Below are 57,671 nucleotides of genomic sequence, written 5' to 3'. Positions count from 1 at the left end.
TTTTTTTCTGCTGAAGTTCAGCATGCTATCTATTTGATACAGAAAGCTTTCAAATTCACTAAATAATAATTAAGCGTCATCACACCCGTTTGACTTCAAACGAAAGTGAGCCAAAACACCCTCTCAGAAAGTATATAACGCGATTTCGAACTGAATGATACCTGCACTGCGGGGGTATTTTGCTACCCGTATTTTGGCCGGTGTCATGGTCATTTTTAATTTTACTGAGGTATCTAATGTCTGAAAAAAGACTTCTGAATTTTATCCACGGCAAACCTGTCAGTAACCAGTCCGGGGAAACCTTCTCTGTTACTAACCCGGCCACCGGAGAAGTCATTTACGATGTTGAAGTGGCTGATGACTCAGTCCGTCAGGCAGCAATAGAGAGTGCCAGAGAAGGTTTTAAGCAGTGGTCCTCTATGACTGCAATGGCACGTTCGCGAATACTGCTTAAAGCCGTCGCTATTCTGCGTGAGCGCAACGACGAACTGGCCCGTTATGAAGTACTGGATACCGGAAAACCCATTCAGGAAGCAGATTGCGTGGATGTGGTCACCGGTGCTGATGCCATCGAATATTTCGCCAATCTGGCCCCAGTTCAGGTTGGTCAGCAACAGGATTTGGGCGGGGATTTCTACTACACCCGAAAAGAACCTCTGGGTATTTGTGCCGGGATTGGTGCATGGAATTATCCTATCCAGATCGCCTGCTGGAAATCGGCTCCGGCACTGGCCGCCGGAAATGCCATGCTGTTCAAGCCATCAGAAGAAACGCCCCGGGGAGCGGTTGAGCTGGCTAAAGTCTATATTGAAGCCGGCGTACCAGCCGGTGTGTTTAATGTGGTTCATGGTGACGGCGACACTGGTAACTGGCTGACCACTCATCCGGACATTGAAAAGGTGTCGTTTACCGGCGAAGTAGGCACGGGCCGTAAAGTAATGGAAGCCGCTGCCGCCAATTTAAAAGACGTCACCATGGAGTTAGGTGGCAAATCCCCCCTTATCGTTTTTGACGATGCCGATATTTCTCAGGCTGTGAGTGCAGCCATGCTGGGGAATTTCTACACCCAGGGCGAAGTATGCACGAACTGCACACGGGTATTTGTTCATGAAAGTGTTTATGACGCTTTTGTCAGTGAACTGAAAACCCGCACGGAAAACAATATCAAAGCCGGCGATCCGATGAACCCGGACGTCAATTTCGGTGCCCTGATTTCGAAAAAACATCAGGATCTTGTGATGGGATACATCGAAAAAGGGAAAGCTGAAGGCGCAACATTACTCACCGGTGGCACGACGTTGCAACCGGACGATGCTCCCAACGGCTATTTCGTGGCACCAACCATTTTCACAGACTGTTCGGACGACATGACTATCTGCAGGGAAGAAATCTTCGGCCCTGTCATGAGTATTCTGACCTTTAAAGATGAAGACGAAGTGATAGGCCGTGCTAATAACACCCCTCTGGGCCTGGCAGCAGGCATCATGACCAAAGATGTTCAGCGGGCTCACCGTGTCATCCACCAGCTGAAAGCCGGAATTTGCTGGGTCAATAACTACGGCGCTTCTCCTGCTGAAATGCCTGTGGGCGGCTACAAGCTATCCGGCATCGGCCGTGAGAACGGTATCGAAACCCTTGATCAGTATACCCAGACAAAATCGGTATACATGGGCATGACACCACTTGAAGCACCGTTTTAAGGAGTCACGATGAAACAGTATGACTACATTATCGTCGGTGCGGGCTCTGCAGGCTGTGTGCTGGCAAACCGCCTGTCTGCCAATACGCAGCATAAGGTATTACTGGTAGAAACCGGCGGCAGTGATAAAAGCATTTTCATTCAGATGCCCACTGCCCTGTCAATTCCGATGAATACAGACAAATACGCCTGGCAGTTTCACACGGAACCGGAGCCTTATCTTGATGACCGTGAAATGCACTGCCCGAGAGGAAAGGTGCTGGGCGGCTCATCATCAATAAACGGTATGGTGTACGTACGGGGCCATGCCCGTGACTTTGATGAATGGGCAGAGCACGGTGCTGAGCAATGGGATTATCAACATTGTCTGCCCTATTTTAAACGTGCTGAAGACTGGTACGAAGGTGCCAACGCCTACCGCGGAGAAGACGGCCCGCTGGGAACAAATAATGGCAACCAGATGCAGAACCCCCTTTATACCGCTTTCATTGAAGCGGGCAAACAGGCGGGTTATGCAGAAACGCTCGATTACAACGGCGCACAGCAGGAAGGTTTTGGCCCGATGCACATGACCGTGCAAGGCGGAAAACGTTGCTCTGCCGCAAGGGCTTATCTGGATCCGGTTAAGCACCGTGACAACCTGACTATTGTGACCCTGGCGACTGTTGAAAAAGTCCTGCTTGAAGGCAAAGTCGCAAAAGGTATTCAGTTCACCGGCAAAGACGGCACTGAAAAAGCGTTTGCAAGCAAGGCTGTTATTCTCAGTGCCGGTTCCATCGGATCTCCTCATTTGTTGCAACTATCCGGTATCGGTAACCGCGACGTACTCGAAAAAGCCGGTATTGATTGTCAGCATCACTTACCCGGTGTGGGAGAAAACCTGCAGGACCATCTGGAGTTTTATTTTCAGTTCTACTGCAAAGAACCTGTCACACTGAACCGCAAACTGGACTGGTTTTCAAAAGGCCTGATCGGAGCCCGCTGGCTGCTGTTTAAAGATGGCCTCGGTGCCACCAATCACTTTGAGTCCTGCGGCTTTATCCGCTCGAAAGAAGGTGTGGAATGGCCTGATCTGCAATATCACTTTTTACCCGCCGCCATGCGTTACGATGGGAAAAGTGCAGTAAAAGGTGACGGCTTCCAGGTGCACATTGGCCACAACAAACCAAAGAGCCGTGGATTCGTGCATGTAAAGTCAGCAGATCCTTCACAGGCTCCGGCAATACAGTTCAACTACCTGCAACATCAGGATGACATAGAAGGCTTCCGTGCCTGCGTCAGGCTGACCCGTGAAATCATCAACCAGCCTGCCTTTGACAAGTACCGCGGCGAAGAAATCCAGCCCGGCAAGCAGGTACAGACTGATGAAGAAATCGATGCATTTGTCCGCCGGGCGGTGGAAAGTGCCTATCACCCCTCCTGCTCATGCAAAATGGGTGAGGATGATATGGCCGTTGTCGACTCACAAACCCGGGTACACGGTATCGCTAATCTGCACGTAGTTGACTCGTCCATCTTCCCCACCATTCCTAACGGCAACCTGAATGCACCGACCATCATGGTGGCTGAGCGGGCTGCCGATCTGATCCTGGGTAATGAACCACTGGCCTCAGAGAACCGGGATGTGCTCGGCGATCTTAAGTGGAAGCAACGTCAGCGCAGCAGAGATATGGGTGTAATGGGCGTTGAAACGCCGGTGAACAATCAGGAGTAACCTATGAATTTATGGTTAAGCGCGGGTATCGCGCTAACCCTTATCGCCATTGTTTTCATTTTGTGGAAATGGGGCAACTTAACCATGATCGGTGTGACGCCGGTGAAAACACTGACCTTCATTTCCATTCTGTTTACTTCAGGACTGGATGTAGGACTGATCATGTTTCCATTGACGGAGTTCAGTACCTATGCCGATACCCCGGCAAACCCGGAGTATGCCTTTACTAACCCTCTCGCCATTGAGTTCGGGTTCTGGGGCTTCTTTATCTGGGCCTTTTACTTTGTTACCTGTTTTTACTTTTGTGTCATCGAGCCGAAGGTAAAATTCTTTGAAATCAGCTGGGTAAAGTTCATCAATAACGTGGTGATCATCGGTACCTGTGCATTTACGGCGTTCCTGCTTCTTAAAAACCTGCCATGGTATTTACCGTCCCTCGGAGATGGCGAGTCCATAGTACCTGTGTTTTATCTTATCGTGTTCGCAGCCATCGCTTTTTCGGTATACAGCAGCACAGATATTAAATACGTCAGAATTTTAAGTGTTTCTACGACCTGGTTGTTTATTTCGCTCATCGCATTCATGTGGGGCGGTGCTTTCTTGTGGGGTAAAAGTGACATTTCGGAATACTTCGCTGCCACATCCCTGCTGGGCGGCTATTTTGCAAATATCGAGCACTTTCTGTTCCCGCTGAATAATTATCACGCGTTTTATCTGTTCTGGTGGTTTGCCTGGAGCATCATGATTGGTCAGTTTACTTCCCGCTTCGTCGGCGGCTTAAAAACCTGGCAGGTACTGTCAGCAATGTTGATCTTCCCCTCGATTCCCATCGCACTGTGGTTTGGTGTGCTGTATCACTATCACGAGGCAGGTTTGGATACCACCGGGATCCGCAACATCGCCATGGTGTTTGTAGGCATTGTGTTTGTGATCAACTCGCTGGATTCCCTCATTCGTCTGTATACCGACAACCTGAACCTGTCGTCAGGACGACTGGGTAAGTGGAAATACTTTTTCCTGAACTTCATCGCACTGGCAGCACTGACCATGCTGTTCAAAATCGACTTCCTGAAAATTCAGTGGGTCGGCGCACTGGTGATTGCCCTGTTCTATTGCTGTCTGGGCTATATTCTGTACAAGAAATTCACACCGGTCAGAAAAATAGACAGCTCACCGAAAGAAAATGAACTCGATTTTGAAAAAATCGAAACCATGCAGTAAGGAGAATATATGCAGTTTACATATTCAAAAATGGTAGCGATTTGCTCACTTGCCGTTGCACCCTCCGCGCTGGCGGACTGGTCAGCGACGGTAACCGGCGCCTCTGATTACATGTTTAACGGAGTAAGTCAGACGCAGAATAATCCTGCCCTTCAGGGCAGTATCGACTATGCAGCTGACAACGGCTGGTATGCTGGCAGCTGGACGTCCAATGTGGATTACGGCGATGCAGCAAACCGCGAACTGGATTTTTACACTGGTTATTATCAGTCACTGAATGAATCAACAGATGCTGATTTCGGTATTGCTTACTACAGCTATTATGGCAGCTCTGCAGCCAGCGAATATAACTACCCGGAGATGTACGGAAAACTGATTTTTACCCACCGTCTGGGTATAACAGAAACCACACTGTGGTATTCGTGGGATTATTTCGGTACCGGCGCAGATCATGTCATCGGGAAAGTCGCCCATACGTTCAGTATTGCAGACAACCATGCAATACAGCTGACGGTTGATAACTCTCATTCACTGGATGAAGAAAAATATCAGTGGGATACCGGTGACAGCAGTTATGTGCATTACAAAGTGGCGTATCAGACGCAGTTTCATGGTTTTGACATCGAGATTGCAGCGGAGGATACAACATTGAGTTACGACACGGCGGATGCAAGATTGTTTGCCAGTGTCAGCCGCACATTCAGCTTTTAACTAAAAAAAGCGCAACACGGTACCAGGGAGACGACCGGTTGCGCAGTTCAATCAGAGTAAAGCAAGCATGTTTGAGGACTTGCTTTACTCATATTGCACAAAGCTTAGAAGCGTGCAGTGATGCGGGCGTGTAAATAACGGCCCAGCACGTCGTAAACTTCCGGTACGGTGTTCATATCGTTGTACGAATACAGGTACGGAGGTGTTTTATCAAACAGGTTGTCAATACCGGCAGACACTGACCACTGATCATTGATGTAGTATTCACCTGAAACATCGTGGTACACCACAGTACCCACATCAGTCATCAGACCGTACGATTCCAGATAGTAATCGTCTGTCATGCCACCGATGTAACGCATCTTCCAGCGCAGCTTCCAGTCATCAGTACCGGCTTTAATCGCAAAGTTAGACTTCCACTCTGCAAATCCACCGTTGTTACCGTCGATTTTACCCGTGTATTCCACATTGTCTTCGGTGTACTCAAGCAGACGGGTGGTATCCCAGTTAACGTTCCAGTTGAGACCCAGTGCGTCGAAGTTATAGGTCACATTGGCATCAACACCACGGGTTTTCAGGGTACCCACGTTAGTTAGCGGTGATTCCATGTAATCAATGTTACCGGTGATATCGTCACGGACGATGCTCAGTACACTACAAGCTTCTTCATCCCCACCGTAACAGCTGTCCAGATAAGACTGTGTATCGATACGGGAAATAGCGTTGCTCAATTCAATGGTGAAATAATCCAGTGTCATTGATAAGCCTTCCACAAAAGACGGGCTGTACACCACACCTAATGTGTAAGTATCAGCCTCTTCCGGGCTCAGGTTATCAATGGTCACATAGGTATTTTCAATCTGAGAATCCGTGTACGCATAAGAGGTGTTACCAATCTGCGCATTACAGGCCTGATATACGTTTGACGCAGTATCCAGGCTGCCGTAGCCTGAGCACGGATCAACCAGGTAATCGAAAGAACCCACATTACCGCCGTACAGTTCATCGACGGTGGGTGCACGGAATGCAGTAGACGCCACACCACGGAACATCAGATCTTCGTTTACACGCCAGGTCAAACCCAGCTTCCAGGTGATATCAGAATCAAACGTGCTGTAATCAAACCAGCGGATAGCGGCATCAAGAGACAGCTCTTCTGCTCCGGGGACGTCAGCCAGTAAAGGCACAGCAAATTCTGCGTAAACCTGCGTGGTGTCGTAGCCGCCGGATGTAGGATCCTGCGCCGAGGCGCTGCCATCACCTGCAACAGTTACCGCATCAGGCTGATACCAGCCTTTCTCTTTACGGTATTCCGCACCACCGGCAAAGCCGACGAAACCGGCTGGCAGTTCAAAAAGCTCTCCCGACAGGTTTACATTCCAGGAAGTAAACTGGTTACCACCGGATGCCTGGTCGGTATAAGTGATGTAATCCAGAGTTTCCTGAGTAATATTGCCTTCAGTGGCGAACCAGTCCTGACAAGGAATGGTGACATCGTCACACACATCAGTGTCCATGGTCTGATAAATTTTAGTCAGGTTGATGTAATTGGAAGAACGGTCTGTCGCATCGTTACGGCCGTAGGTGTAAGACACATCCCAGTCAAAACCGTTACCGATATCCAGATAGCCCTGGAATCCGACGACTGAACGGATGGTATCTGTGGTCTGATCGAAAACCCGGTCACCCACTTCTGTCATACGACGACGCATGGAGGTTGCGACACCGAAAGGGTTACCTGTAGCATCAGCGGTCAGGGTTGCACTGATCGGAGAAGGTGCCATTTGCTGCGTGGATGTACGCTTGGTATACAAAAATTCCATGTATGCCTGTGCATCATCAGTCAGGTTGTAATTACCGTTCGCGAATAAGCCGATACGTTCCTGCGGCGTGTACAGATAAGAACGCTCAGAGTAGTTGTAAGGCGTGTATCCTTCAGAGAAGTTCTTATCACTGTCCAGTGTTCCCCAGCCGTCGCCGGCATTGTATGCACCACCCGGTACATAGGAACTGCCTGACTGGCAGTTACCTTCTGCATCATAATCGTTGTCAGGACAGGCAGAGAAACCACGATCACCCTGCATAGCAGAGCCACGGTCAACATAACTGATACCCAGAACGATATTGCCTTTATCACCGCCGGCACCGGTTACAATACTGATGTTACCTGTGTTGGCATCACCCTCATCACTGCCTGCATAACCGACATCAATCTGAAAACCTTCAAAGTCGTCTTTTGTAATGATGTTAACCACACCGGCAACAGCGTCTGAGCCGTATACCGCAGAAGCACCGTCTTTCAGTACTTCAATACGCTTGATTGCCGCCAGCGGGATAGTGTTAAGGTCAACTGAAGAGTCTGCGCCGGTACCGGAATTTACCATTCTGCGGCCGTTAACCAGTACCAGTGTACGGTTGGCGCCTAAACCACGCAGGTTAATGCGGGCAGCACCCACACCGCCGTTGTTTGATGCGGCACCTGTTGCCATACCACTGGCAGCAGGACTTTGTTGTAAAACCTGTTCAACCGACGTGTAGCTGCCTAAAGAAATGTCTTCAGCGCTGATGATTGCAACGGGACTGGCCGTTTCCATGTCGGTACGCTTAATGCGTGAGCCGGTAACCTGCACTTTTTCAACCTGCTGTTCAGCTGTGGCTGTATCCTGTGCGAAGGCGTGTGTTGTCGTTAGAAGGGTTGAAGCTGCTCCCATTGCAAATGCAATTTTAATCGATTGGGCGATTTTAGGATTGATGTTCACTTTTTAGTTCCCCTGAACTATTTGCATTATCTGAAATCAGACAATTACGAAGTTCTGATTATTGATGGTTATATTTGTGCGACTGAAATCGCGGCGGGGAATAAACCATAATCCAGCTGTGTAAATCAATTTACAAAAGGGGAAATAGCGACAAAAATTCCATTTTTTACTTTTAATTACATTTTAAAGACAGTGGATAAATAAGTTTTACACACATCAGTAAAACCTAAATAAAGCCCAACTAAACAGTCACTTTATTGATAGTAAACACTAACCTTGAATTAATTATAAAATGATCTTTTAATTCGACGAATTTAAGTTAAATATCATACAAAACAAAAAAGGCAGACAAACGTCCACCTTTCTCTATTAATTAAATATCAAATAAAGATAATTAATTTTTCCTCAACATCTCATCATCGTCGGCTTTTAATAAAAGCTGTTTACTGTCGACAAGACATTTTTTCGCGTAATCTCCGAACCAGCTGCCAATGCGGTCAAACTCATCGATAAATGCCTGTTTATCGCCTTTTTCTAATAACGATAATGCTTGTCCGAAACGCTCATGAAAACGCTTTAACAACGCAAAGTTATCAGGATTATTGAAGATGATGTCTGCGTAGAGTTGCGGCGACTGAGCGAACAGGCGGCCTACCATTGCCAGTTCAAGACGATAAATCGGTGAACTGAATACTGTCAGAGTTTCGAGATCCGGGTTTTCACCCTGCAAATGGGCGCCATAAACAAATGTATTGAAGTGGCGCATTACCTGAATAAAGGCCATTGCCCGATCGTGCTCTTCTGCCGTGCTGTGATGAACAGTGGCACCCCAGGTGCGCATTTGCTCAATCAACCACTGATAGCTGGCTTCTCCCCTGCCATCACATACCACCACAACTTGCTTTATCATACCGGGCGCATCGGGTCCGAACATGGGGTGTAAACCCACCACCGGACCTTTGTGGCACGACAGCATGGTGGTCAGAGGCTTCACTTTAATACTGGTGATGTCAGCCAGCACACAATGTTCAGGCAATGCATCCAGTTGTCTGATCACCGCTTCAGTCAGTGTAATAGGTACGGCAACGATCACCAGATCTGCCCGCGCAAAAAGCTGTTCCGTTTCCGGTTTTGACCAGTCGTCTTTTTCTACCACTGCCACCGGATAACCGGACTTTTCAAACAGACTGACGATGACTTTACCCAGCGCACCGGCACCACCGACAATAACAACCTGCTGAATATCAGGATTAATACAGCGGTAGCGGTTATTCTGGGTGTGATAAGACTCACGCATGATCCTGCGCAGTAAATCTTCGGTTAAATCAGGCGATACACCGGCAGCTTCTGCATCGGCACGTCTTGAGGCAATGAGTTCTTTTTCCCGCTCGGGCACATACACAGGCATGCCTGTTTCCGCTTTAATTTGACCTACCTGAGTGGTCAGTTTTGCCCGCCGGGATAATAAAGAAACGAGCTCAGCATCGAGCTCGTCAATACCTGACCGCAGCGCGGCCAGTTTACTGGAATGATCCGTCATGTTGCGACTCTGAAGAGAGGCGCTGCAGCTTCAGGCTACAGCAGACCGTTTATTTTGGCGCAATGGTAACACAGTTATCAGCTTATCTCTGGTTTGGGTGATAAGTGTATCTGTGGTTTCCCAGTCAATACAACCGTCAGTGATTGACACACCGTACTCCAGCTCGTCAACAGGCACACCATCACCTTTCTGGTTACCGGCGTTAATATGACTTTCAAGCATAATACCGATAATCGACTGGTTACCTTCCAGAATCTGATTAACCACGTTCTGTGCAACCAGCGGCTGACGACGGTAATCTTTGGAGGAGTTGGCGTGACTGCAATCCACCATCAGTCCGGCAGTCAGACCGGCTTTTTCCAAATCAACTTCGCAATCAGATACACAAACAGAGTCGTAGTTTGGCTGTTTACCGCCACGCAGAATGATATGGCCGTCAGGGTTACCACTGGTAGAAATCACCGCTACCTGCCCCTGCTTGTTAATACCCATAAAGCTGTGACCGGAAGCAGCGGATTTCAATGCATTCACTGCAATATCCAGACTGCCGTCTGTACCGTTTTTGAATCCGACAGGCATAGACAGACCTGATGCCATTTCACGGTGGGTCTGAGACTCTGAAGTACGGGCACCGATAGCGCTCCAGCTGAACAGCTCTGCCAGATATTGCGGACTGATTGGATCCAGCGCTTCTGTCGCAACAGGGATTTCCAGCTCTGCTAACCAGATCAGTAATTCACGGGCTTTACGCAGGCCGGTTTCAATATCAAACGTACCGTCCAGATGCGGGTCATTTATCAGCCCTTTCCAACCTGTGGTTGTACGTGGTTTTTCGAAATACACCCGCATAACGATGAACAGGGTATCTTTGCACGACTCATGAAGTTCTTTCAGGCGCAGCGCATAATCTTTCGCAGCGTCGATGTCGTGAATGGAACAGGGACCACAGATCACCAGTAAACGGTGGTCACGGCCATGAATAATATCGGAAATAATTTTTCTGGATTCAGAGATAGCCGAAAGGGCTTTATCAGAAACCGGCAATTCTTTAGCTAAATCATCCGGAGTGATCAGTACCTGTTCAGCACTGACGTGTACGTTGTTAACGGTGTCCTTAATCATGAGACTCTCTTCATAAAATAAAATTGGTTGGCCTGCCTGCAGTGACCTTTTGCAAAATTGCCGCCGGCGCTACACGGTATTTTAACTGCCCGCTCACGATGTAAATCTAAGTTTACAGAATATAAAAATCTTTATTGGCGTAGCTCGTTGACTTTTTATCAATTTTTGATAAAGGCCGCAACCACCACCGGAGACTTTTTTGACACTACGCCGGCAAAATCGTTCTAAAGACCAGGTTATCGCCGGCCTGCGACTGCGCCGTCGGGGATGACTGTATTGTCTTCTATTACGGTGCCCGGCAGAATTGTTACGCCATTTCCGATAGTTACATTACTCCCTATCACCACAGGACGTGCCCGTTGCCATCCGGCAAGTCGCTTTTGCGGATCTTTATGATGCTCAACGGTGGCAATAACCACATTATCTCCGGCCCTTACATTATCGCCGGTTTCCACAGAAGCGCCATCAAGAATGGTCAAATAACAACCAGCGGTAAACACCCCCCTGCAAGCAATTTGAAAACCGTAATCACAATTGAAGTGACGACCTGTCTGTAAGCCCGTGGCACCGGGAATAAGTTGACTGAGTACCTGTGACTTTTCCGTTCCTGAGAGAACGTCAGCCTGATGACACAGCTGTTTTGCCTGTGCCCTGGCTTGCCTGAGGCCGGCATCATTAGTGAGATACCACTCCCCTGCCAGCATGTTCAGAAATTCAGGGTTGTGCTGTAAAAGTGAAGTACCGTTTTCCATTCAGGAATGCCTGCAAAGATGGGGAAGAGAAAGCCTATCACAGACACAAAAATGCCCGCTACTCAGGCGGGCATTTTGTTACATCGTCAGCAGGGATTAATAATCCCAGCTAACCGTCAGACTGTAGTTTGTGGGTGATCCGTAGAATGCCTGCTCGGTTCTTACTGAGCTGAGGTATTTCTCGTCAGTAATGTTATCCAGATTCAGGCTGAAAGACAGATTATCACTGAAGCTGTAGGTCACATAACCGCCCAGCACAGCGTATGCATCCTGAGTAATACGGCCATAACCTGATGTGAAATAAGTTTCACTCTGATACCGGGCAGACAGACCCATATTCAGCTTTTCATTCCACACGGGCGCATAATCCGCGAGCATCTTAAAAGTACGACGGGGAATAAAGGTACGGGCTTCATCGCCGTTCTCTTCATCCATGCTCAGCACCGTTAAACCACCCTGAACGGATAACTCATCAGTGATTGCACCGGACAGTTCTACTTCAAAACCGTTTGAGTCTACGGTTACACCACGGTACAGCGCATAATTAAAGTCATCAGAGTAATCGTCATCATCAACACCGTCACCATCGCCGTATTCGATGAATTCATACAGGTTTTCCTGTTCCGTTCTGAACAGTGCAACAGTCAGCAGGAAGTTGTTTGCGAACTCTTTCTTAACGCCCATTTCATAGCTGCGGCCTTCTGCTGAACCCAGAGGCTGAAGATCTTCATTCAGGTAATACTGTGGCTGGTAAATATCGCTGTAGCTGCCGTAAACATTCAGGCCTTCCAGCACTTCCCAGGTAAAGCCGATATACGGGCTGCTGCCATCTTCAGTAGTAGAAGTAGACGCGCCCCAGGATTCTCCCTCGTTTTCATAATCTACAAAGCTGACACCAAGCACCAGGTCCAGTGCGTCAGTCACTGCCAGTTGCATTGAGCCGTAGAAACGGTTCAGTGAAATATCGGTATAACCGGCCTGATAAGGAGCCGCCCACTCAGGGAGTGCCACTTCAGTTCCCGTCCAGCCCGGCAGAGCAGGCATTACATCAAAGCCACTCAGTGCACCGGCATCCAGATCGCTGGTTTCTGCATCAGCCAGACTGATACCGACATTAAATGTATGTTCCCTGCCCCAGGCCTGAAACACGCCCTGCAGATTGTTATCCCAGATTAAGGTTTTATCTTCGGCATCAAATCTGCCGGGATAACCCAGCATTCCCAGCCCTGTGTCTGCCTCTAAACCCGTGTTGGAGTAGGTATAGAATAACGCAGAATGATCTTCATAACGGATGTGGTTCAGCTTCGACGTATATTGCAGGTTATCGTTAATAAACCAGTTCAGTTCGGCAAAGGCGGTTTTATTCAGGGTATCCCAGTATGTCCAGTCCATTGCTGTCGTGGTAGAGCGGTCAAAGTCGACTTGAGTACCGTCTGAATAAATCAGAGGCACAGCGCCCCAGGTTACACCGTCACTGTTGTTGTCCTGATGCGAATAGCCGAACATCACAGTCACGCTGTCACTCAGCTGTCCGTCAACGATACCGTAAAACACATTACGTTCATTTTCATACAGGTTCAGCCAGCTTTCTTTGTTCTGATGGGCCACCACCACACGGGCTGCCCAGCTGCCGGAATCAGTCAGTGGTGTGGATACATCAGCCACAGTTCGCATGGATGCCCAGCGTCCCAGTGTAAAGTCAACACTGGCTTCGGTTTCGTTACCGGGGCGTTTGCGCACGTAGTTTACCGTACCGGACGGATTACCCAGGCCGGTGATCAGACCGTTTGAACCACGGATAAACTCGACCTTTTCATAAATCGCCGTATCCAGATCGCCGACAAAAATATCGCCGAAAGGAATGCCGGAGCCGTCAATGTGCATACTGGTGATGTCAAAACCACGGGCGTTGAAGTATGTCCGGTCGGTTTCAGACTGGTCGACGTTAATACCTGTCACCTGTTTAAACAGGCTGTTGATATCACTTAAGCGGTAGTCTTCAATCAGATCAGATTCCAGAATCGACAGCGACTGTGGCGTATCAAAGCTGTCCAGACCCAGGCCAGTCGCGCCTGAACTGATACGCTGAACGCGACTTTCAACAATTCGGATTACTTCGATATTGTCTTCATCCGCTTGCGCACCGTTGTTGTCTGCATCAGCATTCTGCGCCTGTACAGCCATTGCCAGCATGATAGGTGAAAGCGCAAAAATGTGCTTTTTAGTCATTGTGAAACCTGCTCTTAACCAAAGTGAAAATTCGGACGACATTATAAAGAGGACATAGCGAATTTCAAATAATAATTATTATCATTAACATTAGATAATCATTATTTATCATGACATTTGTCATCTGACACTGATGATGTTTGTGACTTACAACAGGCAACCGCGCAAGCCATACTGAACATGCTTCAACATTGAGTACATTTTACCAGAACTTAACCCGCTGCAAGCCCGGCTTGCAGAATAAGGAGAACACCATGATTTATGTATTACTTGCTTGCGCCATTTTCACAGAAGTTGCTGCCACACTTTGTTTAAAAATGTCGGACGGCTGGGAAAAATGGCATTATGGCTCTGCGTCAATTGCTCTTTATGCAATCTCAGGAATGATATTTGCGGCCGTATTAAAAAATATGGGTATTGGTGTCGCCTATGCAATATGGTCGGGAATGGGCATTGCGCTTATTGTCACCGCGTCAGTTGTATTTTGGAACCAAAAATTCGACACTTACGCTGTTGCGGGAATAGTGCTCATACTTTCGGGTACACTATTAATTACCAGCAAATCTGCCGTCGTATTCCAATAAGGAAGGAATTCATCAGTTATGCATGCTGCTCAGCTACCGTTACTGTCGGAAGGATCCAAGAAAAAATGGTCTTACAGTTCATTAATTTTCTCGTTATCTTATTTTGTTCCTCTTTTTTATGCTGAATCAGTTGCTCCCCGGGAGTTAATGATCTTTGGCTGCGGATACATCCTGTTTGTGGCTCTGTATCTGCTTGCCATTCACTGCAAGCTCTCTACCCTGCCCCTGCCTTTGTCGGCTTTGACGGCCCTGTCATTTACCATCAGCTTTTACAATCCGGGAGCGTCTGTACTATTTGGCTTTATTGCATATATTGCCGGCTACTACTACCCGGTTTCCGCCGGTATCGCATTTGTACTGTTTACCGGTTTGTCCTTAACAGGCTTACAATTATTCTGGTTTGATGATCACCTGCTATTTTTTCTCGCTTCATTAATTAACCTGCTTGTACTTTTTTGCTTTGGCGTAATGGAACGTAAGGAAACCAGGAGCCAGCTCAAAGATGCCAGACACGCAGAGTCACTGAGTGCGCTCAGTGCTATTGCAGAAAGGGAACGCATTGGCCGTGACCTCCATGACATTGCCGGCCACGCACTAAGCAGCATGTCACTGAAAGCACAGCTAGCGGGGAAACTCATCGAAAAAGGCCGTACGCAGGAAGCGCACGGGGAAGTAAAAGCACTTGCACATCTTTCCCAGTCTCTTTTAAGCGAGATCCGTCATGCAGTCAGCGACCTGAAAAAACTCAGCGTTTCGGAAGAAATTACCAAAAACACCCGCGCACTCTCTGAACTGGGCTTTGCAGTTAACGCCTCTGTTAACGACGATGCATTTAGCGGACTCAGCGCCTTGCAAGAATCTCATCTCGCGCTGGTCGTAAAAGAAGTATTTACCAATATTTTGCGGCACAGCAAGGGGAATCTTGTGAGTCTTTCAGCTCAGCGGGAAAACGGAATGTTAGCGATAACGATTGAAGATAATGGTAAGCATGCGGTTATTGATGCGGGAAATGGACTGACTGGCATCAGAGAACGCGCCGGCTTAATAGGTGCAGAGATGTCGATAACGAGTGGCGACGCAACAAGGGTCAGACTGACCTTACACACCGGAGAATAACTATGCAGGCTATTTCGTTACTCATTGTCGAAGACCAGTCACTGGTGCGGGATGCTATCGCCAGTTTACTGGATCTGGAAGATGACATCACAGTCACCGGAAAGTGTGTGGACGGGGAAGCTGCCATCTCATGGCTTAGTAACAATCCTCATCCGGATATGATTTTGTCTGACATCGAAATGCCAAATCTGAGTGGCCTGGACATGGCCCGTAAGTTACAGGACTCAGGTTTTGCCGGCACTGTGGTATTTATGACGACATTTTCTAAACCCGGTTATATTAAACGGGCTATGCAGCTTGGTGCAAAAGGCTTTATTTTAAAAGAATCTGACAGTGATTATCTCATCTCAGCGTTAAGGAAAATCTATCGTGGAGAACGTGTCATTGATCCTGAGCTCGCTTTACTGGCATTAGATGACAATAACCCCCTGTCTGAAAAGGAGCGTAAGGCGCTGAAACTCGCCAGCGACGGATTAAAAACCAAAGAAATTGCATCTCAGTTATTTCTGTCAGAAGGCACGATTCGAAATTATCTCTCAGAGTCCATTGCCAAACTCGGGGCAACAAACCGTGTTGATGCAGCCAGAATCGCAGAACAGAAAGGCTGGCTGTAAAGGTTTTTTCAGAAGACACAAAAAAGCCCGCTTAAAGCGGGCTTTTTCATAGTTAACAGTAACGCAAGGATTAGTAATCTTAGTTAAGCTTCTCTTTGATACGTGCAGATTTACCTGAACGCTCACGTAGATAGTAAAGCTTAGCACGACGAACCGCACCGCGACGTTTCACTTCAATTGAAGAAACTGCCGGGCTGTGTGTTTGGAACACACGCTCAACGCCTTCGCCGCTAGAAATTTTACGCACGGTAAAAGACGAGTGCAGACCACGGTTACGTTTAGCGATAACAACACCTTCATAAGCCTGAAGACGCTCTTTGTCACCTTCGGTAACGCGAACTTTAACAACTACTGTGTCACCTGGACCAAACTCAGGTACATCAGTTTTTAGCTGTGCTTGCTCAATTTTCTTGATGATATCTTGACTGACTTTGCTCATCATATCCTCTCGTCCTAGTTAACTGTCATCTTGCTGCAACTGCGACTTGAATACTTCAAGAAGACGCTGCTGCTCCTCAGTCAGAGCTAGGTGGTTTAATAACTCGGGGCGACGCTGCCAGGTTCTTCCCAGCGATTGCATCTGTCGCCACTGTCTGATTTTTTCGTGATCACCGCTCAACAACACAGGAGGAACCGCTTTACCGTCGAGTACTTCAGGCCGCGTATAGTGCGGACAATCCAGTAACCCGTCGGTGAAAGAATCTTCAATGGCAGAAGCCTGATGACCGAGTACACCCGGAACCATTCTGGCTACAGCATCCATGAGCACAAGCGCTGGCAGTTCGCCGCCGCTTAGCACGTAGTCCCCTACTGACCATTCTTCGTCAACATGGGCCTCAATGACGCGCTCATCGATTCCTTCATAACGCCCGCAGATAAATATCATGCGGTCGTTAGTGGCAAGGCGTTTAACCCCTGCCTGATCCAGCTTTTTACCCTGTGGTGATAAGTAAATCACCTTTGCATGTTCACCGCCGGCTTGTTTCGCCGCGGCGATGGCGTCAGTTAAAGGCTTCACCATCATCAACATACCCGGACCACCGCCATAAGGGCGATCATCGACAGTACGATGACGATCGTGTGTGTAATCACGTGGGTTAAACATGTCGACATCCAGAATGCCTGATTTCACTGCCCGTCCCACAACGCCTTGTTGCATGAAGGGTGCGAACATATCAGGAAACAAACTGATAACGCCGAACCATTTCTCCGCAGTCACTAGAACCCCGGATCCCAGTCTACCGTAATCACACTTGCAGCCTTATCTACCGATTTAATGACGGAGTCCATCACATACGGCAATAATCTTTCTTTTTGACCAAATGCGTCATTCACTTTGGCGCGGACCTGCAAAACGTCATTTGCGCCAGTGTTAAACACATCTTTCACCACACCCAAATCGTAACCTTGCGTAGTTACTACCTGCATGCCGGTGAGCTCCCGCCAGTAAAATTCACCTTCACCAAGTTCAGGTAACTGGTTTTCGTTAATTGCGATGTCCAGATTCTTGATGCGCTCTGCGTCATCACGACTCTCTACACCGACAACTTTCGCCACCAGACTTTTACCGTGGGGTCGCCACTGATCAATCCGGTATTCTTTACCATCACTGAGTTGCCACGGTGAATAGTCAAAAATACCTTCTGGTACATCAGTAAAGCTGTTGATCTTGACCCAACCTTTCACACCATACGATGCCCCGATCTTGCCAATAATCACTTTGTCAGACGCTTGACTCATCTTTACCTACCAGATTAAGGACAGCTTACGCTGCCGCTTTTTTAGCTTCTTTTACCAAGCTGTTAACGCGCTCAGATAAGCTCGCGCCAACACCAACCCAGTATTCAACACGCTCAAGATCTAAACGCAGACGTTCTGCCTGACCTTGTGCAGTTGGGTTGAAGAAACCGACGTTTTCGATGAAACGACCGTTTCTTGCGCGGCTGCTGTCAGCCACAACTACTTGATAAAATGGACGCTTTTTCGCGCCACCACGCTGTAAACGAATAGTAACCATAGTTGCCTCAAACTCGTTGTAGCGTTACCGTTAACTTACCTCGTTGAAAGCACTGAAAAATCAGCGCCAACAAGAAGGCCGCGGCATTATACTGATCTACGCTTTAATTGCAAGTTTAGTGATGAAAAAAGCGCCTCAGGACACCTTTTCCGATACGGTGTGGATGATGGGGTAAGGTAAGTTCCACATATGCAGCATAAATAACAATGCCTGTCGGGGTGAAACTTTTGCCGGGATGGTCACACCGGCCAGCAAATCCTCTTTCAACGCCATGATCATCAGAACCAGTGCGTTAAGAGGGGTAACATGGTCTTTGCACCGGGAAAGTGCCTGTTCCAGCCTGGCGCCAACTGCAGGTTCGTCTAATAAACCCGGCAGCCGCATCATTAACTCAGCGGTGAACAACAACGCATAAAACTGGCTCTCCCCCAGCGTCAGTTTCAATGATGCATCTTTGAAATCACTGTAATCTCCCTGCCCGAAAAAACGTTCGCCACAAAGAGACACGGCCTTTTTCATATTATCATTGATGTCAGGCCGCGCAGATGCTGTGAGCTCGCACAAATTGGAATTGACGCACTGCATGAACTGTTTAAGCAAGGTAAAAGAATTAAACAAAGGCGAACTGGCTGCCATCGACTGACAAGCAGCACTATCCGGAAATGTCTGATTCACTTCCTCAACCGCACGCAAATGCTGAGTCAGCAAACCATGTGAACAGGGTTTTGTAAACCAGCAGTGAGACACCTGACTTCCCTGCAGTATTAAACTCTCATTCGCCTGGCCTGATAACACGAATCGACTGATCACCGGGTTGCCTTCGCTCACTTTCTCAAGAAATTCAACACCGTTCATCACCGGCATCATAATATCGGTAATGACCACATCAGGCGTATCGGACGCGATAGCCTCCAGCCCTTTTTGCGGCGAGTCAGCAATACTAATTTTCCAGCCGGTCTGATACAACGCCCGTTTAAGGCCGTTGAGCACCATTTTTTCATCATCAACAAAGAGTATTTTCATCACTGAGCTCACTTTCAACGGTCTGCGGGTGTTCCACCGGTAAAACAATTTTAAAGGTAGTTCCCAGTCCAATTTCACTGTTAACTAATATCTGGCCTTTGTGCTTTTCTATAATCACTGCATAGGCCAGTGAAAGCCCCTGCCCTGTTCCTTTACCGGGCGGCTTGGTCGTAAAGAACGGTTCAAAAATGCGTTTGCATACCTCTTTACTCATACCTGTTCCATTATCGGTAATCTCAATGACCACCGTGTCATCCGCAGGATACACACGCACCTGAATCAAACCTTTTTCTATCCGTTCACGGCCAAACTTTTCTTCTACAGCGTGGGCGGCATTGACAATAAAGTTGAGTACCACCTGATTCACTTCATCTCTGCTGCAGGTCACCAGCGGCACGTCTTCAGAAAACTCCGCTTCAAGGTCGGCCACATAACGCCACTCTCCCCGGGCCACCGTAATGGTTGAGGAAATCGCCTCTTTCAGGTCGACCTTATGCATTTTTTCGTCACCGGAATGGGAAAATGACTTCATCGCCCCGACGATTTTGGCAATGCGCTGCAAGCCTTCAACCGACTGATCGAACGCCACCGGCATCTCGTCAATAAGGAACTCTATATCTTCACCCTTCATCAGAGCTTCAAGTTCTGCTCTTATTAAAGCCTGTTCGGCTTCATCCTTACTGTTAAGAAGCGCATGAACGGTTTTCATCACAGAAATGCCGGTTTCAGATGCGCCTTTTAAGAAGAAGATATTGTCTGACACATACTGCGTAGGGGTATTTATTTCATGAGCAATACCGGCAGCAAGCTGGCCGATGGATTCCATTTTCTGCGCCTGCCGCAACTGGTCTTCCAGCATAAGTCGTTGGGTGATATCACGGATAACCACGTTGAACAGATGCATGTTCTGCACAACCACGGTCATAGGAGAAAAATTCATTTCGCAATGAAAGGTAGTGCCGTCCGACCGTTTACCGTCCAGTTGCATGACGTGTTGTTGCTTCCCCTCTTCACCGTCTCCTGTCAGCAGCCGGATATCGAATCCGGGCAGGATCTTTGTAATATCTTCGTTGCGTAACTGGTCTGCATCTTTATATCCAAACAAACTGAGTCCGACAGTATTCACGCCGGTAATCCGGCCATTTTCATTTACCACCAGCAAGCCGTCAGCCAGGTTTTCCACGATGTCTTTCTCTCTGGCTGCACTGACTTTGGCTGTAAGCTCAGCAGCCTGTAAACGCTTGTCAAAAATTGACCCCAGCAGCGTTGTTGCAAAAATGACAAACACCAGTGTTGTAATAGCCAGTGCGAGAATGGCTGGTTCAGCGTGGCCCCCGGTCTCTGAGGGAATAAATGTTACAGGCAAATAATAATGCACCGCATACATTGCCACATAGTGCATGCCCGCGATGGCCATGCCCATCACCATGGCACAGCCCACCAATCCTAATTGCCCGCGAATATTTTTACGCTGTATGTAAATCACCATGTAAATGGCAACCATCGCAAACAGCCAGGCGCAAAGGATGGAGAGTAAGAAGAAGCCAAAATCGTAGGTCATGGCAGCTTCAGTCTCCATAGCTTCCATGCCTGTGTAATGCATTGCCCCTATACCGATCGCCAGACTCAGTGAACTCAGTTGAATATTGGTAAAGGTGAATACTTGTGTCGCTATCAGTTTCGCAGCGATATAAGCGCCAACAATGGGCGGCAATATAGACACCATTGTCAATGCCACATCAAATGACATGCCGATAGGCAACATAAAGGCGAGCATGCCGGTGAAGTGCATCGCCCATACCCCTAACCCAAATGTCACACTGCCAAACCGCTTCCATTGGCGTCTTGTCGACAATAATTCGGTTTGCCACATCCGTTTTAAAACAACAATTAGCGAGTAGGCCGCCAGTGTAGAAACGAGCAGAGAAAGGAAAAGAATAAAATGATTATAATGACCGTTTACTTCCGTATATAACGCCGGCTCCGGCGTGATAAACCTCCAGAAAGTCATACTGCTATGTCCTCCACATTTCCGGCGTCACCGTTATCTTCCAGGTACACCCCGATCATCAGTGCAGGACTCAGCGCACCACTTTGTATGCATACAGTGAGGATCTGTTTGAGTGTAGTGGTTACTACCTGCCCTTCTCTGGCCAGTTGCTTTCCGGCGTTAGTCGCGATTTTTTCCGATAACACCATGCCGGGTTCGATGGACGATACCGGCACTGACATCAAATCGGATTTGCGCAGCAACATTCGGGTAAAGGCCGACAAAATTTTGCCGTCGTACCAGCGGGCATCTGTTTCCAGCCGGCGTAATGCGTCCACCGTGGACAAGCCTGACTCCCGGGCCCTGATAAAATCATTAACCACTTTAAGCATTCTCGCTCCGAAAGGAATGTCTGCACCTTTTACATCGTCAGCGGGGACACCTTCCCCGTTAAAGCACTTGTCCTGATAGCGGATGTTCCTGGCTACCGCTTCAAAGCGGGGAATTTTCTCCAGTAAATCGCTGGCCAGACTGGCGTGTTGCTCAATCAGATCATTTTCAGCCGCTGTCAGCTTGCTGGTTTCATACTGGTCCGCCAGTACGCCAGGCAACACAATCGTTCCCAGCTGTGATAACTCAGCAACGGGTTCCAACATCCAGCTTTGTTTTAGCTTCAGTTCCCTTGCGAGCTGAAGCATGTACATTTTCAACTGTACATTGTGTGCTGCAGCCTGCGGATTCACCAGTAGTGCTTTGTTTTGCATGGAGGCTCCCGGAGACGGTTCGCTTGTTTAAGAGACACAGAACCTGACTGACTACTAAAAATACCTTTTCCTGTTGTTTAACTATGGTCAATCTCCGGTGAAATTCAAATTATGGGTCAGAAATTTATTGTGTTTTTGGCCTTGCTGAATGACGAAGTGGTCTTATCCGGCAAACCTGATAGTTAACTGTGGCGTAAAATACAAAGTTAATTGTTTTTTGAGATACCGGCATGACTTCAGAACAAGGAAAGAATAAGGCAACAACCTGGCAGGTTGTTAAATGGATCCGGACCCTGCTCGCGGGCTACCGGATACAGGTAACAGGCGCAATCATTGCCTTACTGGTTGCCTCCGGCGCGTGGCTGCTTCTGGGTCAGGGAATAAAGCTGGCCGTCGATCAGGGTTTTATGAACGACAACGCAGACATGCTGAACCGGGCAATTATTGGTGTTCTGGTGATTACTGCGGTAGCAAGTCTGGCAACCTATGTGCGTTTTTATCTGATGACCTGGCTGGGTGAACGCATCAGTGCCGATATACGCATCAGCGTATTTTCTCATTTACTCACCCTGCCACCGTCTTTCTTTGCAAAATTACGGACCGGAGAAGTCATTTCCCGCTTCACCAGCGACACCACCATTATTCAAACTGTGGTAGGGATGAGTCTGTCGATGGCGATTCGTTCCTTTATCACCTTCACCGGCGCGCTGGTGCTGATGACCATCACCAGCCCGGTGCTGACTTTGTGCGTATTACTGGCAGTGCCTGCGGTGTTAGTTCCCATCCGTTTGCTTGCCCCTCAGGTACGTCATTATGCCCGTCTGAGTCAGGACAGAGTGGCAGATTTGGGGGCGCATATTGATCAAAGTTTACATGAAATAATGACTGTACAGGCGTTCAACGCAGCAGATTTAGAACGATCCCAGTTCAAGGCCGGCGTGGATGCGGTCATGGAAACCGCCGGACGCCGTATCCATTACCGTTCAATGCTGATTGGATTAATTATGCTGCTGAGCCTCAGCGCTATCGTCCTGATTGCCTGGTTCGGTGCCAGACAAGTGTTTGCCGGTGATATGACGGCAGGAGAACTGTCTGCATTTTTATTCTATGCGGTGATGGCCGGCGGCAGCGTGGCGACTATCAGCGAGGTTATCGGCGAAGTTCAGCGTGGAGCCGGCGCCAGCGAACGGTTACTGGAACTTTTACATACGGTGCCGGACATCTCCCCTGGCATAACACAGTTCAGTAATGACACGGCGAGGCCGCCAGCCATCATTTTTGACAATATTACTTTTTGTTACCCCGGCAGCGGCGTCCTGTTTAATCAACTGTCTCTAACAGTCAATCCCGGCGAGAAGGTTGCCCTGGTGGGGGCCAGCGGAGCAGGAAAAACGACGCTGTTTCAATTGTTACTTCGCTTTTATGATGTGCGCAAAGGCACCATTCTGCTGGACGAAGCCCCTATAACGTCATTATCGCTGGAATCATTAAGAAGTCAGATCGCGATTGTTACTCAGGAGCCCGTGGTTTTTGCCACCAGCGTACTTGAAAATATCCGCTACGGTTGCCCGTCAGCCAGCGATGAGCAGGTCAGGAAGGCCGCTAAATCCGCATTTGCCCACGAATTCATTGAAGAGCTGGAGAAAGGTTATCACACCCAGTTAGGAGAACGGGGAGTAAGGTTGTCCGGCGGTCAGAAGCAGCGCATTGCCATTGCCCGTGCCCTGCTGGCCAACAGGCCAGTACTTTTACTTGATGAAGCAACCAGCGCACTGGATGCCCGCAGTGAAAAAATGGTTCAGGAGGCGCTGAATAAGCTGATGCAGGGTCGCACCACCATTATCATTGCTCACAGGCTGGCCACCGTGAAACATGTTGACCGGATCATCGTAATGGATAAGGGACACGTTGTAAGTACCGGAAAACACGATGAACTGATAGAAAACGATACGCTGTACAGGGAGTACGCTGAACTGCAATTGCTTAGCTGACAAGGCTGTGGTGCTATACACAGCTTATAAAAACAAAAATTTAACAACAATCACTTTACTGACTCCGGCGCGTCTCCGTTCAGCGTGCAGGAGAGTGACAAGCGTTGATGAAACACGGAAATACAATGAAAACCCAACTACGAACCTCTGTTTTTTTTAGTCTCACTGTTTTATTTTCCATAGTGAGCAGCAGTGCCAATGCCCAGTTTTTTGGCGATAATCAGGCCAAACTCGTTGTCCTTGAAGAAATTAAATTTCAATATGCCAAACGGGACGTGGAAGCTGTGGGAACTGCAGAAGCCGTTCGCTCGGTTGTGTTGTATCCCGCTGTTGCAGACGAAGTAACTGAAGTGAATTTCGTACCGGGCCAGTATGTAGAACAGGGCCGGGTACTGGTGAAACTGGACGACCGCCGTCAGCAGGTTGCCGTTCGCCGTGCAGAGCTCCAGCTACTTGACGCAGAACGTTCTTATAAACGTTTACAGGAAAGCCGTGCAAAGGGCGCCATTCCCCAGAGTGAACTCGATCTGGCGCAAACCACCCGTGACCTTGCCAAAGTTACCCTTGATGAAGCCAAAGCAGATTTAGAAGACCGCACCGTTGAAGCACCGTTCAGCGGGATTGTCGGCCTGACAGATGTTGAAGTGGGCGATCGTATTACTGCCACTACCGCCATCACGACTTTAGATGACAGAAGCAAACTCTTTGTTGATTTCCGCGCCCCTGAAGCCGCACTGACTGTACTGCTCAACCAGCCGGAAGTCACGTTACAACCCTGGACAAACCGCGATAAAACACTGCCTGCTGAAATTGCTGAAGTTGACTCGCGTATCAGCGAAACTGACCGTACCTTACGTGCACGGGCTATCCTGGACAACAACCTGGATAACTACCGCCCGGGCATGAGCTTCCGTGTAAACCTTGAGATTAATGGCAATGAATATGCGGCTGTACCTGAAGCTTCTTTGTTATGGGGTGCAACCGGTGCCTACGTGTGGATTGCTGAAAATGGTAAAGCCCGCCGGGTTGATGTGATAGTGCATCAGCGTCTGCGAGGCACAATTCTCGTATCCGGTAACCTGTCTCCGGGTGATATGCTGATTTCTGAAGGTGTTCAGCGTCTTCGTGAAGGTCAGCAAATCACAACCGAACTGGCACGCCGGAGCGACAACAATGACTAAGCATTCTCTCCAGACCGGCGATTTACCGTCGGTTTCTATTCGCCGCCCTGTATTAATTGTTGTTCTTAATCTGCTTATCGTCATTGCTGGTTTTGCTGCTGTTAACGGTCTGGAAGTACGGGAACTGCCTGACGTTGATACACCACAAATCACTGTAACGGCAGAGTACCCCGGTGGTTCTCCGGAAACCGTGGATGCGGAAGTGACCAGCCGGCTGGAAGGCGCAGTGGCACGGGTCAGCGGTGTGAAAAATATCTACGCTCAGAGCGAAGAAGGCTCCGCCCGCGTGCGGGTTGAGTTCAGACCCGGCATTGATTTGGAAGATGCTGCCAATGAAACCCGCGAATCAGTAAGCCGTGTGCAGCGCCAGTTACCCGAGGATGTGGAACAGGTATCCATTATCCGTGCAGACAGTGACGCTCAGGCAGTAGTCAGTCTGGCAGTATCCAGTGACACTCTGGATATGGAAACGCTGACCGAGCGTGTTGATACCGATCTGGCGCCGCTGTTTTTAAGTATTCCCGGTGTTGCTGATGTGCAGTTAAGTGGCGACCGCGAGCGTGTACTTCGCGTGTCTGTCGATCCTCTGCGGCTGACCAGTTTCAACCTGTCGATGACAGATGTGGCAAATGCACTCGAATTAGCTCCCTTTGATGTTCCTGCAGGAAGCATCCAGTCTCAGGATCAGTCTCTTATCGTCCGCGCAGATGCGACGTCAGTTTCAGCACAGGATGTTTCAGATATCGTGATCAGCGGAGATATCCGGGTCGGCGATGTTGCCAGCGTATTCTTTGGCCCGGCAGACAGCAGCAGTATGGTGCGCCTTGACGGTCGTCCGGTGATTGGTTTAGGGGTGATCAGACAAGCCAGCTCTAATACCATCGAAATTTCAGATGAAGTTATGGCCATGGTGGAGGATCTGAACAAACGCTTTGTTGATATGGACATTGTCGTTACCAGTGATGACGCTGAATTCATCCGTGATTCTGTGGGCGAAGTGATTGGCTCTTTAAGCATCACCATCATTCTGGTTGTGTTTACATTGTTAGTCTTCATTGGTTCATGGCGTGCAACCATAGTCCCCGCCCTGTCGATTCCGGTATCCCTGGCCGGCGCGCTTGGCGTTATCTGGATGCTTGGCTTCTCTATCAACATTCTGACCCTGCTTGCACTGGTGCTGGCAACCGGGATGATTGTTGATGATGCTATTGTGGTGTCGGAAAATATTCAGCGTCGCCGGGGCATGGGCCTCGGAGCCAGAGCCGCGGCCGTTATCGGTACCCGTGAAGTGTTTTTTGCGGTTGTAGCAACCACGGCGGTACTCGCTTCGGTGTTCATCCCCATCGCATTTTTACCGTCTACGGCGGGACGTCTGTTCAGAGAATTCGGCGGTGTACTGGCCGGTGCGGTAATCATTTCATCCTTCGTCGCACTTTCTCTGGTACCCGCTCTGACCGCACGTTTGCCGGTAAAGAAAGCTAAAGAGAAAGGCATATTTTCAGCCACGCTGGGACGTTTCGGAAATGCATGCCTGCGTGGGTATCAGCGCTCACTTTTATGGTCGCTTAAATACGCCTGGCTTATTGTCCTGTTGAGTATTCTTGCTGCTGTTGGCGCCTGGTTTACAGCTCAGAATATCAACAATGAGCTGCTCCCCAGCGAAGACCGGGGCACAATCCGCATTTTTGCCCGTGGCCCTGACGGCGCAGGCATGAATTTTATGGACCGTCAGGCGCATAAGATGGAAGAGGTGCTGCTGCCTTACGTTGAAAATGGCACTGTGGATTCTATCTATACGGTCGTCGGCTCCTGGGATCCAAACATTGTATTTATCACAGTACCTCTTAAACACTGGGATGACCGCGATAAATCATTGCAGGATATCGTGTCGGAAATCCGTCCTCAGTTGCAGGCAATTCCGGGAGCACCGGGAAATGCGTTCGGGGGTAACAGCCTGAATTTACGTGGTCAGGGTGGCGGTCTTGAACTCGCCTTAACCGGTAGCAGCTACGAACGTATTTATGAAGCCGCGATGGACTTTGCAGCCGCGATTGAAACCAACATTCCTGAATTGGGTTCGCCCCGTGTAAGTTATGAACCCACCCAGCCTCAAATGCGGGTTAATATCGACCGTCGCCGGGCAGAAGAACTGGGCGTACCGCTTAGTGACATTGCAGCAACACTCAGGGCAGCCGTTAATGGCGATGATATTGCTGATTTGAATGTGGGTGACCAGGCGATTCCAATCATGTTGGAATCCAGCAGACGGAATACCAGCAATCCGTCAGATTTAACTAATCTCTATGTGAAGTCTGATAATGGCTCACTCATCCCGCTGAGCAGCGTAGCGTACATCACGGAAGAAGGTGTTGCCGCTGAGCTGGAGCGTCAGTCCCAGCGCAGAGCCATTAAGCTGGAAATGGAATTACCTGACGGCTTCCCCATCAATGAAGCGGTGGAGAAAATCCGCGCCCTCGGCAACGACACACTGCCTGATGGCATCGGCACTGTGTTCCTTGGCGAAGCACAAACATTCGAAGAAACCTCTCAGCAGGTTGCACTGACTTATGTACTGGCATTCATCATCGTGCTACTGGTTCTGGCAGCGCAGTTTGAGAGTGTTAACAGTGCTATTGTGGTTATGCTAACCGTACCCTTCGGCATAGCAGCAGCGATTTATGCGCTGTACCTCACCAATACCACAATTAATGTGTATTCGCAGATTGGTCTGGTGATGCTGATAGGCCTGCTGGCGAAAAATGCCATCCTGCTCATCGAATTCGCTGACCAGCTCCGTGACCACGGCTATTCGGTTTACGACGCCATTGTGGAAGCCGGTAAGGTGCGCCTGCGTCCGATTATGATGACACTGGTATCCACCATCCTGGGCGGTCTGCCGCTTATCCTGTCCTCCGGTGCCGGCGCTGAATCCCGTAACGCTATCGGCTGGGTAGTATTTGGTGGATTAGGTATCGCGGTAGTGTTTACTCTTTACCTGACACCGGTGCTGTATCTCGCCCTCGCCCGCTTCACCAAGCCACGGGCTGATGAAACCCAGCGGCTGGAGAAAGAGCTCACCGATGCCGACGAGCAGCAAATAGCGTAAACAACACAGCAAAAAACAAAGGCCGCTTCAATTGAAGCGGCCTTTTTCATGTCGTCAGTACTTATTTTATCTATTCAGAATTCAGATACCGGTCATCTTTGCAAGACGCCGTATTTTTCGTTCTAGTTTAATTCCGAGGGTGATACCGGTTTCGCACGGTTTACCAGCGCTTTCGCAAGCACCTTGTGTGTTAACAGTGACAGAAGCTCTGTTTCTTCATCACTACGTTCGCCGTCAATGCCGGTGATGGCCATGGCCACTTCCAGCGCCTTATCAGCATCAAAGAGTAAATCAGTTTGCAACGTACGCAGATACCGTTGCTCTTCGCCGGCATCCAGCACCTGCCGTGTCTGGTAGATAGCGTCGGTAAAAAATGCCTCGCGGCAAATGGGGCTTTGCCAGTCTAAATGGTTTATAACGTCTTCCAGATAATCCTGTTCTGAAAGTGTGACCTTACCGTCAACCTGGTATAACAAAACCGATAAACGGATCAGAGCTTGATTAAAAGCCTGCTCATGGGACAACTGCATGATAATCTCCATTCGTGTGCCATATGCCTTAACAGTCTGATAACAACGACAGTCAGCCGGTATTATCAAATTCGCGCGCCACTTTAGTTCCTCTATGTGACACGCCTATTACGCATAGCTGCTACAGAAAGTTCATTATGTTACACAAATGTTAATTGTATGGAAATTTAAAAGATTTTCATCCTTTGTTCAGACTAAATTGTTCTAAACCGGGATGAATGACACAGAGTTGACGGGTTACGCCGGGACTATCTGAGCCCCAACGTAACGTCGTTTATGTAGAAATTGCCGGTGTAAACAGCGTCCGGCTGACCGGAAGCATCCAGCGCGAAGAATTGTTTATCGTTTTCATCCAGCGACTGATAACCACCGATAACCTGATAAATCCATACCTCTTTATCGAACTCAAGTTCCCGTTCTTCAAAGTACTCAAGGGCTGATTTTGGCTGACCGGAGTCAATTACATCACAGAAGTAATCATCCACAGCAACATGGATAGGATCCTTCTCCAGAGACACACTGGACTGCGCCGTGACTTCAATTTCCTGTGCGGCCTTGTGGGCATTTTCATCCGGTCTACGGCGATGAATGTCAGTCAGGGTGCTGACAATCATCTGATAGTCCCCTTCGTGAGCTACCTGGTTCACGTCGGCTGCCGCCGCTTCAAGTACACTCTCTGCCTGATTGAACAACACGGGCACCTGACTTAATGCAGGATAATTCCCTGGCGTAAAATCCGGTTGTTGCTCCATATGCAGCAAAAAGCCTTTGAGCAAACGGGTACGTCCCTGAAACTCACGGAAGCGCCCCAGCAGGTCGAGTAAGCGGGCCTGCACCACAGACAGTTCCTGCGCGGCTTTAGAGAAACTCTGCTGTAACGCAACGACCAGCAAATGCCGCAACTCACGGTTACTGCCGGCCAGTTCACTGAGTTCATCGAAATGGAAACTTTCCAGTTGCTGCAGTAAGTCACTCACCTGTCCCTGCGCCAGTTCGTTCTCACGAATTTTCGCTTCTACCGATGAGACGTAGCCAAACTCATTGTTAATACGACTGAACAGCACCCTTACGCTGTTGGTCAGTGACTCTGTTAACTGATACACATGCTCAGTTAAATCGGTCATATGAGCATGGGCTTCGTTAAAACGGTTGTAGTGCAGCGACTCTTTGTAGTGCTCAGCTAACGTGCGCAAGCTTGCCAGCGACGCAGTGATGTTAGTGTTGATGGTGCGGTTTCTTTCATCCTGCAAACTGCCTTCCAGCAACGCACGTACCGCATTTTTCAAGCGCAGCGGACTTTGAGGATCGGGACGCCACAACACACCTAGCTGAACCAGTTGCTCCAGCACTTTGCGGCTAAAATCCGCCTCTTTTACCGACCCGTTGACGTAAGCATGCATGATGAGGTCGCTGTGGCGGCCCAGCGCATTGAGCAAACGTGTGCCGGCCTGAACCAACACCTGACTCATATCAGGCTCCCCTGCTGCACGGCAGCCTCAGCTTGCTCAGACAACGACAGACTTTCGGTTTCGTCGATAAATTTGATCATCTCGAAAAGATGCTCAACTTTACCGGTCACCAGATAAATCTGCTTTTCGGTATTCGGTTTAATCAGGTATCCCATATCGGTAAGTCGCTTAAACACCTGCTTAAGCTGACCGTCCAGATTCATACTGGTAGAGTTGAACACCCGGTAACGAGATATTTTTTCGAGCTGTTCAGCATAAGCCGGCGTATCTTCAATAACACTTTGCAGTTCATTTAAACGCAGTGCGTTGCCCATAGTGACGGGCATATCCGACTCACTGGCTTGCTGTACCAGTAACAACCATTCCACCAGCGGCACCATGCTGGATGCAGTTTCCTGAAATTGCTGGGTCAGCACTTTGCGCTCATCGTCACCCAGCGTTAAATAGGCAGCAAAAAACACGTCGCCTTCACCGGTTGACGCGAGAGTGCGGTTGAGCACATTCAGATGAGGCTCCAGCTTCTGCGCATTATCGCGGCTTTTCAGATAGCGCCAGCCTTCTTCATCACTCACCTGACAAATAAACTGCCCTTTCAGCAATAAACTTAAAATACGACCCTGCTCTGACATCATGCTGACACCTCCTGTTCGCGGCGGGCTTTAATGCGTTCCGCAATAGCGCTGACTTTTGGCTCAACCACCTGTAACTGTCTGCTGACTTTATCGATAAGGTAGCGGTTCTCAAACAGCGTTAATACATCAGACTCAGGATTCGGGAAGGCCCCCACCACACTGATATTATTGTTCTGACAGGCATCGAAGATCTTCTTCACGTTACTCTGGTGAAGTGTGCCCAATTCATCGATAGGCCAGTGAATAGTGGTATCAGCTTCTCCACGAAGCAGACGGGTAAAGGCAAGCAGGAACTTACACAAAATAAGATAAGCCATACCGTGACTGGAAGACTCGTTCAGCTGTCTGTCAGTACGGATCACGAGATCGCTGTTGCCTTCACGTAAATGCAGTTCGATATCCAGTAGTTTACTGATGCCGCCGGTCAGCGCGGCACGACCGAGAATATCCAGCACGCGGCGCATACTCTGCCCATATTCTTCATCCGGCAGCTCATTGGCACCCTGCCCCATCCACTCGTCGTAGAGAGCCCGGAACTGTTCCAGTTCAGGCCAGAACTCCAGTTCACTGATCCGTGAGCGGATTTTTACCGCAGAGTCAGACACGCCATCCAGGAACAGTTCTCCGTCAACCTCTCTGGTAATGCGACGGCTCTGACTGACGATGCGTTTATCGATATCTGCCAGTACGTAGTAGTACTGACTCAGATCCGCACCAAAGATACGTCCCTGCTCTTTCAGGCCCTGTAATTTCTGCGGCACAATAACATTCAGCAATTGCGCCAGATGGCCGACCATGCGGCGGTGATCAACGCTCTTCACACCCTGGGCGTTCATCACGGCACATTCTTCGCGGGCCCGTTCCCAGGTATCTGACAAACCGGTTCCCGCCTGCGCGGCGATAAGCTGATCAAAGCGTTCAACATAAGCTTTCACATCAGACATCAAGCCTTCGCGCTCCTGCAGGGCACTCTGCACCTGAGATAAGCGTTGATTAATGGATAACTCATCATGGCGTACAGCCTCTTCGGCCTGTACCGCCGGCAGGGCAATTTTTGCCAGCGATTTAGCAAAGTTAACCACCTGCTCATATTGCTCTGATGAGGTTTTCAGCGCTGACTCTAACTGACCATGCTGATCTTTGAGCTGCTCCCGCGTTTCCCGGTACACGGTTTGTTTTGCAGCCAGTTCGCGCTCAGATTCGGCCAGTGACTTACGGGCTTTCGCCAGGCTGTTTTGCCAGGCAATTTTGTGACCGGTGAACACCGTCTGATACCAGCGTTCATAGTCAGCAACTTTATGACGATGAGTTTCTGTGCGGTAGATATCTTCTTTAAGCACTTTAATGCGCTTTTTCATCTCACCGATTTCATCCACGTCCACGCCGCGGTTATTCAGCTCATTTTCCAGCCACTGCTCAGTGTCACGACGGTCTTTTGCCGCATCATCTCTGGCTTTACGCATGTCTGAATCAAGCTGACTGATACGGGCATCAGTGTCAGCAATAAGCTGCTGCCAGTGGAAGCTGTGCTCGGTTTCGGCTTCCCGTTGCTGATCTTTAATCTCATCGCGATCAAGTTCAAACTGTGCCACCAGCTGTTTTCTGGCCTGAACGTTATCATCCAGTTTGCTGCGCGCTTTTTGTTTGCGGGCCGACAACGCCTGCTGATATTCACTGAGTACTGCATCACGGTCCTGCTGGGCACGCTTACGGGTAGCTTCTGCACTGCGTACGGCGTTATCTTTCTGAGTCATCGCCAGCTCAGCGTTACGCACGTCTTCATTGGCTTTCGACAATACCGCTTCACACTCGTTTTGTGCCGCTAACGCCAGTGCCAAAGACTCTTCTGCGGCACTTAAACGGGCTTTAAGCTCCTGTTCAGTATGAGCATATTCCGGCGTATCCAGTGCTTCCAGTGCCAGCTTGATACCAAACAGGCTTTCACCTTCAGCCAGTTGAGGAACGAGATCTTTGCGCTCTAGCAATTCGGGACGCACGACCTTACCCAGCGTATGTTCCCAGTTATCCAGGTTGCCACGGAGAAACTCCAGCAGGGAGCCTTCTCCGGGGTACAGCAGCTGATTGATACCATCAACCTGTTTTTCCTGTGCCTGATGCTGATTGCGGGCTTTATCCAGTGCCGATGATGCTGACTGACGGTGCAGTACCGCCTGACTATGGGCCTGCTGTGCCTGACGATACTCGCTGCGCGCAGCATCTTCATTGATACTGGCTTCTTTTATTGCGGCATCCAGTAAATCAAGCTGAGACTGCTCAAACTCGTTATAGCCTGCGTTATTCAGACCGGCTTTCAGTTCGGCTTCTGCGACTTTCAGGTCGCTGAGGGCGTTTTGATGTGCGTGATTTAACGATTGAATTTGCTGTGCATAATCGTCGCGGATGTTTTGCAATGCATCTCGCTCTTTCTGCTGCAGATCACTGCGCTTATCAGCCGCTTCCTGACGGCTGGCTGAAAGCTGCTCCAGGTTCATACTGAGCTTTTCACCCAGTTCAGCGATACGGCGGTTAAATGTGGACTCAATATCCTGATGTTTTTCGGTCAGTAAGGTATACCGGCCGGATACCAGTTCCAGCTCGTTCTGCCACTGACCAAGATTCGCCACATCTTCTTTTAACTGTTCAATATCCTGTTCCTGCCAGCTCTGGAATTCTTCTTCCACAGCATCCAGTTCAGAGGTGTATTTTTCTACATCCGCACGGGCAGATGACACCGTCTGATTGAGTGTGTCGCGGGTCTCAGACCACTGGTTATCATTTTGCTTGCGCTGGAACTGGTTCTCTTCCAGTTGATTTTTAGCCGTTTCAACCGCCGCCGATAAATGGCTCTTATCCGCTTCAAACACCTGCTTTAAACCGCCAAGCTGCTTCTCTGTCGTTCCCAGTGCCATATCGGCCTGTTCAAGTTTGGCAAACTCGGGGCGGATACGATCGAACTGCTTGATGAGCTGGCATTCGCGCAGCCAGTCATCCACACGGTTGCGGCTCAAACTGGACGTGGGCGGCTGCACACCGTCTTCTTCGAGAATGGCGGCAATCATGGCCTTGATGGTTTCCATCTTGCCTTCTTTAGAATGCACGGCTTTAGCCAGCTTCTCGATGTGACGTACATGCAAATTAGGCTGACACAAACTGAAAATACGGGCGTAACCCAAGAGTTCCCGTGCATTGCTGCTCTGGTTCAGGACACCGTGATCGTTTTGCAAAATGGCACGGAAGTCTTTTGTGGTCAGTAAACTGGTTACCAGCACGTTGTTGCGTTTCATCGCTCTGGCAAGCTCGGCGCTGCTGATACTCACCCGTTTACCGTTTTTTTGCGGCAGCAGGTAATCGTCGATATCAAAAGGTTTACCGATAAAGCGGTAATTAACCCCAGTCCCGTTAGAACTCAATACCGCCTGACATAAATCCCCTTCAGCACGGGTGAATTCGTAAATAATAAAACTGGATGTGCGGGGTAAATACCAGCGCTCAAAGCTGTCCCGGGTGGCCGGTACAACGCGGCTGGGATACTCGCCGTAAAATACGGGAATAAGTCGCTGCAAGGTGGTTTTACCGGATGCATTGGTACCGCAAATATTGGTATGTCCATCCAGTTTGAGTTCAACGACACCCGGCAGGTGGGTATCAATAAGAATGATGCGTTTTAAACCAGCCATAATAATCCTGTCTTCGTACCGGCATATCTTTTTTGTTATCGTCGTGACCGCCGGTATGCGTCTTGCTGAAATTGTTATACCGCTGTCGGGAGGGGAAATATGTCAGGCATTGCAAACCAGCATTCCGGCCTGCAAAGAGTCTGGCCTGAACCTTTTCTTCAAGGCATCCCTGTCGCCAGCGATATCCATCGTTTAAACGGGGTAGCAGTGTATTATGAATTGGCAAAATTGCCCAGTGTGGATGTGATTTTGTCGGTATTCCGGTGCACTGTTTGAGTGAATATCAAACAGTGCAGTTTGTCCTCCGCCCAAAAAAAAGAGACAGCATGCCGTCTCTTTTTTGTTTCATCCCTGTAGCTTACCGTGGAGGGAACATTCCGCCGCCACCGCCCATGCCACCCATTCCGCCGGGAGGCATCATGCCCTTCATCTGGCGCATCATTTTCTTCATGCCGCCGCCGGACATTTTCTTCATCATTTTCTGCATTTGGGTGAATTGCTTCAGCAGACGGTTAACATCCTGAATTTGGGTACCGGAACCGGCAGCAATACGACGCTTACGGGAGCCTTTAATCATGTCAGGACGCTCACGTTCAGCCGGCGTCATGGAGTTGATAATCGCTTCCATCTGATTGAACTGCTTTTCATTGGCCTGATCTTTAATTTTGTCAGCCATGCCGCCCATACCCGGCAACTTGTCCATGAGACCCATCATGCCGCCCATATTGCGCATCTGTTCAAGCTGCTCTTTAAAGTCCTGAAGGTCAAAACCTTTGCCTTTCTGAACTTTCTTCGCCAGTTTCTGCGCTTTGTCTTTATCAACTTTACGCTCAACTTCTTCAATCAGGCTGAGTACATCACCCATCCCCAGAATGCGCGAGGCAATACGCTCGGGATGGAACGGCTCAAGGGCATCAACCTTTTCACCCATACCAATGAACTTGATAGGTTTGCCGGTGATTTGACGCACCGACAACGCGGCACCACCACGGGCATCACCGTCGGCTTTAGTCAGGATCACACCGGTAAGCGGTAATGCATCATTGAAGGCTTTCGCTGTATTTGCCGCATCCTGACCGGTCATGGCATCTACCACGAACAAGGTTTCTACAGGTTTAACCGCAGCATGAAGCGCTTTGATTTCATCCATCATGTCTGCATCAACGTGCAAACGACCGGCTGTATCCACTAATAGTACATCGTAAAATTGTTTTTTCGCCGCATCGATGGCGCCGTTAACAATATCAATGGGCTTTTGTTCAATAGAGGAAGGATGGAAACCCACACCCACATCTGTAGCCAGTGTTTCCAATTGCTTGATTGCCGCAGGACGATAAATATCCGCACTGACCACCAGCACTTTTTTCTTTTCGCGTTCAGTAAGATATTTAGCCAGTTTACCCACACTGGTGGTTTTACCGGCACCCTGCAAACCTGCCATCAAAACGACCGCCGGTGGCTGAGCAGAAAGGTTCAGCTTTTCATTGGCCTCCCCCATGACAGACTCAAGTTCAGACTGCACTATTTTTATGAAGACCTGACCGGGCTTCAGGGCTTTGGTCACTTCTGTGCCTACAGCACGGGCCTTGACCTGGGCGACAAATTCTTTGACTACCGGTAAGGCAACGTCCGCCTCAAGCAGTGCCATCCGCACTTCCCTGAGCGTGTCTTTAATGTTGTCTTCGGTCAGTCTGCCACGGCCACTGACGTTGCGTAACGTCTGACCAAGGCGTTCAGATAAATTCTCAAACATAAGGCAGCTTCTTCAAATCGGTTAACTCTTTATTCCCGCCATTATAGCGAAAAAGGCGTTCACAACGAACCTTGATATGTGTTTCTCTGTTTATATTGTCTTAATCTGTGTAAAAACAATGGTTCTGGTTGAATTTCCTTTGCACTTGCAGTATCAATACAGCCAGTAAAACGGGTGTAGGAAAAAGTCACACAGCACCCCTTCGTACAGGAATTGGGATGACCACCGTATTTGCCGTGGCCGGCATAATTTTTTATCTTGCTGCCGCTTTTCTTTTGATGGGCAAGATTGTCAATCAGCAAACACCAAACAAGAAACTGGCAATGATCCTGTCTCTGGCAGGTGCGGCTGCCCATATTTGCTACCTGTCACAGGCGATTGTTATTGCGCCGGGACAGAATATGAGTATTACCAATGTATTGTCACTGGTCTCCTGGCTCATCACTGTATCTATGCTTATCAGCGCATCGGTCATGCCGAATATCATTCTGCTGCCCGTGGTGTTTGGTTTTTCTGCGATGACAATTGCTGCTGCTCAGGTACTACCGGTCAGTCATATCATGCACATAGAAATGCAGCCGGGTCTGGTTATCCACATTACCCTTTCGTTATTTGCCTACGGCACGCTGGTGATCGCTTTTCTTTACGCGCTGCAAATGTCTTTTATTACGTTTAAGCTGAAACAGAAAGGCGCATCCCTGCTGAATTCGCCGCTACCTCCGTTAATGCTGGTAGAGGGCATGTTGTTTAAACTACTGCTTGTCGGCACATTCCTGCTGATTTTATCGCTGGTAAGCGGGTTCGTCTTCCTCGACAATATGTTCAGTACCATGTATGCCCATAAAACTGTCCTGTCGATAATTGCCCTGGCAGTTTATATTGTCCTGCTTACCGGTCAGCATATTTGGGGCTGGCGCGGCAAACAGGTTATCGTACTCACCGTTATTGGTCTGATGCTGCTCACACTCGCCTATTTTGGAAGCCGCTTCGTCAGAGAAATACTGCTTTAAAGGCTTCTTAATGTCTTAAAATGCAGATAAAATGCCCGAAAAAGACCAGTTATAATAAAGATTCATTAACTTACACTTGAAACCCGCTGTCTGAATAACTAAATTGGATAGTCCACACAGGTAAAGGAACCCGGATTTTTGGACGACATATCAACGAGTACGCTATTTATTGCACTTGGCGTGCTGATTTTTTTATCTGCCTATTTCTCAAGCTCTGAAACAGGCATGATGTCGATAAACCGTTATCGGCTCAAACACTTGCAAAACGAAGGTAACCGTGCAGCTTTACGGGTGCAAAAGTTACTTGAACGTCCTGACCGTCTTATCGGCCTGATCCTGATTGGTAACAACCTGGTTAATATTGCGGCGTCTTCTATCGCAACGATTATCTGCACCCGTCTGTTTGGCGATTACTGGGGATTTTTTGCAACCACATTTGGTCTTACCCTGGTCCTGCTGATATTTGCCGAAGTAACCCCGAAAACACTGGCGGCGTTGTACCCTGAAAAAGTCGCGTTCCCGAGCTCAGTCATTCTGCTACCTCTGCTATTTGTACTTTATCCGTTTGTTGCACTCATCAATTCCATCACCAACAGTATTTTATTTCTGCTTCGGATCAACCCGACAAATGGTAACGATGACTCCCTGAGCCGGGAGGAATTACGGACGGTGGTATACGAGGCCGGTACGATGATACCGAAAAAGCACCAGGACATGCTGGTGGGTATTCTTGATTTAGAGAATGTCACCGCCGAAGATATCATGGTTCCCAGAGCAGAGATTGTCGCAATTGATATCAACGATGACTGGAAGAAAATCCAGAAGCAACTTACCCATGCCCAGCATACCCGTGTACTTCTGTATCGTGACAGCATTGATGATGCCGTAGGCTTCGTGCATTGTCGTGACGCCCTTCGTCTGTTATCAAAAGATCAATTCACCAAGTCGAGTTTGCTACGCGCAGTGCGTGAAATTTACTTCACACCGGAGTCCACCCCGCTGCATACTCTGATGTACAAATTCCAGGCAGAAAAAGAACGTATTGCTCTGGTGGTCGATGAGTACGGCGATATTATGGGTCTGGTCACGCTGGAAGATATTCTTGAAGAAATCATCGGTGACTTCACCACGTCCATGGTGCCGGATCACAGTAAAGAAGCGAACATTCAGCAGGATGGCAGTGTGCTGGTAGATGGCAGTGCCAACGTGCGTGATTTAAACAAGGAAATGGACTGGAAGTTGCCTGTTGACGGCCCGAAAACCCTTAACGGTCTTATTCTGGAGTACCTGGAAGAAATTCCGGAAAATCAGGTCAGTGTGCGTCTCGCCGGTTATCCTATGGAGATCGTGGATATAAAAGACAATATGGTGAAAACCGTGCGTATCCTACCCGAATACTTCACTGAGCCGCGGGATAACGCTTCAGATATTTAGTTTACTCTGATTTCTCTTTGGCCTGCGCTCTGCGGGCCAGTACCTGCGCTTTCGCCGCAGCAACTTTACCCGACAACACATTCAGTTTGCCTAGGATATCTTTTAGCTCCTCATCATCTCTGAGATCGGCTTCCGCCATATGACTCTCCAGAGATCGACGGAGCAAATCCGGAATAGATTTGGTCGTCATTAGGAATACTGCCCTGCGCAGCTGGTTACACTCTCACTAACCTGTTTATCGGTTAATAAACCAACTTCTGAAGCATTTTTTTGATTTTATTGAGAAAGCCTTAAGAATCTTTGGCTTAGGGTTACCCCTGGAAATGTGCGAGCAGTTCGCCATGCTGTTTCTGCACATTATAACGGACAACAGCAACTGAAGCGGTGGCAAACAGGCTGTTACTGGGTATGACACACACTTCATCAAGAAAGTAACTGACAAAGGGCATGTGACTGACCAGCAACATACGTTCAACAGGCTGACTTCTGCTCTGCGTGGCGGTGAACAGGGTGTCTACATAGTCGTGTGCGAGTTTTGGATTGCCTTCCGGAATAATGTCTTCACACAACTCCGTTTTATTAGCACTGATATCCAGACTGACCATGTCAAATGTTTGACGAGCACGGCGGTAAGGACTGATCAGAGCCAGATCTATTTGCCGGTCCGGGCAGTAGTTATCAATAAGCCAGTTAGCACTGACTGATGCCTGAGCCCTTCCATAATCGGTAAGCTGCCGGCTTTTATCATCAACCCGTAATGATTCCGCCTCACCGTGGCGCATGATAAACAATAAAATGTCGGCGTTGGAATTTTGACGTGGCATAGTTTAATGAATATGATGAAAGACTACACTGTAACCATAGCAGACCGGAAAAGACTAGCCTAGTACAAATATGTAAGACTTTAGGTGATACGGACGAGTAATCAATTCAGGAAGCGCAAGCGCCGGAAAGTTACCTTTTAAGAAATGCAGTAAAAAACATAAATAAAGAGAGCATTTTGACAACACCACTGAATCTGGAAAAAGCCACTTTCCATACGCTTCCAAATGGCCTGCGGGTCATGATTTACCAGCATGAACTGACACCCTCCACCTATGTTTCCATGTCTGTCCGTGCCGGCCATTTTTATGATCCCGAACAGTGTGAAGGTTTATCTCACCTCCTCGAGCACATGATGTTTCTGGGCAGTCGCCACTTGCCCAAGCCCAACAGTATTAACGATATGGTGGACAGTGCTGGCGGCAGTATTAACGCCTGGACCGGTACTGAGTTTGCTAATTACCATTTTCATTGCAGAAGTGCGGAACTCAAACGCATTCTTCCCGCTTTTGCAGATATGCTCAGACTCCCTTTGTTAGATAAAGACACTCTGGATAAAGAAATCAACGCAATCGAGGCGGAATTTCAATTTAAACGTAAAGATGATTTGCGCCGTCTTTATCAAATCCATAAAGAAACCGCGAATCCGGCCCATCCCTTCAGTAAATTTTCTGTAGGCAATGCTAATATTTTCCGCTCTTTACCGGAAGATGAATTGCATAAAGCGTTACACGATTATCATTGTCAGTACTACACTGCCAGCAACATGTGCCTGGCCATTTTTACCAGTGAAGACCCGGAAGATGTACTGGAACTGACACAGCAGAGCTTCACTGCATTCCGTCAGGGTGAAGAAGCGCCAAAAGAATGGCCGCCACTTTATAATGAAGAACAACTTGCGGTAGATATTAATATCATTCCGTTGCAAACTGCGCGGCGGATGATTGTCACCTTTGCTCTGCCCGGACTCCACCTGGATTACCGCACCAAACCGCTTAACTATTTAAGTCATCTCATCGGCGATGAAGGTGAAGGCAGCTTACTGGCCTGTCTGAAGGCTAAAAACTGGGTCACCAATCTGATAGCAGGCAGCGGGATTGAAGGCGATGACTTTAAAGATTTCAATGTCAGCTTTCAGTTAACCGAAGAAGGTCTGAATAACAGAGACAGCATACTGGAAGCCTTATTCGCATTCGCCAGACTCATTAAAAACAGCATTGATGAGAAGTGGCGGTATCAGGAAAAAGCGCATCTCGGCGCTCTGGCTTATCAGTATGAAGAGAATCCCAAGCTGCAAAGTATTGTTTGCGAATATTCCCAGCATCTGTTCACCTTTGACAGCGAAGAAATAAAACTCTTCAGAATCATTATTGACAGCTTTGACAAGCAGAAGCTGGAACACGCGCTGTCCTTTTTTACCCCCCATACAATGCGGGTAAAAATGATTGCGCCGGACCTTCCCACAGATTCGGTTTGCCGGCACTATAACGCCCGCTATCAAATGCGCCCTTTGCCTGAGGACTTATTGCACAAGCTGGCAGAGCCGGAAGCTTACAACGGTTTACAGTTACCTCCGCCCAATCCTTATCTGGGTGATGATTATCACCTTACTATTCCGGGCGATGATTATTTACTGCCAAGAGCGTTGGTCAGAGAAGAACATTTCGCATTCTGGTTTGCGCAGGACAACCAGTTCCACAGCCCGAAAGGCGATATTTATATTTCTTTCGATGCACCTGCATTTACTGACAACCTGATTGCAGTAGCGGCAAAACGTATCTGGCTCGCAGCGCTGAATGACCATTTGCAGGCAAAATATTACCGCGCAGAAATTGCCGGCCTGCATTACCGGATTTACGGGCATCAGGCTGGTTTTACCCTCCATACCCGGGGATTTTCGAATCATCAGGTCAAGCTGGCTGGTCAGCTGCTGGAAACTATCCATCAATTTATGCCTGAAGCATCCCAGTTTGAGCGCCTGAAAGCCATGCAAATTCAGACACTTGAAAATGCCCTGATGAATAAGCCTACCAACCGGTTGTTTTCACGGCTCAGCGTAATTGTTCAGCGCAATACACAAGCGCCGGTGGAGCTTTTGAAGGCAGTCCGTGAATGTTCTTTCGAAGATATGACAGACATTTGCCGGCAGGCGCTGGATAAATATTTTGTCGAGAGCTTTATGCATGGCAACTGGCCTGCAGAAGAAGCCTCTACCTTTGCAGAGCATTTAAAAGGTGCCTGTCCCGGCGCCGGTTGTCAGCCATTGTCCCGCGCTGTGACCCAATTACCTGTTGGCGAAGCCCTCTATCACGAAGTCATATGTGAACACGATGACGCGGCAGTAGTGCTTTATCTGCAGGCGCCCGGTAACAGCCTGAAAGACACCGCCATGTGTATGGTGCTGGAACAAATGCTCGCCGCACCGTTTTTCAATGTACTCAGAACAGAAAAGCAACTCGGGTACGTGGTTGGCACCGGCTATGTGCCTCATAACCAGCATCCGGGTATGGCTTTCTACATTCAAAGTCCGTCTCACGAACCGGAAGTTTTGCTTAAAGAAATGACCTCCTTTCTGTTTGAGCAACTTAATGAAATCGATTTTTACCGCTTCTACTGGTCAACCATTCAAAAGAATCTGCTAAAACAGATGGAAGAGCGAGATTTATCCCTGTCGATGAAATCGCAAAGGCTGTGGGTAAGCCTGGGCATTCAGGACCATTGTTTTGACAGGAACAGTAAGCTTGCCGACCTGATTTGCAGACTGTCTTTTACCGATATACAGGACTACGCCAACGCGCTGGCCAAACGAAGCCTGTTCGGCGAACTGGTATTGTTTGCACCCGGTAAATTCAAAGGTATCGACGTACCTCAGGACAGATTGCTCAGCGACCTGTCATCGTTCAAAAAGCAAACACCTTATTTTGACTGATTTTTCACGATAAATAGGGTGTAAACTTTAAAGTGGATAAGAATTAACCTCCTCTGCCCCCTATCCGGAAAAAAACTTGTAGATATTGGCTGATTTCGGCATATTGAACCTTCGGTTTGAATGGATGCTGCCGATAATAAACGTAATTAAAACGATAAAATAATACGGCCAAAGGTGTATTGGTGCGCTCAACCTTAATCTGGATTTTTGTCAGCTGCATTCTGCTGCCGGGGTATTTGCTCTGTGCGGAGAGTAAGGCTGTATCAATCACAGACATTTACTTCCAGAATATCTCGCAAAAAGATGGTATTTCAGACCATAGCATTCTGGATATTGTTGAAGACAAGAACGGAAGCTTGTGGATTGCCACACTCACCGGCCTGCACCGTTATACCGGTTATTCAGAAGGTGCTAAACAGTATCACCCTCAGACTTCAAATCCCCGCTCTCTGCCTTCGACATGGATAAACGATCTGTTTATCGACGATAGCGGCACGCTTTGGGTAGGCACGGACCAGGGCCTGGCGAAATACAATGCTCAAACTGACGACTTTACTGTCATCGCTTTTGAAGCCAATACGTCAAAATCTAAATACATCAGAAAAATAATAGCAGACGAAAACGGTCGCTTGCTTGTCAGTACCTATGACGAAATTTACCGCCTGCAACCCGATGGTAAGGTATTGATCCCGGCTTTTCGTGGCACAAAGTTACCCGATGATATGCTGGTAATTTATAATGAAGCACACCGTTTATGGATAGGAACAAAGAACCACGGCGCTTTCATTCTGAATAAAAACAGTGACCAGATATTCCCGCTTTCAAAAGTGAATCCTTATGGTTATTCAGTCGCTCAAAGCCGTGTACATGACATCAAGGTTATCGACGGGGAATACTGGCTGGCAACGGGGGATGGAATTACAAAGATTGCCAATAACGGCGAAATCTCTTATTTGGGCAATTCAGAAGACAACCAGCCAGTTAAACTATCTACCACGTCTACATTCACGCAGGTCGGAGATATCGTCTGGATAGGTACTCACAAAGGACTGGCTATCTATGACCTCAGGAAAAGACAATTCATCGCAGCAGGCCAGAAAAGCGCAGAACTTACCGGCTTGACCCAAAAAATTATCTTTTCTATTCAGGCTGACAGCAATGGCAGTGTGTGGGTAGGCACCTACTCCGGTTTGTTCAGATACCAGCCAAAACTTAGTGCTGTCCGCACGTTTGAAAACAGAAAAGAATTTCAGAAAGCTTCCGTTATTTCAACCATCTGGGCCATCGATGAAGATGCGAATGGTGATTTATGGTTTGTCACGCAAAATGAAGGTTTGGGTAAGTTTGATCGTGATCTTGGCACCATTGACTACTACGCAATTGATAATAAAAATAATTACTGGGACCTGGTAATTGACGAAAATGGTTATTTTTGGGTAGCCAGTACGGATGGAATTTACATTTATGAACTAATAAATGGCAAATTACATTTATTGACAGTATTTCTAAAGGGAAGCGTCGTCGAAAGCTTGTTTTACGATGGTCAATTTGTTTGGCTTAGTCTCGACGATGGTCAATTAGTCTCTATACCAACATCAACTCTAGGAAATTCCGAACATATTGGTTATCCAGAAGAATTAATGACCACATATCAGGTGCCGTATACGGAAACGATTCTGGTTCCGTTATTTTCTGATAATGAGCGCAGACTTTGGATTTCAACTCCAGACAAAATTTTAGTATTTGATCCGGCACTCAGTAAAATCGTTAAAGAAATAAAGGACCCTTCTGACAGAAGTTTCAGAGCCATGAATGTATATTACTGGCGTAACTTCTACTGGGTCACCACGTTCTATAATGGCGTCATTAAAATAAATGCCAATAGTCTTGAAATAGAAGGCAGGCAACAAGTTGTTCAGGATGCAGGAGTAACATTTTCTGCTCAGGGCCGTGACAGTTCAGTGTGGTATACAAATCAACTGGGGATCACGAGAGTGGATTTGTTCACTCTTGAATCCAAAGACAATATTTCCAGAGAATCATTGGGTTATAACGAGTTTAGTGAGAGGGCTGCAATACTAACCTCTGATGAAGCATTGGTTTTTGCGGGTTCAAAAGGGTTTAATATTTTAACTAAGTCTTTTATAGACAAAGAGTTAATTGATAACTCTCAAACCAGACCGCCACATCTATTTGATTTGAAAATTTTTGGGTCCACAACTCTGAATGATTCGGAGAATGAAGCTAAGTCAACCAATACCAGTATCCTAGAGAAATCGGAGTATCATCTCGATTACGAACAATCCCGTTTCAGTATCACTTTCGGACTGATTAATCCGGTCACTCCTGAAGATGTGATTTACCGTTATCGCATGGCAGGGAATGTAGACGACTGGTTCCCTACTGATGGTAGCCGACTGGCACAATTCAGTAATGTGCCTTTCGGCAATTATGTCTTTGAAGTGCAGGCCAAGGAAGGGGATAAAACCTGGTCTGACAGCACCAGCTTTAAAATATCTGTTGGCCGGCCTTTCTGGTTACACAGTGCAGCACTGGTGTTTTACGCCTTTATAGCACTTTCGGTACTCTTTTACATTCTGCGCCAGTACCAGTTACGCAAGCAGGGACAGCGGGCTATACAAGAGTCGGAAGAACGGCTGAAACTTACCCTGTGGAGCTCCGGCGATGAACTCTGGGACTGGGACGTTTACCGTGGTCAGGTTTATCGTGCCAACACATGGGGCACGCTGGATTTCCCTCAGGACAACATCCGTACGTCCAGTGCTTATGATGCCAATATTCATCCTAATGATGTCATGCGTGTTCAGGAAGCCTTAAAAGCCCATCTGGAAGGTAAATCTGAATTTTATGAGCTGGCCTACCGGGCGAAAACTTTCTCTAACTCGTGGATTTGGGTACTCGACCGCGGCAAGGTGGTACAGCGTGATCATAATCAGCAACCCATGCGGATGACGGGTACGCTGAAAAACATTCATCACCTGAAAGAAGCAGAAGAACAGTTAAACCTGTTCAAACGGTCTATTGAGAATATCTCCGAAGGGGTATTCATTACCGACACCAATTTCCGTTACATCTCGGTCAATAACGCCTATTGCGGTTATACCGGAGAAAGCCGTGATCAGGCACTGGCTTCGTACATGTACTTTAACCAGTATCCGGATGCCTTTACTGAAGAAATTAAGAAAACATTGCGCACCAAAGGTAACTGGTTTGGCGAGGTCGAATCAGCGCGGGTGAACGGTGAGCGTTACGAGATGGAACTGAATATCGATGCCGTACATGATGACGATGGCCGTATCAGTCATTTTGTGGGTGTATTCTCTGACATCACATCCCGTAAGAGCACAGAAAAAGAATTGCTGAAGCTGGCGAATACCGACCCGCTGACAGAGCTCCCCAACCGCTCTTTCTTCCAGGCCAGCCATCAAAACCTGGTCCGTAAAGCAGCGTCTCATACCCTGCTCTGTCTGGACATGGACAACTTTAAGAAGATTAATGATTCCCTTGGCCACCAGACCGGCGACGTGCTGATTAAGCAAATCGCCAAGCGCTTACAGCGTATTACCGGCACTACGGCAACCTGTTACCGTCTTGGCGGTGATGAATTCAGTGTTCTGATGGAAGATCAGGCAGACATCCACACTATTACCCATTATGCACAGGACATTCTGGATAATCTGTCACGGCCTTTCATTATTAATAAGCAGGAATTTGTACTTGGTGCCAGTATCGGCATCGCCTTTTATCCTGATGACGGTAAAACACCGCAGGAAATGCTGAAAAACGCAGATACTGCTATGTACTTTGCGAAAAACAATGGTGGTAATACCTATAAGTTCTTCAGTGGTGAAATGAACCAAAATGCTGTGCGTCAGTTGCAGATAGAAAACCTGATCCGTCAGGGCATTAAAGACGATCTGTTCACGGTTTATTACCAGCCTAAAGTTGATATTGCCTCGGGTAAGCTGGTGAGTATGGAAGCCCTGGTGCGCTTTGAACACCCGCAAAAGGGGATTGTCAGTCCGGGGCAGTTTATTCCGCTGGCAGAACAAACCGGACAAATAGTCGAAATTGGTGAACAGGTACTGCGTAAGGCCTGTGCAGATACCAAACGCTGGGTTAACGCCGGCTTGTTCTCCGGCCGTGTAGCGGTGAATATTTCTGCCAAGCAGTTTGAGTTGCCAAACCTGGACGACCGGATTGAGCAGATCCTGAAGGAAGTAGGGTTATCCCCTCTTCATCTGGAGTGTGAAATTACCGAAGGCACGCTGATGGAGAATCCGGACCAGGGTCTGGAAATGATGAAGCGTCTGCGGGACCGGGGCATTCACCTGGCACTGGATGACTTCGGAACAGGCTATTCTTCATTAGCGTATCTTAAGCGCTTCCCGCTGAATACACTGAAAATCGATAAAGCGTTTATTGACGACATTGCAGAAAGCAGCACAGACCGGCATATGGCTGCCGCTATCATCAATATTGCCCATAATCTGGGGCTAAAAGTGGTCGCTGAAGGTGTGGAACAGGAAAAACAACTGACGATTTTACGTCGCTACGAATGTGAAATGTTACAGGGTTATTTGTACTCAAAACCACTGAATGCTGAACGATTTGAGAAATTACTTCAGGAAAATCAAAAGCTTTACAACCTCATCGGTCAGAATTCTTACTGATCTCCCCTGCGTCAAAAATAAGGCGTAGTACACATCTTAATTTATTGCAAATCTTTTTTTCTGGCACCATCAAAATTCAATTTAAAAACAACATATTTAACTTACTGAAAAATAAGAGTTTTAAAACTTTCATACTACTAAAGGTTTAGGTTGGCACGCATATAGCTATATCTCTGGTGCACCGGCGAGAACGGTGTTGTTTGTTCAAATAAAAAATCAGAGGATATTTATAATGTTAAAAGCAGCCGCTGTAGCACTAGCACTTTCCACAACTGCACCTGTCACTGTAGAAGAAGGCGCCAAGCCTGTTGAGAAACAACAGGAAGCCACTACGCAGTTTCAGAAGATGAAACCTTGTACACACCTGAACGCTTGTGACCTGAACTAAAATTTTGTTCAGCACACAAAAAAAGTCAGAACAGTCTGACTTTTTTTATGCCTGAAATTCGCCACGGAAGGCGATTCTGAGCCTTTTAAGGCTAAGCGGCAAACACTGGTCCGCGATACCCTGCAATTTCACGCCACAGTAAGTACCGCTTCATATTAAACAGCGGGAAAAGTGCCGGCCCCAGTAATAAACCACCTACTGCCCAGCGTTTCGCATTCATTCCGGCTTTCATTGCTGCAACGTAATATCCCGCAGCACAACCCCCAAACACCATTAAAGCCAGAAAAACCATCATAGGAAAAATAACCTCTTGATTAACTACGCCAAAAAATTGACTACAAAATAACCAAACCGGTTGCAGTGTACTTATTTTGACCACGAAAGCCAGTTAAAACACCGCTTAAAACAAAAAAGTCGGGAAAAGCCCGACTTTTTAACATTATAAAAACATCAGTAAAACGTTTTGTTTTCTTTTGCCATTTCCTTTAAACATTCAGCCGGAGTGAATTTCGGATCAACACTGCCCGCCAGTTGTGTCAGCTTGTTGACTACGGTATCCAGTCCTAATGTGTCCATGTAGCGGAACGGACCTCCAAGGAATGGCGGAAAGCCGATACCAAAGATTGCCCCGATATCGCCGTCGCGGGCACTGCGTATCACACCTTCGTCCAGACAACGTGCAGCTTCATTCAGCATCATCAGAACACAGCGTTCCGCGATGGCCCTTTCGCTGAGTTTCTTCGACGGGGTCACACCAAGCACGGCATAAATGGATTCATCCACTTCCTTACCGGGTTTCTTACCTTCGTACAAATAAAAGCCTTTGCCATTCTTTTTCCCTTTACGGTCATCAGCCAGCACTTTGTCAAATGCCGCAGGCGCTTCGAAACGGCTGCCAAACTGTTCAACCAGAAACGGAATAATCTTGGTCCCGACGTCAATGCCGACTTCGTCCAGTAACTTAACCGGCCCCACAGGGAAACCAAACTTCACCAGCGACTTATCGATATACTCCACCGGCTCACCAGCCAGCAGTAAACAGGCCGCTTCGTTCATATAAGGAGCAAGAATACGGTTCACATAGAACCCCGCCCCGTCCTTCACCACAACCGGGGTTTTCCCCTGCTTGCGGGCAAACTCTACGGTGGTTGAAATAGTCTCGTCTGACGTTTTGTCATGAGCGATAACTTCCGCAAGCGGCATTTTGTCTACCGGAGAGAAGTAATGCAGGCCAATAACATTCTCCGGCCGTTGTGCCTTCGCAGCAATGTCGGTGATCGGAATGGAGGATGTATTTGAAGCGAAAATCGTTTCAGCTTTGCAGTTGGCTTCAACATCAGCCACCATCTGTTGCTTCAGAGCAAGATCTTCAAATACCGCTTCAATCACAATATCAGCGTCCTGAAAACCACGGTAGTCAAGACTTCCGGTGAGTAAGGAAAGCTGTTTTTGCATTTCACTTTTCAGCATGAAGCGCTTTTTCACTTTCTTGTTAAGAATGTCGTAGCTGTACTTCATCGCATTGGCGATACCTTCCTCACGAACATCTTTTATCCGTGCAGGGACACCGGCTTTGGTTGCCGTTACATAAGCAATACCGCCGCCCATCAGGCCACCGCCGAGTACACCGGTTTTATGCACTTTGGCAGGCTTCACGCCTTCCACACCATGTTCTTTCTTCATCTCAGTGGTGGCGAAGAAAATTTGACGCAACTGGAATGACTCCGGTGTCATCACCAGCTTACCGAAGGCATCAGCTTCTGCATTAAGCCCGGCTTTCATACCGTCATTCAGACCGGTTTCAATGACATCAATGATCATCGCCGGTGCCGGATAGTTACCTTTTGTTTTCGCAAAAGTCTGCTCTCTGGCTTTCTTAAACAAAAGATTACGGCCGAAACGATTTTGTTCCAGTGCTTTATTCACCAGGCCTTTTTGCGGGGCATCACGGTGTGGCTTTGCTTTAAGCGCAAATTGTTCAGCCACATCAAGCAATACACTTTGCGGCACCATGTCATCTACAATACCGTATTTCTTCGCCTGCTTAGCACGGGCCGGAGCGCCGGTGAGCATCATTTTCATTGCCTGCTGTACACCAATCAGGCGCGGTAACCGCTGGGTTCCGCCACTGCCGGGCAGCAAGCCTAACTGAACTTCTGGTAAGCCCAGCTGTGTCTTAGGTGAATCGGTACAAATACGGTAATGGCAAGCCAGTGCCAGTTCCAGTCCACCACCCAGGGCAGGGCCATGAATAGCGGCAACAAAAGTAGCTTTCATATTCTCAATGCGATCAAACACAGCCTGACCACCGGCCGCCAGCGCTCTGGCATCAGCCTCAGTTTCACAGGCTGCAAGCATTGTAATGTCAGCCCCCGCAACGAAGGAAGAAGGCTTTCCGCTTGTCAGCACAACACCTTTAATGCTGCTGTCGCTCTCTATTTCATCAAGGACCGCAGAAATTTCGTCTCCGAAAGCCGCTTTCAGCGTATTCATTGACTCGCCCGGAACATCCATCGTCAGAATGGCAACACCATTGTCCTGTCTTGTGAGGGTAAATGCTTTGGCAGATGAATCACTCATAACCACGTCCTGATTTTCCTGTTCGCTCATTATTCTGTCTCCACAATCATGGCTGCGCCTAAGCCACCGGCAGCACATGCTGTCAGCAATCCGCTTCCGCCGCCACGGCGCTGTAACTCATTCAACATCTGGGTGATCATCCGGGTGCCGGTAGCAGCAAAGGGGTGACCATAGGCGATAGAGCTGCCCATCACGTTAAATTTGTCCATGTCGATTTCGCCGGTAGCTTTATCACGACCCAGTTTTTCTTTAGCGAATTTGTCGCTGGCAAACATTTTCACGTTGGCCAGTGTCTGGGCTGCAAATGCCTCGTGCATTTCAATCAATGTAAGGTCGTTCAGCGACATGCCGGCTCTGTCCAGCGCCATTGGCGTGGCATAAGATGGTCCCATCAGCATATCTTCCCACACATCAATAGCTGCGAAGGCGTAGCTGCGGATGTAACCTAACGGGGTGTAGCCTAATGCTTTGGCTTTGCTTTCCGTCATCATCAGTACTGCAGATGCACCATCAGTCAGCGGCGTTGCGTTAGCGGCTGTAACGGAACCGTATTTCTTATCAAATACAGGGCGCAGTTTGGCGTAGCCTTCCACCTTTGAGTCAAAACGAACGTTGTTATCTTTACCCAGCGCGCCTTTGAACGGCTCTGCATAGGCCGTCATTACCTCGTTATCCAGCTTACCTTCATTCCAGCTTGCAGCCGCCAGAGAATGAGAACGGTGTGCCAGTTCATCCTGAGACTGTCGTGAGATACCGTGAGTCTTGGCCATCTGCTCTGCTGTCTGCCCCATGGACAAGCCTGTAGAATATTCTGCAACTGCTGGCGGGACAGGCATTAAATCTTTCAATCCCAGCTTTTTAACAATGGCCCACTTCTGACCGACTGTCTTTGCTTTTTGCAGATCCACCAGTGCACGGGCAAGTTTTTTCGACACACCAATTGGCGATACAGATGTTGAATCGGCACCACCGGCAATACCAACTTCTACGGTACCGGCCATCATGCTCTCTGCAATGTTAACCGTGCTTTGAAAGCTGGTGGCGCAGGCACGGGACACACTGTAAGCGTCGGTGTGCACATTCATGCCAGTACCCAGAACGATCTCGCGGGCAATGTTGGGCGCTTCCGGCATTTGCACAACTTGTCCGTACACCACCTGGTCCACCAGCTCCGGTGATACGCCATTACGGATGAGCAGTTCATTGACCACCATCTTGCCCAGATCAACGGCGGGCACACCGTGGAAATACGTTGCCATTTTCGCGAATGGCGTACGTAATCCTGCGACTATCGCGATTCTGTCACCGTTACGGGTTGTGACTGATTGTTTAGCTGTCATGTTGCACCTGAATTAAATGACCCTAAGTGGTCAGACCTGTAAAGAGTTAGATTTTTACAAACAATGAACAAAATAGCAAATTTCCCCTGCAGGCAGTTCATCCTGAAAAATTGCCAGCTTATCCAAGAGCCTGAAACTAATGTAGTTTAAGAACATCACAAAGCCCATTAACGGCTATACAATAAATTCACGCCGGTGGCTTGAAGCGCAGGATTCGGCCCTTATTATGTATAAGTACTCATCCGGCTATGTAAAAGATTGCATTGCGTTGTCTGCCCTACCGGTTCATTTGCAAGGTTGCACAGAACACAGGTACAACTGAGTGATCAGTTAGCCGGTCGACGTAATTGTGCGCTGGTTTCAAAAAATAAAAGTGGATTAAATCACTATGTCTGCAGAGCAGTTTCAACAACTTCATACTTATTTAGACTCCCAGATTATTGGTCAGAGTGAACTGACGAAAAGCCTGTTGATTGCGCTTTTAGCCGATGGACATATGCTGGTTGAAGGCCCGCCGGGGCTGGCAAAAACCCGGGCGATTAATGCACTTGCTCATGGTATTGACGGCGACTTCCACCGTGTTCAGTTTACCCCTGACCTGTTACCGGCAGATTTAACCGGGACAGACATTTATCGTCCTGAGACCGGTGAGTTTGTATTTCAGCAGGGCCCGCTTTTCCATAACCTGGTGCTGGCTGACGAAATTAACCGGGCGCCTGCCAAAGTGCAGTCTGCGCTGTTAGAAGCCATGGCCGAACGTCAAATTACAGTAGGGAATAAAACTTATGCGTTACCCCCTCTGTTCCTTGTCATGGCCACACAAAACCCCCTCGAGCAGGAAGGAACCTACCCGTTGCCGGAAGCTCAACTTGACCGCTTCCTGATGCACGTGAGTATTGATTACCCGGGCGCTGATACTGAGCTGTCGATTCTGCGCCTAACCCGGGATGAAGAGCTGAAAAAAGCCACCGTAGCGCCACCTTCTCTGAGCCAGCAGGATATATTCACTGCCAGAAATGCTGCCTTGTCTTTATATATGGCACCGGAACTGGAGCAATACCTTGTTCAGATCGTTATGGCCACCCGTACGCCTGAAGCGTTTGATACAAAAATGGCGAACTGGATAGAATTTGGCGTAAGCCCGCGGGCCACCATTGCCCTTGACCGCTGTGCCCGTGCCCACGCCTGGCTTGCCGGACGTGATTTTGTCGGGCCGGACGACATTCAGGCTGTGGCGCATAATGTGTTACGTCACCGGATTATTTTGTCTTACGAAGCCGAAGCGGAAGGCATTACCGTGGATCAGGTACTGGACAACATTTTAAACCTGGTGGCAGTACCTTAAGCTGATGAACGCCGTACATGATACGCTGGCGGCACTGAAAAGCGACGGGGTAAATCTGTCGCTGAGTGAGTTGATCCGTTACCAGCAACTAACCAAACTGCTAAATCTGAAACCGGCTACACCGCCCCGGGCACTGATGTCCGGTGGATACCTGAGCCGGCACAAAGGCCGCGGCATGGAGTTTGATGAAGCCAGACATTACCAGCCGGGCGACGATATCCGTGCTATTGACTGGCGGGTCACCGCCCGCACCGGCAAAACCCACACGAAAATATACCGTGAAGAGCGGGAACGGCCGGTATTTATTTTATGCGATTTAACCGCCGGCATGCAGTTTGGTAGTCAGTTGCTGCTGAAATCTGTACAGGCTGCCCATATCGCCGCCCTGCTGAGCTGGTCTGCCGCCGCACGGGGCGATAAAGTCGGTGCATTTATTTTTAACGACACCATGCACCGGGAATGCAAGCCACTTTCCCGTCAGCGTGCTGTGTTATCTCTGTGTCATGAGTTGATCCGCGTGCAGCAGGGGGCAGCTCAAAAAGACACACAGACGTCACAGGCATTTTCAGATGCCTGCCTCAGGCTACGCCGTTTAGCCAGACCGGGCAGCCTGGTTTATTTAATTTCCGATTTTGAAAACCTGCAGCAAGGCGCAGAACAGCCCCTCAGTCATCTTGCCAGACATTGCGACGTACATGCTATCCGCGTGGGCGATCCCATGGATACCCATCTGCCCGACGTAGCGGTATCTCAGCAAGTCAGCGTGACCAATGGCGCAGATGAACAAAGCTGGCTGCTGGGCGATAAGTCCCTGGGTAAGAAATACAGTCAGTGGCGGGGAGAAGTAAGAACGGGTATTGAAAGCTTCTTCCAGTCGAAAATGATCAAATTCAGCCAGGTTTCCGCCGGTTTACCCCTGGAGCAGCAGCTTGAAATGCTGGGGAGGCAGCCACGATGACACCTCCTGCCGGACAAAATCCGTTAGATCAGTTAAAAGCTATTCACACACCGGCTGACGTCAGCGCGTGGCCGCTTGCCTGGGGTTGGTGGGCACTGATTGCTGTTGTACTTATTATTCTTATCAGTGCCGGAATCATGTGGCGGAAACAACGCAGGTTTACCGGTGCGAAACGGGAAGCCCTCACCCTCCTTGCCAGCACAGATACGCAAGTAAGCACTGCCCCGGCAAATATCAATGCCATCCTGAAGCGGGTCAGCCGTCATTATGATGAAAAGGCAATGGCTTCATCCAGGTCGGGAGAAGAATGGCTAAATTACTTAACGACAGCCCTGCCCGAAAAAGAACGCGCATCATTTACCGCAGGATTTTCACCGGCGAACAGTAACATGTACCGTCCGCAAGGCGTCACACCGGACCAGGCAGAAGCGATGAAATCCGCTGCCCTGTTATGGGTGCGAAAAGCGCGTATTTATACCTTTTCTTTACGCAGTTCTGTAAAGGAGTCAGCCCGCAATGTTTGAATTTGCATGGTGGTGGGCATGGTTCGCCCTTCCGTTACCTTTATTATTTATGTTGCTTCCGGCTCAGCCGCGCTCACAGGGCGCGGCACTTAAAGTGCCCGCATTAATTCCGGGTAGCGAAAGCGCTGTGAATAAACCCGGGCGCTCCCGGTGGCTGACGCTCATTGCCGTCTTAAGCTGGACCTTACTGGTCTGCGCCGCTGCCCGCCCCCAATGGCTGGGCGAACCGGTGAGTATCCCCAATGAAGGCCGGGAATTAATGCTCGCGGTGGACTTGTCCGGCAGTATGAAAATTGATGATATGGAAGTTAACGGCCGTCAGGTGAACCGCCTGGTCATGATAAAATCTGTCCTCCACGATTTTATTGAACGCCGTGTCGGCGACCGTCTCGGTTTAATTCTGTTTGCAGACACCGCTTACCTTCAGGCACCGCTTACCTACGACCGTCAAACCGTTGCTACCCTGCTGGATGAATCTGTCATTGGTCTGGTCGGGGAGCAAACGGCTATCGGCGATGCGATAGGTCTTGCGGTAAAACGTTTTAAAAAACGTGAAGACTCTAACAAAGTGGTGATTCTGCTGACCGACGGTCAGAATACGGCAGGAAATATTACACCGGAGCAAGCTAAAGAGTTGGCAATTGAGAGCGGCGCGACGGTTTATACAATCGGCGTCGGGGCAGATAAAATGCTCATCCGCAGCTTTTTTGGCAGCCGTCAGGTCAACCCTTCTCAGGAGCTGGACGAAGATATGCTCACCGATCTTGCGGAATCTACCGGTGGTCAGTATTTCCGTGCCCGCAATGCACAGGAACTGAATAGTATTTATGAGACGCTGGACAAACTTGAACCCGTCGAAGGGGAAGCAAGAAAACTCCGTCCACGCACTGCCCTGTTCTTTTATCCCTTATCGCTGGCCTTACTGTTAACAGTATTACCGGCGCTGCTATATTGCTTTAAAAATATCTGGTACCGGGTAAACGGCCGTACACGCGCAGGAGGACAAGCATGAATTTTCCTGTTCACGATTTTCATTTTCTCCGCCCGGAATGGTTTGTCGCCCTGCTCCCCCTGTGTCTGCTGATAATGCTTATCAGGCAATATCGCCGCAGTCAGTCAGGCTGGCAAAGTGTTATCCCATCTCATCTTTATAAGCATCTTATTGCCGGCAAAGCCGTTGCAGGAAAGCAGGCTCCGCTCAGTCTTCTTGCTTTGTGCTGGTTTATCTGTGTGGTTGCCCTTGCAGGACCGGTTTGGGAGCGTTTGCCCCAGCCTGTTTTTCAGGTGCAGGAAGGCCATGTTGTTGTCATTGATATGTCGCTGTCGATGCGTGCAACCGATGTTTCGCCGGACAGATTAACCCGTGCCAAATATAAAGCCATTGATCTGATAAACAGCATTGATGAAGGCGAAACGGGACTGGTCGCCTACGCCGGTGATGCATTCACTATCAGTCCGCTGACTGCGGATGCCGGCAACCTGGTTGCCCTGTTACCCGGATTAAGCCCTGAGATTATGCCTGTCGCCGGCAGTGATCCTTACCGGGGCATTCAGGAAGCGGCAGACTTGCTGCAAAACGCCGGCTATCAGCAAGGGAATATTTACTGGCTGACCGACGGTATTACCCTGCCACAGGCTCAGGATCTGCGCTCTCTTATCAGTGAGTTGCCTTATACGGTGAATATTTTAGGTGTGGGCACGGAGGAAGGTGCGCCAATCCGTCAGCTTGACGGGCAGTTATTAAAAGATCAGCGCGGTCAGATTGTTATCCCAAAACTACGGGGTCAGCAGCTGCAGAATCTCGCCGGTGCATCAGGCGGTGCATACAGCAAGCTGTCTGCAGGCGACAGTGATATTAAACGTCTTACAGGCCGGAATTTACTGCACAACAATGCAGAAGAAACCGGAGAACAAACGTCTCAGGATGGCGATCAGTGGGCAGAGCTGGGTCCCTGGCTGTTGTTGTTGATTTTACCCTTTGCCGCTTACGCTTTCCGTCGCGGAGTAATACTCACCCTATTACTGGTTCCTTTGCTTGTTGCCACGCCACAACCGGCCTTTGCACAGGCCGGCGGGCCGGTCACAGACGGGGAACCGGAAGCAGAAACGCCGGTAACTTCCTGGTATGAAACGCCGTTTCTGAATGCCGACCAGCAGGGCGCAAAAGAATACGACGCAGGCAACTTTAATACCGCTGCAGATACCTTCAAATCTGCGGAATGGCAAGGTGCAGCAGCTTATGAGTCCGGTAATTATGAGCAGGCACTGGATGCATTTTCCCGCTCAAACAGTACAGATGCCGTGTACAACCAGGGCAATGCACTGGCGCAACTGGGGAAGCTGGATGACGCCATTGCCCGTTACGATGAGGTATTAAAGCGGGATCCGGAACATGCTGATGCGAAAGCCAATAAAGCCCTGCTTGAGCAAATGAAACAGGAACAGGAAAAACAACAGCAGGAACAGCAAAACCAGCAACAAAACCAGGACCAGCAGGATCAGAACGGGGGTAACCAGCAGCCTCAGGACGGCCAGCAGGGTCAGAATGATGAGAATAACGGCAGCGACGAACAGCAACAGAACGATCAGTCACAGTCTTCCGGTGACCAGCAACAGCAAGGCGGTAAAGGAGAGGTTCAGCAGAGCGAAAATCGCAATGAAGAGTCTCAGTCGCCCGGCCAGGAACAACAGAATGAACAAGCTGACGGTCAGGAAGCAGAAAACGAAGATAGCGAGTCACAGTCTCCTGCACAGGCAGATGAAGGTGATCAACAGCAACAAAATCAGTCAGCGCAGGCTCAGACCGGCGAACTGACAGACGAAGAAAAAGAAAAAATGCAACGTTTGGATAATTTGATGAAGAAGATCCCTGATGATCCTGCATTTCTGCTTAAACGCAAAATGCAACTTGAAGCACAACAACGACGTCGTCAGGGACCGCCATCAAACCGGAGCGAGTGGTAATGAAACAATCTCTCTTTTCAATCTTTCTCTTTCTGTGCCTGGCACCTCCGGCACTGGCTGACGTCACCCGGGTTGAAGCAACTATTGATAAAAATCCGGTGATGGTGGACGAAGCGATACAATTAACTGTCACCGCTCAGGGTGATCCTGCCAGGGAAGCGTTCGACAGCTCCCCCTTACTGAAAGACTTTGTGGTTGGCCGCACATCGGTGAGCACACAAACACGTATTATCAACTTTGATAAAGAAGAAACCGTTACCTGGACGACTACTCTGTTTCCCCGTGGTGAAGGTAACTTTACGATCCCTGCGCTGACTGTAGAAGGAAAGCAAACAAAACCTTTGACGGTAAACGTGATTCCGGTACAGGCCGGTCAGGATGAACCCGCCAGAGATTATTATCTGACGACGGATGTGGACACCAGTGAGGTCTATCTTCACCAGCAGTTACTTTACACTGCCAAATTATATCTGGCGTCCAATATTGAAC

General features: G+C 48.6%; 44 protein-coding genes. 22 read left to right on the top strand and 22 right to left on the bottom strand.

Annotated elements, in window-relative coordinates; translation table 11 throughout:
* Positions 1-236: 236 nt before the first annotated feature.
* Genes betB through AC4PME_RS10645 form a run of 4 tightly spaced genes read left to right on the top strand, consistent with a single transcriptional unit; the run spans position 237 to position 5,345 of the window.
* A complete protein-coding gene (gene betB / locus AC4PME_RS10660) occupies positions 237-1,700 on the top strand; it encodes a betaine-aldehyde dehydrogenase (protein WP_491045844.1) in 1,464 nt (487 codons plus the stop codon).
* A 9-nt stretch (positions 1,701-1,709) separates the two neighbouring features.
* Entirely contained in the window at positions 1,710-3,413 is a 1,704-nt protein-coding gene (gene betA, locus AC4PME_RS10655) for a choline dehydrogenase (protein ID WP_491045845.1), read from the top strand.
* 3 nt (positions 3,414-3,416) lie between these two features.
* Positions 3,417-4,634 carry a BCCT family transporter gene (locus AC4PME_RS10650; protein ID WP_119500797.1) on the top strand — a complete coding sequence of 406 codons (1,218 nt, stop codon included), beginning with the start codon at positions 3,417-3,419 and terminating at the stop codon, positions 4,632-4,634.
* A 9-nt stretch (positions 4,635-4,643) separates the two neighbouring features.
* Positions 4,644-5,345 (top strand): TorF family putative porin, encoded by a 702-nt coding sequence (locus tag AC4PME_RS10645; RefSeq protein WP_491045846.1) that lies wholly within the window; start codon positions 4,644-4,646, stop codon positions 5,343-5,345.
* Between the two features lie 104 nt (positions 5,346-5,449).
* Here AC4PME_RS10645 and AC4PME_RS10640 read toward each other — a convergent pair whose 3' ends face one another.
* The 5 genes from AC4PME_RS10640 to AC4PME_RS10620 all read right to left on the bottom strand — a co-directional run bounded on the left by AC4PME_RS10640 (position 5,450) and on the right by AC4PME_RS10620 (position 13,747).
* Entirely contained in the window at positions 5,450-8,104 is a 2,655-nt protein-coding gene (locus AC4PME_RS10640; protein ID WP_232373511.1) for a TonB-dependent receptor plug domain-containing protein, read from the bottom strand.
* 394 nt (positions 8,105-8,498) lie between these two features.
* Entirely contained in the window at positions 8,499-9,644 is a 1,146-nt protein-coding gene (gene tyrA, locus AC4PME_RS10635; RefSeq protein ID WP_491529590.1) for a bifunctional chorismate mutase/prephenate dehydrogenase, read from the bottom strand.
* A 30-nt stretch (positions 9,645-9,674) separates the two neighbouring features.
* The gene (locus AC4PME_RS10630) at positions 9,675-10,766 is read right to left on the bottom strand and encodes a 3-deoxy-7-phosphoheptulonate synthase (protein ID WP_119500794.1); all 1,092 of its coding nucleotides are present in this window, start codon (positions 10,764-10,766) and stop codon (positions 9,675-9,677) included.
* Between the two features lie 236 nt (positions 10,767-11,002).
* Positions 11,003-11,518, bottom strand: a complete 516-nt coding sequence (locus AC4PME_RS10625) for a maltose acetyltransferase domain-containing protein (RefSeq protein ID WP_491045848.1) — start codon at positions 11,516-11,518, stop codon at positions 11,003-11,005.
* Between the two features lie 96 nt (positions 11,519-11,614).
* Complete coding sequence (locus AC4PME_RS10620; protein WP_119500792.1) at positions 11,615-13,747, bottom strand: TonB-dependent siderophore receptor; 2,133 nt, start codon at positions 13,745-13,747, stop codon at positions 11,615-11,617.
* Positions 13,748-14,001: 254 nt separating this feature from the next.
* Here AC4PME_RS10620 and AC4PME_RS10615 point away from each other — a divergent pair, with 254 nt between their 5' ends.
* The 3 genes from AC4PME_RS10615 (at position 14,002) to AC4PME_RS10605 (ending at position 16,061) form a co-directional block, all read left to right on the top strand.
* On the top strand, positions 14,002-14,331 hold the full coding sequence (locus AC4PME_RS10615) for a DMT family transporter (RefSeq protein WP_119500791.1): 330 nt from the start codon (positions 14,002-14,004) through the stop codon (positions 14,329-14,331).
* Positions 14,332-14,478: 147 nt separating this feature from the next.
* Positions 14,479-15,447 carry a sensor histidine kinase gene (locus AC4PME_RS10610; RefSeq protein ID WP_491045849.1) on the top strand — a complete coding sequence of 323 codons (969 nt, stop codon included), beginning with the start codon at positions 14,479-14,481 and terminating at the stop codon, positions 15,445-15,447.
* 2 nt (positions 15,448-15,449) lie between these two features.
* Positions 15,450-16,061 (top strand): response regulator transcription factor, encoded by a 612-nt coding sequence (locus tag AC4PME_RS10605; RefSeq protein WP_491045850.1) that lies wholly within the window; start codon positions 15,450-15,452, stop codon positions 16,059-16,061.
* Between the two features lie 79 nt (positions 16,062-16,140).
* On the opposite strand, the gene rplS is transcribed toward AC4PME_RS10605, so the two are convergent.
* The 7 genes from rplS to AC4PME_RS10570 all read right to left on the bottom strand — a co-directional run bounded on the left by rplS (position 16,141) and on the right by AC4PME_RS10570 (position 21,855).
* Positions 16,141-16,500, bottom strand: a complete 360-nt coding sequence (rplS, locus tag AC4PME_RS10600) for a 50S ribosomal protein L19 (RefSeq protein ID WP_044058798.1) — start codon at positions 16,498-16,500, stop codon at positions 16,141-16,143.
* An 18-nt stretch (positions 16,501-16,518) separates the two neighbouring features.
* Entirely contained in the window at positions 16,519-17,280 is a 762-nt protein-coding gene (gene trmD, locus AC4PME_RS10595) for a tRNA (guanosine(37)-N1)-methyltransferase TrmD (RefSeq protein WP_474864411.1), read from the bottom strand.
* A complete protein-coding gene (gene rimM, locus AC4PME_RS10590; protein ID WP_119500786.1) occupies positions 17,280-17,801 on the bottom strand; it encodes a ribosome maturation factor RimM in 522 nt (173 codons plus the stop codon). Before rimM ends, trmD begins: the two co-directional genes overlap by 1 nt.
* A gap of 25 nt (positions 17,802-17,826) precedes the next feature.
* Complete coding sequence (rpsP, locus tag AC4PME_RS10585) at positions 17,827-18,078, bottom strand: 30S ribosomal protein S16 (protein WP_070174859.1); 252 nt, start codon at positions 18,076-18,078, stop codon at positions 17,827-17,829.
* Between the two features lie 135 nt (positions 18,079-18,213).
* Positions 18,214-19,101, bottom strand: a complete 888-nt coding sequence (locus AC4PME_RS10580; RefSeq protein ID WP_491045851.1) for a response regulator — start codon at positions 19,099-19,101, stop codon at positions 18,214-18,216.
* A complete protein-coding gene (locus AC4PME_RS10575) occupies positions 19,082-21,112 on the bottom strand; it encodes an MHYT domain-containing protein (protein ID WP_491045852.1) in 2,031 nt (676 codons plus the stop codon). The genes AC4PME_RS10580 and AC4PME_RS10575 overlap by 20 nt, the downstream gene beginning before the upstream one ends.
* Positions 21,109-21,855 carry an HD-GYP domain-containing protein gene (locus tag AC4PME_RS10570; protein WP_491045853.1) on the bottom strand — a complete coding sequence of 249 codons (747 nt, stop codon included), beginning with the start codon at positions 21,853-21,855 and terminating at the stop codon, positions 21,109-21,111. Before AC4PME_RS10570 ends, AC4PME_RS10575 begins: the two co-directional genes overlap by 4 nt.
* Positions 21,856-22,085: 230 nt before the next feature.
* Here AC4PME_RS10570 and AC4PME_RS10565 point away from each other — a divergent pair, with 230 nt between their 5' ends.
* The 3 genes from AC4PME_RS10565 (at position 22,086) to AC4PME_RS10555 (ending at position 28,133) form a co-directional block, all read left to right on the top strand.
* Complete coding sequence (locus AC4PME_RS10565; protein ID WP_491045854.1) at positions 22,086-23,846, top strand: ABC transporter transmembrane domain-containing protein; 1,761 nt, start codon at positions 22,086-22,088, stop codon at positions 23,844-23,846.
* Between the two features lie 125 nt (positions 23,847-23,971).
* Complete coding sequence (locus AC4PME_RS10560) at positions 23,972-25,027, top strand: efflux RND transporter periplasmic adaptor subunit (RefSeq protein WP_119500781.1); 1,056 nt, start codon at positions 23,972-23,974, stop codon at positions 25,025-25,027.
* Positions 25,020-28,133 carry an efflux RND transporter permease subunit gene (locus AC4PME_RS10555; protein WP_119500780.1) on the top strand — a complete coding sequence of 1,038 codons (3,114 nt, stop codon included), beginning with the start codon at positions 25,020-25,022 and terminating at the stop codon, positions 28,131-28,133. Before AC4PME_RS10560 ends, AC4PME_RS10555 begins: the two co-directional genes overlap by 8 nt.
* A 122-nt stretch (positions 28,134-28,255) precedes the next feature.
* Here the strand turns inward: AC4PME_RS10555 and AC4PME_RS10550 are convergent, their stop codons facing one another.
* The 4 genes from AC4PME_RS10550 to AC4PME_RS10535 all read right to left on the bottom strand — a co-directional run bounded on the left by AC4PME_RS10550 (position 28,256) and on the right by AC4PME_RS10535 (position 34,441).
* Positions 28,256-28,663, bottom strand: a complete 408-nt coding sequence (locus tag AC4PME_RS10550; RefSeq protein WP_119503352.1) for a tellurite resistance TerB family protein — start codon at positions 28,661-28,663, stop codon at positions 28,256-28,258.
* Between the two features lie 248 nt (positions 28,664-28,911).
* Positions 28,912-30,132, bottom strand: a complete 1,221-nt coding sequence (locus AC4PME_RS10545; RefSeq protein ID WP_491045855.1) for a phosphoenolpyruvate carboxylase — start codon at positions 30,130-30,132, stop codon at positions 28,912-28,914.
* A complete protein-coding gene (locus AC4PME_RS10540) occupies positions 30,129-30,764 on the bottom strand; it encodes a condensin complex protein MksE (protein ID WP_491045856.1) in 636 nt (211 codons plus the stop codon). The genes AC4PME_RS10545 and AC4PME_RS10540 overlap by 4 nt, the downstream gene beginning before the upstream one ends.
* The gene (locus AC4PME_RS10535) at positions 30,761-34,441 is read right to left on the bottom strand and encodes an ATP-binding protein (RefSeq protein ID WP_491045857.1); all 3,681 of its coding nucleotides are present in this window, start codon (positions 34,439-34,441) and stop codon (positions 30,761-30,763) included. The genes AC4PME_RS10540 and AC4PME_RS10535 overlap by 4 nt, the downstream gene beginning before the upstream one ends.
* Before the next feature lie 99 nt (positions 34,442-34,540).
* Between AC4PME_RS10535 and AC4PME_RS10530 the strand changes: the two genes are divergently transcribed.
* Positions 34,541-34,717, top strand: coding sequence for a hypothetical protein (locus tag AC4PME_RS10530; RefSeq protein ID WP_491045858.1), 177 nt, complete (start codon positions 34,541-34,543; stop codon positions 34,715-34,717).
* A gap of 82 nt (positions 34,718-34,799) precedes the next feature.
* Here AC4PME_RS10530 and ffh read toward each other — a convergent pair whose 3' ends face one another.
* On the bottom strand, positions 34,800-36,194 hold the full coding sequence (ffh, locus tag AC4PME_RS10525) for a signal recognition particle protein (RefSeq protein WP_119500776.1): 1,395 nt from the start codon (positions 36,192-36,194) through the stop codon (positions 34,800-34,802).
* A gap of 218 nt (positions 36,195-36,412) precedes the next feature.
* Here ffh and AC4PME_RS10520 point away from each other — a divergent pair, with 218 nt between their 5' ends.
* Together AC4PME_RS10520 and AC4PME_RS10515 are read left to right on the top strand one after the other, a co-directional pair.
* Complete coding sequence (locus tag AC4PME_RS10520) at positions 36,413-37,204, top strand: cytochrome C assembly family protein (RefSeq protein WP_474844775.1); 792 nt, start codon at positions 36,413-36,415, stop codon at positions 37,202-37,204.
* A gap of 138 nt (positions 37,205-37,342) precedes the next feature.
* On the top strand, positions 37,343-38,638 hold the full coding sequence (locus tag AC4PME_RS10515; RefSeq protein ID WP_119500774.1) for an HlyC/CorC family transporter: 1,296 nt from the start codon (positions 37,343-37,345) through the stop codon (positions 38,636-38,638).
* 1 nt (position 38,639) lies between these two features.
* Here AC4PME_RS10515 and AC4PME_RS10510 read toward each other — a convergent pair whose 3' ends face one another.
* Positions 38,640-38,828, bottom strand: a complete 189-nt coding sequence (locus tag AC4PME_RS10510) for a hypothetical protein (protein WP_119500773.1) — start codon at positions 38,826-38,828, stop codon at positions 38,640-38,642.
* Positions 38,829-38,949: 121 nt separating this feature from the next.
* Positions 38,950-39,462 carry a phosphohistidine phosphatase SixA gene (gene sixA / locus AC4PME_RS10505; protein ID WP_119500772.1) on the bottom strand — a complete coding sequence of 171 codons (513 nt, stop codon included), beginning with the start codon at positions 39,460-39,462 and terminating at the stop codon, positions 38,950-38,952.
* 176 nt (positions 39,463-39,638) lie between these two features.
* Between sixA and AC4PME_RS10500 the strand changes: the two genes are divergently transcribed.
* The 3 genes from AC4PME_RS10500 (at position 39,639) to AC4PME_RS10490 (ending at position 47,471) form a co-directional block, all read left to right on the top strand.
* Positions 39,639-42,389 (top strand): insulinase family protein, encoded by a 2,751-nt coding sequence (locus tag AC4PME_RS10500; protein WP_491045859.1) that lies wholly within the window; start codon positions 39,639-39,641, stop codon positions 42,387-42,389.
* A gap of 182 nt (positions 42,390-42,571) precedes the next feature.
* Positions 42,572-47,083, top strand: coding sequence for an EAL domain-containing protein (locus tag AC4PME_RS10495; RefSeq protein ID WP_491045860.1), 4,512 nt, complete (start codon positions 42,572-42,574; stop codon positions 47,081-47,083).
* 232 nt (positions 47,084-47,315) lie between these two features.
* Positions 47,316-47,471, top strand: coding sequence for a hypothetical protein (locus tag AC4PME_RS10490; RefSeq protein ID WP_491045861.1), 156 nt, complete (start codon positions 47,316-47,318; stop codon positions 47,469-47,471).
* A gap of 91 nt (positions 47,472-47,562) precedes the next feature.
* Here the strand turns inward: AC4PME_RS10490 and AC4PME_RS10485 are convergent, their stop codons facing one another.
* The 3 genes from AC4PME_RS10485 to fadI form a co-directional block, all read right to left on the bottom strand.
* On the bottom strand, positions 47,563-47,766 hold the full coding sequence (locus AC4PME_RS10485) for a hypothetical protein (protein WP_491045862.1): 204 nt from the start codon (positions 47,764-47,766) through the stop codon (positions 47,563-47,565).
* A 155-nt stretch (positions 47,767-47,921) separates the two neighbouring features.
* Positions 47,922-50,081, bottom strand: coding sequence for a fatty acid oxidation complex subunit alpha FadJ (fadJ, locus tag AC4PME_RS10480; RefSeq protein ID WP_491045863.1), 2,160 nt, complete (start codon positions 50,079-50,081; stop codon positions 47,922-47,924).
* A complete protein-coding gene (gene fadI / locus AC4PME_RS10475; RefSeq protein WP_491045864.1) occupies positions 50,081-51,391 on the bottom strand; it encodes an acetyl-CoA C-acyltransferase FadI in 1,311 nt (436 codons plus the stop codon). The genes fadJ and fadI overlap by 1 nt, the downstream gene beginning before the upstream one ends.
* A gap of 388 nt (positions 51,392-51,779) precedes the next feature.
* Between fadI and AC4PME_RS10470 the strand changes: the two genes are divergently transcribed.
* From AC4PME_RS10470 to AC4PME_RS10445, 6 genes are all read left to right on the top strand, one after another.
* The gene (locus AC4PME_RS10470; RefSeq protein ID WP_491045865.1) at positions 51,780-52,736 is read left to right on the top strand and encodes an AAA family ATPase; all 957 of its coding nucleotides are present in this window, start codon (positions 51,780-51,782) and stop codon (positions 52,734-52,736) included.
* 4 nt (positions 52,737-52,740) lie between these two features.
* Entirely contained in the window at positions 52,741-53,694 is a 954-nt protein-coding gene (locus tag AC4PME_RS10465) for a DUF58 domain-containing protein (protein WP_491045866.1), read from the top strand.
* Positions 53,691-54,218, top strand: coding sequence for a DUF4381 domain-containing protein (locus AC4PME_RS10460; protein WP_491529589.1), 528 nt, complete (start codon positions 53,691-53,693; stop codon positions 54,216-54,218). Before AC4PME_RS10465 ends, AC4PME_RS10460 begins: the two co-directional genes overlap by 4 nt.
* A complete protein-coding gene (locus AC4PME_RS10455) occupies positions 54,211-55,230 on the top strand; it encodes a vWA domain-containing protein (protein ID WP_119500765.1) in 1,020 nt (339 codons plus the stop codon). Before AC4PME_RS10460 ends, AC4PME_RS10455 begins: the two co-directional genes overlap by 8 nt.
* On the top strand, positions 55,227-57,182 hold the full coding sequence (locus tag AC4PME_RS10450) for a vWA domain-containing protein (RefSeq protein WP_491529588.1): 1,956 nt from the start codon (positions 55,227-55,229) through the stop codon (positions 57,180-57,182). Before AC4PME_RS10455 ends, AC4PME_RS10450 begins: the two co-directional genes overlap by 4 nt.
* Positions 57,182-57,671: BatD family protein (locus AC4PME_RS10445; protein WP_491529587.1), on the top strand; the 490-nt coding region annotated here is incomplete at its 3' end. The genes AC4PME_RS10450 and AC4PME_RS10445, both read left to right, overlap by 1 nt.

The sequence above is a fragment of the Alteromonas sp. genome (assembly GCF_984505615.1).
This window is presented reverse-complemented; position numbering and strand designations above follow the sequence as displayed.

Coding starts and splice junctions, on each gene's coding strand:
- AC4PME_RS10550 (WP_119503352.1), bottom strand. CDS start 28,663: ATGCAGTTGTCCCATGAGCAGGCTTTTAATCAAGCTCTGATCCGTTTA.
- AC4PME_RS10605 (WP_491045850.1), top strand. CDS start 15,450: ATGCAGGCTATTTCGTTACTCATTGTCGAAGACCAGTCACTGGTGCGG.
- AC4PME_RS10545 (WP_491045855.1), bottom strand. CDS start 30,132: ATGAGTCAGGTGTTGGTTCAGGCCGGCACACGTTTGCTCAATGCGCTG.
- AC4PME_RS10555 (WP_119500780.1), top strand. CDS start 25,020: ATGACTAAGCATTCTCTCCAGACCGGCGATTTACCGTCGGTTTCTATT.
- AC4PME_RS10455 (WP_119500765.1), top strand. CDS start 54,211: ATGTTTGAATTTGCATGGTGGTGGGCATGGTTCGCCCTTCCGTTACCT.
- AC4PME_RS10610 (WP_491045849.1), top strand. CDS start 14,479: ATGATCTTTGGCTGCGGATACATCCTGTTTGTGGCTCTGTATCTGCTT.
- AC4PME_RS10510 (WP_119500773.1), bottom strand. CDS start 38,828: ATGACGACCAAATCTATTCCGGATTTGCTCCGTCGATCTCTGGAGAGT.
- AC4PME_RS10565 (WP_491045854.1), top strand. CDS start 22,086: ATGACTTCAGAACAAGGAAAGAATAAGGCAACAACCTGGCAGGTTGTT.
- fadI (WP_491045864.1), bottom strand. CDS start 51,391: ATGACAGCTAAACAATCAGTCACAACCCGTAACGGTGACAGAATCGCG.
- AC4PME_RS10620 (WP_119500792.1), bottom strand. CDS start 13,747: ATGACTAAAAAGCACATTTTTGCGCTTTCACCTATCATGCTGGCAATG.
- AC4PME_RS10560 (WP_119500781.1), top strand. CDS start 23,972: ATGAAAACCCAACTACGAACCTCTGTTTTTTTTAGTCTCACTGTTTTA.
- AC4PME_RS10645 (WP_491045846.1), top strand. CDS start 4,644: ATGCAGTTTACATATTCAAAAATGGTAGCGATTTGCTCACTTGCCGTT.
- rpsP (WP_070174859.1), bottom strand. CDS start 18,078: ATGGTTACTATTCGTTTACAGCGTGGTGGCGCGAAAAAGCGTCCATTT.
- rplS (WP_044058798.1), bottom strand. CDS start 16,500: ATGAGCAAAGTCAGTCAAGATATCATCAAGAAAATTGAGCAAGCACAG.
- AC4PME_RS10520 (WP_474844775.1), top strand. CDS start 36,413: ATGACCACCGTATTTGCCGTGGCCGGCATAATTTTTTATCTTGCTGCC.
- AC4PME_RS10580 (WP_491045851.1), bottom strand. CDS start 19,101: ATGAAAATACTCTTTGTTGATGATGAAAAAATGGTGCTCAACGGCCTT.
- tyrA (WP_491529590.1), bottom strand. CDS start 9,644: ATGACGGATCATTCCAGTAAACTGGCCGCGCTGCGGTCAGGTATTGAC.
- AC4PME_RS10575 (WP_491045852.1), bottom strand. CDS start 21,112: ATGACTTTCTGGAGGTTTATCACGCCGGAGCCGGCGTTATATACGGAA.
- AC4PME_RS10535 (WP_491045857.1), bottom strand. CDS start 34,441: ATGGCTGGTTTAAAACGCATCATTCTTATTGATACCCACCTGCCGGGT.
- AC4PME_RS10485 (WP_491045862.1), bottom strand. CDS start 47,766: ATGATGGTTTTTCTGGCTTTAATGGTGTTTGGGGGTTGTGCTGCGGGA.
- sixA (WP_119500772.1), bottom strand. CDS start 39,462: ATGCCACGTCAAAATTCCAACGCCGACATTTTATTGTTTATCATGCGC.
- AC4PME_RS10630 (WP_119500794.1), bottom strand. CDS start 10,766: ATGATTAAGGACACCGTTAACAACGTACACGTCAGTGCTGAACAGGTA.
- AC4PME_RS10570 (WP_491045853.1), bottom strand. CDS start 21,855: ATGCAAAACAAAGCACTACTGGTGAATCCGCAGGCTGCAGCACACAAT.
- AC4PME_RS10465 (WP_491045866.1), top strand. CDS start 52,741: ATGAACGCCGTACATGATACGCTGGCGGCACTGAAAAGCGACGGGGTA.
- AC4PME_RS10490 (WP_491045861.1), top strand. CDS start 47,316: ATGTTAAAAGCAGCCGCTGTAGCACTAGCACTTTCCACAACTGCACCT.
- betB (WP_491045844.1), top strand. CDS start 237: ATGTCTGAAAAAAGACTTCTGAATTTTATCCACGGCAAACCTGTCAGT.
- AC4PME_RS10450 (WP_491529588.1), top strand. CDS start 55,227: ATGAATTTTCCTGTTCACGATTTTCATTTTCTCCGCCCGGAATGGTTT.
- rimM (WP_119500786.1), bottom strand. CDS start 17,801: ATGAGTCAAGCGTCTGACAAAGTGATTATTGGCAAGATCGGGGCATCG.
- AC4PME_RS10470 (WP_491045865.1), top strand. CDS start 51,780: ATGTCTGCAGAGCAGTTTCAACAACTTCATACTTATTTAGACTCCCAG.
- AC4PME_RS10615 (WP_119500791.1), top strand. CDS start 14,002: ATGATTTATGTATTACTTGCTTGCGCCATTTTCACAGAAGTTGCTGCC.
- fadJ (WP_491045863.1), bottom strand. CDS start 50,081: ATGAGCGAACAGGAAAATCAGGACGTGGTTATGAGTGATTCATCTGCC.
- AC4PME_RS10460 (WP_491529589.1), top strand. CDS start 53,691: ATGACACCTCCTGCCGGACAAAATCCGTTAGATCAGTTAAAAGCTATT.
- betA (WP_491045845.1), top strand. CDS start 1,710: ATGAAACAGTATGACTACATTATCGTCGGTGCGGGCTCTGCAGGCTGT.
- AC4PME_RS10625 (WP_491045848.1), bottom strand. CDS start 11,518: ATGGAAAACGGTACTTCACTTTTACAGCACAACCCTGAATTTCTGAAC.
- AC4PME_RS10530 (WP_491045858.1), top strand. CDS start 34,541: ATGTCAGGCATTGCAAACCAGCATTCCGGCCTGCAAAGAGTCTGGCCT.
- ffh (WP_119500776.1), bottom strand. CDS start 36,194: ATGTTTGAGAATTTATCTGAACGCCTTGGTCAGACGTTACGCAACGTC.
- AC4PME_RS10650 (WP_119500797.1), top strand. CDS start 3,417: ATGAATTTATGGTTAAGCGCGGGTATCGCGCTAACCCTTATCGCCATT.
- AC4PME_RS10540 (WP_491045856.1), bottom strand. CDS start 30,764: ATGATGTCAGAGCAGGGTCGTATTTTAAGTTTATTGCTGAAAGGGCAG.